Consider the following 57671-nt stretch of genomic DNA (forward strand, 5'->3'; position numbering starts at 1 on the left):
TAACAACTTACCCAATACCAGTCTTCTATGACGGGCAGTTGCGTAGTGATTTGCTCACCGTTTTCCACCATCAATGTCATACCACCCAGATAACAAGGTGCGACATTGTCATAGTGAATACTGCCGCTGATTTGCCCTTCTAACTCGCCCATCAACAGTAGCATCTCATCTTCTGAGAAAGGCTGACCATAAAAGCTATTCAAACCATCCAATGCCGCAACAATTGAACTGGCACTGGAACCTAAACCACTGCCGATTGGCAGGTGTTTATTGAGCGTCATTTTACAGGCCGGCGCGTTAATGTTTTGCGCTTTTAGCTTGTTGTGAAAGGCGTTGTAACAATGCGTCACAATATTGGTGGAGGGTTCAGTAGGCAGTTTGTGGGCAAAGCGACCAACAACAGACAAACTGAACGCTTGAGCTTCTTCAAGAGTAACCGTATCACCCAAAGGTGAACCATCTATAGGGGCAATTGCAGCGCCCAGGATATCAAACCCTAAGCAAACATTTCCTATCGAAGCAGGCGCGTAGGCGATGTGCTTCATCGAGACTTTTCCTAACAAATCGTTAAAAGGGTCATAAGGCTAACACATGCACATTGATTGTACAGCGCTGCCTTATGACGAAAAATAGCTTTTATAAAAAACGGCTATTAGTGCTTTCCAGCCCAGGGCATAGTGCGCAATACGTCGGCAAAAACACCAGCGGCGGTCACAGCCGCACCTGCTCCATAACCTCGAATAACAAAGGGTATGGGCTGATAATATTCACTGTGAATGGCCAAGGCGTTCTCACCATCTTTAATGGCGTAGAGCGGGTGCTGCGCATCAACAGGCAATACCTTTACCGCACATTCACCATTTTTAATGGTACCCACGTAACGCAATACCTTACCTTCAGAGGCAGCATCCCCCACCAGCTTAGCAAAATGAGCATCCAGCTCCGGTAGCCGGGTAACAAACTCGTCAACAGAGCCGGAAGCATCAAATGACTCAGGGAGCACCGATTCGATACTGATATCTGAAATTTCCAGTTCCAGTCCTGCCTCGCGCGCCATAATCAATAGCTTACGCGCCACATCCATACCGCTGAGATCATCTCTTGGATCTGGCTCAGTAAAACCATTTTCCATAGCAATTTTAGTGGCCTGAGAAATACTCAAGCCTTCGTCCAGTTTGCCAAAAATAAAAGACAAAGAGCCAGACAAAATGCCTTCAAACTGTTGCAACTCATCCCCGGCATAGATCAGGTTTTGCAGATTATCGATAACCGGCAAACCAGCACCAACGGTGGTTTCATACAAAAACTGGCGATTGTTAACCCGCGCCACTTCCCGCAACTTGCGATAAAAACTGATTTCTGCAGTATTGGCTTTTTTATTGGGGGTAACCACGTGAAAGCCCGCTTCCATAAAATCGATGTATTGCTCAGCAATGTCGTCACTGGTGGTACAATCGATGATTACCGGGTTGACCAGACTGTTATCGTGAGCAAAGCGTTGCAAAGTACGCACATCCAGGGTTTCTTCGCTGGCTTCCAGCTCTTCACGCCAACCATTGGCCAAATCAATACCGGCTTCCCGCAATAACAAATTACGACTATTAGCAATGCCATACACTCGCAAACTGATATCGCGTTTCAACAATGCAGCTTGTTGTTTACTGATCTGGTTAAGGAGTTCTGCGCCCACGGTGCCACACCCCACCAAAAAAGCGTCAATGGTGTGGAGATTGGAGAAAAAATTCTGATGGATCACCTTAACTGCTTTTTTAGCTTTGCGGGCCTCAATTACAGTTGAAATAGAACGTTCAGAGGAACCCTGCGCAATGGCGACATTATTCACTCTTGCCTGTGCCAGGGCGCTGAAAAAGCGCGCTGCCAACCCTTTAGTGTGACGCATGCCGTCACCCACCAGCGTCACAATGGCCAGATTCTCTTTAGTTTGAATTGGCTCTAACAAATGGTTGTCAATTTCCAGTGCAAAGGCATCTTCCAATACATTACGCGCACGCTCCTGATCTTTACCTTGAATACAGAAACTGATGGAATACTCAGACGATGACTGGGTGATCAGGCTAATAGATATATTTGCATTGGAGATCACCTCAAACACTCTGGCTGCCATACCCACCATGCCTTTCATGCCTGGACCCGAGATATTGAACATGGACATGTTTTCCAGCAAGGAGATACCTTTAACCTGCACCCACTTTTCGCTAGCTTCATGGCTGATAAGCGTGCCAGGAGCAGCGGGATTCAAAGTATTACGGATCAAACAAGGAATGGAATACTGAGCGATTGGGCCGATGGTTTTAGGATGCAAAACCTTAGCACCAAAGTAAGACAGTTCCATTGCCTCTTGATAAGTGAGTTTGTCCAGCAATACAGCACCATCCACCTGGCGTGGATCGGCGTTGTACACTCCGTCAACGTCGGTCCAGATTTCGCAGCACTCAGCATCAATACAAGCGGCCAGAATCGCGGCAGAATAATCAGAACCATTACGACCTAACGTCACTTTTTCACCCGCTTCATTCGCCGCAGCAAAGCCTGGCATTATCAATAAGCAATCTTTTTCCACCACTAAATCGGCAAAGCGCGCCCGACTGGCGCTCAAATCGGCAATGGAATCTAAGTAATCGCCTTCGGCAACAACGTATTCCACCGGGTCGATGATTTGGTTTTTGACACCACCAGCGGTTAATATCTGACTAAAGATATTGACGCTCACATATTCACCCAGACTCAAAATTTGTGCGGTAATCGAGGCAGGACTGGCGTTGAGCAGAGCAATACCTTGCAGGTGCTTTACCAGACCGTTGAGCTTTTCGGTAATAAGTTGACTAAGAGCGTCGTGATTGAAGTTATCTAAGGTGTCATTGAGTTCGGCGGCAATGCTGGTGAGGGTTTGTTTGAGAGCGGCAAATTCCACTTCGTAATTTTCGCCCTGCTCCGCCTTCTGACACAAGGCTTCAAGGTTATTGGTAACCCCTTTCGGTGCAGATAACACCACTGCCGCGCCAGTTTCCTTGTAGGCTTGCAAACTGATATCCCGAACACTGAGATACCTGACTGCATCTGCCAGTGAAGACCCGCCAAACTTCAATACTTTCATTCTAAACTCCGATTACCGCTTCTTACCGATTGCATTGTGGCTCTGTGAGCCGACTTTATAAAACTTAAAAAAAAAGCCCGTTTCCTGGTAGGTCACGGGCTTTTGCTATTCTTTCGCTTGCACTAGCCAGTGACCCTCTCCGTGGAGATGGTGCCGGTCATAATAATCATCATCATAATGCTGGTAATAAAGTGCATTGTTTTTTCCGATCAAGTGCTGGCCGATTGATGGCTGGTGCAGCTGTTATTTTGTACTTGAGATGAATTTGCCATCTAGACGTCTAAAAGTCAACAGCCTTTTTTTGACAATTTTATTAATTTGGTGCTCCCCTCTTCAGAAAACAGCCCTAAAGCACATTTTCAGCAATGATTATTGTTTTTTTGTCAGTAAACCCTAGCAAGCGTGAACATAACAAATTAGCGACATGTCGGAGTGATCTTTCTCGAGTGCCAGGTCCGAAAACGACGCGTTTTTATAAAGCGAAGATTTAAAATGGACACTCTTTATTTCGGAGATTTAATCAATGCCCAACTCATTTTTGATAAATGCACTTAACAAAGATCACTTTAATAAACTCATGCTTGAAGATGATAATGCGTTAAAAGCAAACGACGCCTTCTGGCTTACCGCGGATGCAGAACCCGGATACCCATGTCGAGTTTCTCTCATCGATGCAAAAATTGGAGAGAAAGTGCTCGTGTTACCGTTCCATCATCACAATGTTAATTCACCTTATAAAGCGTCTGGACCGATATTTGTGCGTGAAAAAGCTCAGGTTGCAACACTCGAGATAAATGAAGTTCCGGAAATGCTGAGGCACAGGTTGCTCTCACTCAGAGCATACAATGCTGAAAAGTTAATGATTGACGCCCAAGTGGTACCGGGAATTGAGATAGATATTGCGATAGAAAAACAGCTTCAAGATCAACAAGTTGATTACATTCATATTCACAATGCTGCACCCGGATGCTTTATGTGTAGTGTGTCGCGAGGCTGACCTGTGCTCAACATACAGCTTGTAAGGTCCGCGATTATGAGGTTTCTGTTTGCTCTTACAATTTAAACGACTTAAAACAAACCGGTTCAAATATCATCTGGCATTCGAAAAGGCGGTAAAAATATTTTACACTTAATTTGATTTGCTCTTCAAAGCACCTACGCACAATTTAAAATTAACAGTGAAGCAAGAATCGTAATGCGAAAACTCAAAATAGCTGGTTTGTCCATAGGACTATGTATTCATTTAAGCTCCTGGGCTACGGACTACAAGATATTCAGCTTTCCACTTCACAGCGTCGATAATTTAAAGCCAATCGAAGATAGCGTTTATTGGGCGCAGCGCATGTATTATCAACTTAGATATGGCGAAGTGATAAGTACTGCCATACCACTTTCTGTTGATATCAATAGATTGAACGAGTTTGAACAAGCACAAATGCGCTACGTGTTGGAATTTTGGGATGGCCAGTCAGAAACCTTCTCTAATGAAATTTACCACTTCAAAGTGGCACATGGTTCTTCGGGTGGAGATTACAGGGTAGAGGTTAAGAATCATCAATACGACAGAGAAGCAGAGCCTGAATTTATAAGAAGCCAACAGCTAATCGAAGAAACCCAAAAGCTCAAAACTGACTTTCCGGAACAATCCAATTACATCGAAGCTATCTATTATCAGGCCTATAAAGCGATCGGGGCGTCGGAATATCTTTGCTCTCCCCGATATTGCATTTTTATTTTTTCAGAAAGTTCAACACTCCCAAGAGCTAAAGAGGTGGAGCTAGTAGGGTTGAATCACAGTGTTGAAAGAGTCGATACTGAAAGCGTAAAGAGAATCGTAATAAAAACTATCATGTCCAATTCGGTGCCCTACCTCCATCATTCAGTTGCAGGTGCACTGAATTATCTGCCTGTGGAAACATTAAAAAAGTTTGAAATTAAGCCTGACTCCTGGAAAAAATACGTCTTTGAACAGGATAAATGACTAAAAATCATATATTCGGTGATTGGCCTTTTAATAAGGCCAAATGAACACTTTTAGTTGTTGAGTTGGGATGCCATAGGTGTTCAGCTCCTTCGCGAGTTAATTTACACAATGCATCCAGGTTTGGTTTTAACCGGACATCAGCGATGAATTCAACATCCTCCTCGAACTCGCCGATATTTGTTCCCTACAATATCGGCATTCACACCATCCATGGCACTCGCCGATTTTTGTTCCCTACAATATTGGCATTCACACCATCCATGGCACTCGCCGATTTTTGTTCCCTACAATATTGGCATTCACACCATCCATGCTGGCAGCCATGGCCAAAATGTGAAGAGGCTGAGCGCAATTTCGCAGCCTTTTTCACCTTGATGAATCTGTAGCTTACTATTTTCATGCGAGTTAAATATTTCCCTTTACAGCGTTAGTTCTGTGACTTAGCTTCGGGAAATAATCACACCGCCACCTGGAGAGTTGATGAACAACTCAAAACCCGGAAATCAAGGCCGGGCATCAAATAACGATAACAATTCTGGTCTGGCAAATGTAGGAAGAAATGCCAATGCACAAGCACAAAAAACACCTGCTCGTGCAGGTATGGAGCATTGGGCAAAGGTGGTAAGTATGCGTGTCAGGTCGGAGGTGGCTCATAACCCTAATAAGCAACATACAATGCAGCAAATCTCTGACAGGGCCTATAGTTTTTATAAAAAACATGCGTTGCATTCTGAGTTGTTGGCAAAAGGGCCACAGCGTGTAAGAAGCAATAACGGCAATCCTTCAGTCACACCTGAGGTCGCCGAGAAAAAACGCAACCACTCTGCCAGAGCAGCGAAAAACGTACAGTTCTTAGAGCAAAGTGCAATGGATGGAGGGCCAGGTAAAACCGGAGACAATGCGTTCGCCTTTCATGTCAGACCTTCTGTGAAAAACAATGAAGTTGACCAGAAGTATGCGAAAAATAATCAAATTATTGATCAGCAAGGCATGAGTTCTCGTTTTAGCCTGACATCAGATGCATTTTTGCAATCTGGTTCAAACTTGACCGACAGTGACAGAGCCAAAGAATATGCAGGTTTAACTATGGCTGCTTCAGGGTGGTCTTCAAGAGCAGCTAATGCCAACAACGCCAAAGTCATGTCAGCGGCAACACTGCGCAATGGCCGACCCGATCATGCGGTGCTTTATGGAACGATTGACAATAATCCACAAAAAATGGGGTCGAGACTGGCAAAAGCGATGGACCATGGCAGCAAAATGACTCCCTTGGGTATGGAACCCGTCGCAAAAGGCGTTAGTTATGGTGAATTTGTGCGTTCGCAAACCGTCGATAACAACCAGCATGCTGCGCCAGGTTTTGGCGTTGGTCAGGAACCTTCAAGCTTTGGTAAAAATAGAGCAAAGATTATTGCTTCTGCAGTGTTGTCGCATCAAAACAAGGCAGAGAACAACCAGCAAAACCTCAACCATTTTCTCAATAAATCGATAAAACGGCATGGTTACGACGTTAATAACCCAGCCAGAATTAACGACGCCACCAAACAAGCTCGTTTGGCTCGGGCAAATGCAGTGAAAAAGTAGTACACCTCATTTAACCAACAACTCCACAATCAACTCTGGCTGTTCAATCATCATCAGGTGTTCCTGGCTCTCCAGCGAAATCAGCTTTTTGTGCTCGCCTTGAGTTAGAGATTTATAGTGTTTCCATGCATCTTTACGCCATTTTTGCAGGCCTTCGATAGCTTCCGCATCGTCATTGCGGTTGATGTAGCCTTGCTCAAAATCGGTATCAATGATCACCAGTGTTAGCTCGTCTGGCCAGCTTAGCTGTTTGGCCTTAGCCAAATCCTCACCGTATACGGCAATCTCGCTAAACAAATTCACTTGATTAGGGATCTTCTCCCGAGCCGAAAAGATATCCTGGAGCCAGCGGTATTGTTCATCGTTTAACTCGGGGGTTAGTTTCTTTATAGATTCCAGCTCTGCAACATTTTTTTGTTGCACTCGCGCGATATATTTACCTGACTGCAAATATTCTTGATACTGTTTTTGTTTGTCTTTAAAAGGTTGAGCATCGCTTTGATAACGACTCACGGAAAATTCAGTCAGCACATCCGGATCAATCAATATCACTTTCCTTGGAGACAGTTCCGGATATTGATTTAGCAGTTGCAATACCGTCATGTTAGAAGAAGCAAATGCGACAATAGAGAAATCATCAATCCCCTGCTCTGTAATCACTTGCTTAACCTGCTTAGCGAAGGCTACATACCCTAGTTGCGGCGCTTCCAAATTCAGGCCAATCACCGGGCGTTCAATGGCCACCACATGTGTGTGTGTTTGTAGCATAGGAGCCAGCGTTAACCACCATGCTGCATCGGAGTTCCAGTGGTCATTTGGACCAGATAATAAAATAACGGTTTCCGCTTGGGGCTCCTTTGCTTGCCACCACCAGCTTTGAAATTGACCGGCACCTTGCCCAGAGACCTTTAGTACAGGCTCTGCCAGACTAAACTGAGTCAAAAGTGATAAAAGGATGAAAAGTATTCGGTTGCGCATACATCTGCTCCACTGTGTTTGTGCTGTTTTTACACAAGCAAAATGTTAAAGCAAAGTCGCAATCGGTCAGCGTCCGACATTTTTCGACCAACGACATACATTAGCACTATTTTTAGTGCTGTAATTCTGCAAAAGTCGCGCTGAGCAACGAGGCTAAATCAGCAGGTGCCAGCTCGATTTCCAGGCCGCGTTTGCCGGCACTCACAAATATCGTGTCCTGCCCTTTTGCCGAACTATCAATCAAGGTTTTGAGACGTTTTTTTTGCCCTAATGGACTCACGCCCCCCAGCACATAGCCGGTAGAGCGTTCCACCTGAGATTGTTCAGCCATCGCGGCCTTTTTGCCACCACAGGCCTTGGCAACCTGCTTCATGCTGAGCATGGCTGAAACCGGGATAATCGCGACAACAAGCACGCCACTATCTACCGCGACGACCAGGGTTTTAAATACCTGCTCTTGTTTAATCCCGAGTTTTTCAGCCGCTTCTGTGCCATAGGATTCGGCACCGGTATCATGTTGATATTGATGTACGCGATAAGCAATTTTAGCTTTTTGAGCGATTTTAATGGCGGGAGTCATGGCTGTCCTTAGTTGCTGTATTCCTTGAATTTATCAGACTGCCATCTTTTGATATTGCTCGCGAGTAATTTTTAGCACATAACAACTTTCGTTCTCAATGGTTTTGGTTTCGATAAACTTAAAACCGAGACGGGCATAGAAGCGTTGCGCTTTGCGGTTATTGGCCAAAGGGTCCACCAGCAGTGCGTGTACATCTGGGTTGTCGAAACAACGCGCCATCGCCAGCTGCATAATTTTAGTGCCGTAACCTTTATTGAGGTTTTCAGCGTCACCTATCCAGACTTCGATGGCTCGCAATTTTCTGGTGACATTACCCCAGCGATGCGCTTCATCATCATAAGGATCGTAAATCTGCACAAATCCAACAGCCTGACCATCTTCCTCAGCCATTAACTGTTCACGCCATTCAGGTTGACGACTTAACTCTTTCTCCCAGTTGTAATTAACATCTGAGCCTGCGTCCACCACGTGTGCTTGCTGATGCCACCATTGCAACGTGTCGAGATCATTGATGGTAGCAGTGCGAAGTTGCATAAGGATTCCTTAGATTTCCCGAAAGACGTTCCCCTTAAGTATTAACCAAATCGACAAATTTGCACTGTTGTTCTGCTCAATGTCGGCAGGTTGAATCAGTGCTCACAGGCTCCTCGGTTATTCTCGATAGACGTTTATTCGCTGGTGACTCTCACACATTACACAAAGTCATCAAAATGCTTGTGTCCTTCTTTGTCCTTGTATAAACCTCTCCCTTCGTGTTCGTCATCTATTAACTTTTTGCTGTTATTTACTCTGGCAGTTAGCACCTGCTCCTCATCATTTAGGGGGCGAAAGCGGGCTTCCTTATCCACAGGCTTAACATTCCTGGGTTCAGGTTTATAGGGCACCTTGCCCAATCTGGGTAAGATGTAGAACAGTAAATCACCTGCCATAGTTTGCTCCTTAGCAATCCTCTTATCTTTATATCGGTCAATTTTTGTCCTTTTCAAGGATTTACGTCATCCTTAGAGCTATTCCACCTTAAAATCATATATAAGATAGCTTTTTGGAATATGTGAACAGCAAACCGACAATTGCAATTTAACAAAGAGTTGGTTATTGTCTGTCACGAATTACGATATTGCTACCTAATTGGAAAGAAGCACCGAATCATGTTTAACCTGAAAGCACACACTCATCACCATCATCCAGCGTGACCTTCAGGTTTATGCCGGAGGGTCTATTGATTGCCTTCCGGAGACAAAAATTTTATACCCCCGGAAGGAGACTTTCGGGGGTTTTTCGTTTTAGGGGCCAAACTTTTTAGCATTGATTAACAGGAACAAACCATGACAGATGCCAAAAGACTCAGAATTGCAGTACAAAAATCTGGAAGACTTAGCGAGAAAAGTATCAGTTTACTCAAAGCCATTGGCGTAAAACTGGCTATTCAGGATCGTCTGTTAATGGCGCACTCCACCAACATGCCCATCGATCTTATGCGTGTCAGAGATGATGATATTCCGGGCTTGGTGATGGATGGTGTAGTGGATTTGGGCTTTATCGGTGAAAACGAACTGGAAGAAAAAATGCTGGAGCGCAAAGCCGCGGGCAAAAACTACCAGTATGAGGTATTACGCCAACTAGACTACGGCGGCTGCCGCTTATCCATTGCCGTGCCCAATGAGTTTCAATATAACTCGGTTAATAGTCTCGCGGGAAAAACCGTGGCCACCACCTACCCTTACTTGTTGGAGCGCTTTTTCCAGGATCAAAACGTTGATGCCAGTTGCGTCATGTTAACGGGCTCGGTTGAAGTAGCCCCAAGAGCAGGACTGGCAGATGCTATCTGCGACCTGGTATCCACCGGCGCAACACTGGAAGCCAATGGCCTGAAAGAAGAAGAAGTGATTTTCCGATCAACGGCGACCCTCATTCAGCGCCCACAACCACTGAGCGCAGAGAAACAAGCATTGATTGATCGCCTGTTGCCCCGCATCAATGGCGTTATGCAGGCCAAAGAAAGCAAATACATTATGCTGCACGCCCCCAAAGCCAATATCGAAGAAGTGAAAAACCTGTTACCCGGCTCAGAAGATCCCACAATTCTACCCCTTGCGGGTGACTCTGACAGTGTTGCCGTTCACGTGGTTAGCCCAGAGAACCTGTTCTGGGAAACCATGGAACGTCTGAAAACATTGGGATGCCGCTCCATCTTGGTGATGCCCATTGAAAAAATGATGGAGTAAACCATGCTTAACTGGAGTGAAGCAGATCAGCAACAAAGGCAAGCCGCTCTGGCGCGGCCTGTAGCAGACAATGCTGACAACGTCAGAATCGCCGTTGCTGAGATTTTAGCGGATATCCGCCAGCGCGGTGATGAAGCCTTACGAGAGCTTACGGCAAAGTTTGATAAGGTTAGCCTGGATAAATTGCAGCTCAGTGAAACAGAGACTCAAGCCCTGGCACAGCAACTCGCGCCAAATGTTAAGAGCGCCATTGATGTAGCCTATGACAATATTCTCAAGTTTCACCAACAACAGGCTTATCAGGGGTTTACCACTGAAACCTCAAAAGGCGTTACCTGTGAATTGCACTACGCGCCATTGGAAGCTGTGGGTCTCTATATCCCAGGCGGCACTGCCCCACTGCCTTCCACGGTATTGATGGTGGGTGTGGCCGCTAAAGTAGCGGGCTGTGAAAAGCGCATTTTGTGTACGCCCCCCAATGAAGAAGGCAAGATCCACCCGGCAATTGCCTATGCGGCTTTGCGTTGTGGTATCAATGAAATCAACCTGATTGGCGGTGCGCAAGCGATTGCCGCGATGGCATTTGGCACCCAAAGTGTCACGCGAGCCGATAAGATATTTGGCCCAGGTAATGCCTTTGTGACTGAAGCGAAACAACAGGTGAGCAGTATGGCAGGAGGCCCGGCTATTGATATGCCTGCAGGTCCGTCCGAAGTACTGGTAATCGCCGATGAAAACGCAAACCCTGAATTTATTGCCTCAGATTTACTGTCTCAGGCAGAGCACGGCAAAGACTCTCAAGCGATTTTGGTGTGCAACAGCGAAACGGTGATAGCCCAAACACAGCAAGCCGTTGCACAGCAACTGGCACGCTTGAGTCGTAATGAGATTGCCCAAGCAGCGATGCAAAACGCGCGTTATATCCTCACCCAATCGGTGCAGGAGTCTGTCGCGGTGAGCAATCTATACGCCCCGGAGCACCTCATTGTGCAAACCGACAATCCACGGGAATCATTGACCAGCATTAAAAATGCCGGCTCTATTTTCCTCGGTCAGTGGTCGCCAGAGTCCGCTGGTGATTATGCCAGCGGTACCAATCACGTATTACCCACTTATGGTTATGCCCGTAATTATTCCAGTTTAGGTGTGGCGGACTTTTTGCGCCGCTACACGGTACAGGAATTGAGTTACGACGGCCTAGCCAATATCGGTGCCGCCATTATGGATTTAGCAGACGCTGAAGGCCTGGACGCTCACAAAAATGCTGTGGCTATTCGCTTAACACAGGAGACGATGTAACCATGAACAATACGTTTATCGACAATTTAACCTGTGATTTTGTGCGGGAGCTGACTCCTTACGAATCCGCCAGACGTCTGTTTAGCGGCGGTAACGACTGGTTAAACGCCAACGAATCGCCTTTTAGCAACGAGTATTCCCTCAATACCGAGCGTTTCAACCGCTACCCAGATTGCCAGCCCGAAGCGGTACTGAGTGCTTATGCCAAATATGCTGGTTTAAACAAAGAGCAGGTCTTGGTTTCTCGCGGTGCGGATGAAGGCATTGAACTGCTTATTCGCGGCTTTTGTAATCCGAGCAAGGACAGCATCTTAATCTGTCCCCCCACTTATGGCATGTATGCAATTAGCGCCCAAACCTTTAATGTGAGTGTGCAAAAAGCGCCGTTGAATGGTGATTTCTCTTTGGATTTAGAGGCATTAGAAGCTATTGCCAATTCCGACAATTTACCGAAACTGGTGTTCTTGTGCTCGCCTAATAACCCCACGGGTACTTTGATAGCTCAAGAGCAAATCAATGCGGTGTTGGCTATGTTTGCCGGGAAATCGTTAGTGGTAGTGGATGAGGCGTACATTGAGTTCAGTCCGCAGCACAATCAAACCGCATTATTGGCTGACAACCCGCACCTGGTGATTTTACGCACTTTATCCAAAGCCTTTGCCCTTGCGGGTATTCGCTGCGGCTTTACCCTGGCAAGTTCGGATATTATTAAGGTACTGCTAAAAGTGATTGCCCCCTACCCGGTTTCAGACCCAGTGGCGCAAATTGCTCATCAGGCATTGTCCGAGAATGGCGTAGACTTAATGCAACAGCAAGTCAGTATCATTCGATCTGAGCAGGATTGGATGAAACAAGCGCTTGCAAATATGCAAGGCATGGAATTTCAAGGCGGTGACAACGCCAACTTTTTACTGTATCGCTGCCAGCACAAAGATGCACTGATGCAGCACCTGGTGCAAAACGGCGTACTCACACGCGACCAATCGAAACAAATACTTCTAAGTGATTGCCTGCGCATCACTATCGGTAGTCGTGAAGAAAATCAGCGTCTGCTGGCGCTTATTCAACAGTTTTTTCAAGAAGGACAAGCGGCATGAGCCAGCAAGCAATACTATTTATCGACCGAGATGGCACATTGGTGGAAGAGCCCGCCATCGACAAACAATTAGACACGCTGGAAAAGCTGGTATTTGAACCCAATGTTGTGCCTGCATTACTCAAACTGCAGTCGTTGGGTTTTAAACTAGTGATGGTATCCAACCAGGACGGTTTGGGCACCGACAGCTTTCCACAAGCCGACTTTGATGCCCCACATGACAAAATGATGCAGTTATTTGAAAGCCAGGGTATTCGTTTTGATGAGGTACTTATCTGTCCTCATTTTGCCGAAGATAACTGCAGTTGTCGCAAGCCAAAGCTCGGCCTGGTGCAAGGATATTTGACAGAAGGAAAAGTGGACTTCACCCGTTCTTTTGTTATTGGCGACCGAGATACCGACATTCAACTGGCAAGTGCGATGGGTATTCGCGGCATCAAATACAATCGCGAAAAGCTCAACTGGAATGATATTGTTGCTCAGTTCAACCAGTCTGAACGCACCGCCTCCGTTGTGCGCACCACATCAGAAACCGACATTCGTGTCGAGGTGGATTTAGATAAGCAAGTTAAATCCGATATTCAAACCGGCATTGGCTTTTTTGACCACATGCTGGATCAAATTGCCACTCACGGCGGGATTACCCTGAATGTTAAAGTAGATGGCGATTTACACATCGACGATCATCACTCTGTAGAAGATACTGCGTTGGCCATTGGCGAAGCGTTACGCAAGGCCCTTGGAGACAAACGAGGCATTGGTCGTTTTGGCTTTGCCTTGCCCATGGATGAGTGTCGTGCCGAATGCGTATTGGATATTTCCGCCCGCCCCTATCTCAAGTTTGACGCCCCTTTCAGTCAGGAAAAAGTTGGCGAGCTGAATACACAAATGGTGGGTCACTTCTTCCGCTCACTCAGCGATAGCATGGGGATTTCTCTGCATCTATCCACTACTGAAGGCAATGCTCACCACCAGGTGGAAAGTCTGTTCAAGGTATTTGGCCGTGCATTGCGCCAGGCGGTGAACAAACAGGGTGATGTATTGCCCAGCAGCAAAGGAGCGCTATAAATGAGCCAGTCTCTGGTAATAGTACATACCGGTTGCGCCAATATATCCTCACTGCAATTTGCCATCGAGCGACTGGGTTTTGATGTTTTGGTGTCTGACGACCCAGCTATAATCAAAGTCGCTGATAAAGTATTTCTGCCGGGAGTCGGCGCCGCCGCCGCCGCCATGCAGCAAATTGCCCAAAAAGGTCTGACTGAGACCCTGCAATCCTTAACTCAGCCAGTACTGGGTATCTGTTTGGGCATGCAGCTGCTCACCCGACAGTCAGAAGAAGGCAATGCCCAATGTTTAGGTATGGTGGACACCCAAGTGGGCCTAATGCGTTCAGACAGTCTGACACTACCCCACATGGGTTGGAATCAGGTGCAGGTAGAGCGCGACAACCCTCTGTTTTACAACATAGATAATGGCAGTTGGTTCTACTTTGTGCATGGTTATTGTGTTCCTGTAGGTAGCCACACATTGGCCAGCTGCGAATACAGCCAGCCGTTCTCCGCCAGTATAAATAACAACAATTTTTACGGCGTGCAATTTCACCCGGAACGCTCCAGTGAATCCGGTGCACAGCTCATCAAAAACTTTATCGAACAGATTTAAGGACACCCCGTGATCATTCCTGCAATAGATTTAATAGACGGTAATGTGGTTCGCTTATATCAGGGCGACTACGAACAAAAGACCCAATATCAACTGGCTCCAGTTGATGTGGTGCACAATTATGCGGATCAGGGAGCACAGTGGTTACACATCGTTGATCTTACTGGTGCAAAAGATACGGATAAGCGTCAGCTAAGCCTGATCAAAGACATGGTAGCGACAGATCGTATGCAGTTTCAGTGCGGCGGCGGAATTCGCAGTGAGCAAGATGTACAACAATTGCTGGATATCGGTGTTGCTCGAGTTGTTATTGGATCTCTGGCAGTAAAAGAGCCGGAATTAGTGCAGTCCTGGATGCAAAAATACGGTGCAGAGCACTTTGTATTAGCACTGGATATCAACATTAACGATGCGGGTGAAAAGCGCATTGCCACCCACGGCTGGCAACAAGACAGCGGTGTTGAATTAAGCACGCTATTGCAAAGCTACCTGGAGTTCGGCGTAGAGCAGGTTCTGTGTACCGACATCAGTAAAGACGGTACGCTGCAAGGCCCAAATCACGCCCTATATCAGGAAATGGTAGAGAAGTTCCCGGCGGTTAACTGGCAGGCTTCGGGTGGCATAGGTTCGCTAGCTGATATCGAGCAACTCAAGAGCACAAAAGTACAGGGGGTCATCTTAGGCAGGGCCCTGCTTGAAGGTAAATTTACCGTCGCACAGGCCATTGAGCTATGGCAAAGCCAGGGAGCACAATGATGTTAGCGAAACGCATTATTCCTTGTCTTGATGTTCGTGATGGACTGGTGGTTAAAGGGGTACAATTCCGCAATCACGAGATCATTGGCGATATTGTGCCACTGGCAGAAAAATACGCCGAAGCTGGCGCTGATGAATTAGTATTTTATGATATTACCGCATCAAGCGATCAGCGGGTGGTGGATAAAAGCTGGGTAACTCGCATTGCTAAGGTGATAGATATCCCTTTCTGTGTTGCTGGCGGTATAAAGTCATTAGAAGACGCGCAAACCATTTTGGAAATGGGTGCAGATAAAATCTCCATCAACTCCCCTGCTCTGGCAAATCCTGAACTCATTACCCAATTAAATGAACGCTTCGGTAAACAATGTATTGTGGTGGGAATCGACAGCTATTTTAATGCCGACTCCAATACTTATGAAGTTTATCAGTTCACCGGGGATGAAAAGCGCACTCAAAACACCGGTAAACAAACGGCAGATTGGGTAGAAGAGGTACAAGAGCGCGGTGCCGGTGAGATTGTACTGAATTGCATGAATCAGGACGGTGTGCGACAGGGTTACGACATTGCGCAACTCAGCGCCATCCGTAAGCTATGCTCTGTGCCTTTGATTGCTTCTGGTGGCGCAGGCGAAATGGTGCACTTCAAAGACGTTTTCCAGCAAGCCGATGTAGACGGAGCGCTGGCAGCTTCGGTTTTTCACAAGGGCATTATTGCTATGAAGGACCTGAAAGACTATTTAATTCAACAACAAATCGAGATCCGCCCATGCGCATAACTTCAGAAAACATTGATCAGCTCGCCTGGGACAAGATGGATGGCTTACTGCCCTGCGTGGTCCAGGATAGCTACACAGGTTCAGTTCAAATGCTGGGCTACATGAATGATGAGGCATTGGCCACCACGTTATCAAGCGGTAATGTGACCTTTTACAGTCGCTCTAAACAGCGTTTGTGGACCAAAGGTGAAACCTCCGGCAACACACTTGAGCTGGTAGATATCAGTGCCGATTGTGATAAAGATGCGCTTCTGGTTTTGGCCAAACCCAATGGCCCTACCTGCCACCTAGGCACACAAACCTGCTGGGATGCAGCGCAAAGTGCTGACTTTACGTTTCTGGCAGAGCTGGAGAAAGTATTGGCTGAACGTAAACAGGCCGATCCAGATAGCAGTTACACCGCCAGGCTTTATCAAAAAGGCATCAAACGCATCGCCCAGAAAGTCGGTGAAGAAGGCGTTGAAACTGCGCTGGCAGCCACGGTGAAAGACTTAGAGGAGCTGAAAAATGAATCCGCCGATTTGCTCTATCACCTCATGGTACTGATGCAAGCCAGCGGGCTGTCTTTAGAGGACAGTATCAGCGTGCTTCGGGAACGCCACAAGTAGCGTTGTCTATGATTAAAAATGAAGCCAGTTGCAAAGACTGGCCTCTTTTACATCTGTATTTACCAGATTTATCCCACGTAACCAGTCACTTATCACATCTTCATAATTCCGCATAAATTTTTAGGCATAATGGTGTTAAGATCTCATACTAAAGTATTAGATTGATGACAATTTTGGATTATCGTTTTTTGGCACTCACTTTGGGTAAAAGTTAGCTAGCGATAGTTTTCTATTAATCATTTTGCTAACGGGTAAAATCATGGTAAAGCTGGAATATAAAGGATTTCTGGGTAGCCTTAATTTTCAATCAGAAGCCTGCTATTACTTCGGTAATCTGCAGCTCAAACGCGACAATGTGATGTATCAAGCAAGCTCTATCGAAGAGCTGGAGGTTAACTTCAAGAAATCTGTGGACAACTATCTTCAGGATTGTGCCGCTTTTGGCATCGAACCGGGTTGATGTTCAGTTTATTGATAATGATCCGTTTCAAGCGTGTGATCCATTCTTAGCAACTAAGGTGTAAAGACATAACACCAACCGGTGTTATTTCTGGCTCGCCTTGTGTGAGCCTTTTTCTTGGTTAACCGCAATCCTTTTGCAAAGTGTAATAGTCAGAGCGGGTTATCTTTCGTATGCGAGCTTGTACCGAAGGCGCCTCATTTTCTGCCACAGCGCAAAGAATCTCCCAAGTTTGGGTCTTGTAATGAGGAAACTGAAGCGCCACCTCGTGCAAACCGTTGTATGCCCAGGCACGAACCAGTTTGTTTTTGTCAGCGATAAGCAATTTTAATTTTTGGAATAACTGATGAGCCAATTCCGTTTCAATTTTAAGCATTCCCAAACACTGTAGCAGATGTAATCGGGTATCCCACAGCTGGGTTTGCAACAGCGTCAACAATGTTTTCCTCACCATGAGCTCATCTAATATGAACCCCTCTTCGAGATAATGTTTTAGTAACCAGGAGGCGGCTTTTTCTGTTTTTGGTTGGCGTAAACATTCAACCAGACGCCGGTCGAAATATTTTTCCGATTGGAAGTGTTTATAAGCCCGCAACAGCTCATCCGTACAGGATGCGTCACATAACGTCAGGGCTTGCTGCAACGACATGGCTAAATTTCCAACAACAAAAAGAAAACACACATTAGCATTTTCTCATTGGGTTCACAAAGCTTGTCGCTTAAGATTGGTAAAATATTCTCACATTGTCAATTTGCCCGCACAGCTCAGCCACCTGCTCCACGGCTCGACTCGTCATGCGATGTAACTTATCCGCATCGGGGTGGATAATTTGTTTGTGTTTAACCGCCTTGATATCCGGCCAATTTTGCCATTCAAAGCCCGATAACTCTGACTGATTGCCAGAAAGCGGATGTATTATCAGATCCACTTCTCTAGCCAAAAGCTGTTCAATATTTATCTGCGGATAGGGGTTATTGGTAATGTCATCAAATACATTATGGGCTCCGCAAAGGGTTAAAATACTGGAGGGCCAGCTAGATGCACCGATAGTCGATAATGGGTCCGGCCAAAGCTCGTAAAACACCTTAACCTGTTCTTTGTGCGCATATTGTTGTTGAATCATATCAAGTGCAGTTGTTAACTCTACGGCTTTTTTTTCTGCCAAGGATTGTTTACCCAATAATTTGCCAAGATTTATGAGTTCTTGCGGTACATCGGCAATACTTCGAGGATCTGAATAGGCGATTTTAAACCCCAGTGCTTTGAGCTTTTCAACGTCTTTTACCGGATGTCCTGTTTGCCAGACGATAATTAAATCTGGTTGTAGTGCCACGATTTTTTCGATGTTGAGCGACTGATAATCTCCAACTACGGTAATGTCTTTAGCGTCTTCGGGAAAATCAGAATACTGGCTAACACCGATGATTTGCTTCCCGGCGCCTATTTCAAAAATCAACTCCACCAGATGGGGCGCCAGCGCTACGACTTTAGGAGACGATTGCTGAGTAGCGAGAGTTGTACTCGATTTACACAGCAATAACAACAAGAGTAAGCACGCTTTGAACTTCACCAATCGATCCCCTTCTGCGCTTTAATGCCAGCGTCAAAGGCATGTTTGGTATTTTGCACTTCGCTAACAGTATCGGCCATTTCAATGAGCTCTTGCTGACAACCACGTCCGGTGACAATGACGTGTTGGTGATCAGGTCGCTGGCTAATAGCGTCTAACACTTCATCCAGATCAAGGTAATCGTAAGACAACATATAAGTAAGCTCGTCCAACATCACCACATCAACGCTAGCGTCGGCCAATAACTTTTTCGCCTCTTGCCAGACGGCTTCAGCAGCTTGTGTATCTTTCTCTCGATCTTGAGTATCCCAGGTAAAACCGGTTTTCATCACAAAGAATGGTACGCCCGCAGCGCTCAATAGGTTTCGTTCGCCACACTCCCAAGTACCCTTTATAAATTGTGCCACTCCCGCTTTCAAACCGTGTCCCACCGCACGAGCGACCATGCCAAAACCAGAGCTAGACTTACCTTTGCCATTACCGGTGAGTACCAAAAGTAGCCCTTTATCATCAGTTGCCGCCGCGATTTTAGCATCCACTTTAGTTTTTAATCGCGCCATTCTGGCCTGATGGCGCTCATTGCGAAATTGTTGTTTTTTATCGTTTTCGTTCAAGACATAACCTATGTATTTTCTATCGTTTCAACGGCAAGTTGTTTGAAACCTTATTCGTTGAAATGCAGTTAACTACTTTTAATCTGGCGTTGGATCATTATTCCCACAAAGAATACGCTGCCTAGTGCTGCAGTGATCACTCCCAGTGGAATTTCCTGATTTGGTAGCGCTTGCCGGGCGATAAAATCTACCCACAAAAGAAACACGCCGCCCACTAACATGCTACCAATCACCAGTTTTATGCCGGATGTACCCCACATCGCTCTGACAATATGCGGGATCATTAAGCCGACAAAACCTATCCCGCCACACCAAGCCACTATCACTGAAGTTAGCAGGGCACAGAGCAGCAACAACATCAAGCGCAGCTTTTTAGTATCAACACCTAATGCTTCGGCAGAATCATCATCCAACATTAAGGCGTCAAGATGTCTTGCGAAGCGCAGAGAAACAATACAGGTAATTAACAACGCGCCTGCCAACCAATAGACGTTACTCATTGCAACGTTGGCCAGACTGCCCATGAGCCAAAAAATGATGCGATTCGCGGCAAAAGGCTCCCCCATATATAACAAAAATTGGGTAATGGCACTGAACATAAAGCCAATCGCAACGCCACATAAGAGTATCATTTCAAACCGCTGTAAATAGCGTGAAAGCGCAATCACAATCACAACCGCAATCATCGCCCCCATAAAGGCGAATAAAGGTAATAGCGGCTGCCAGTCTGCCGGTAACACCGTAGTGACTATGGTAGCCCCCAATCCCGCGCCGGAAACGATGCCAAATAGATAAGGGTCCGCCAGAGGATTACGAGTACAGGTTTGCAGCATGGCTCCTGACAACGCAAGCCCCGCTCCCACCAATACCGCCATCAATACCCGCGGTAAGCGGATATCCCAAAGAATGGTTTCAGTCAGATTATCAGGGCACTGTAATACCAAACAACTGGCTATCTCTTTTACACCTAAGGAAACGCTACCCGTTGCCAGACAGAAGAACAATGACCCCAATAGTAACAAGGGCAAAATAATGCGTATTGCCAAAGAACGAGAGCTATCCATTAGCTTTTAACTCCGGATGAAAGCATACTGTGGGGATACCATTGCCGGGATTTATTGCAACACTACAAGGTAGGCCGAAAGCGTCTTGCAAAACCGACTGCTGCATTGCTGTTTTGGGGGGCCCGGCTATCAACACTTTGCCCTGTTTTAAAACGACGATATCGTCGCAATACTGCGCAGCAAGATTGAGATCGTGAATGGACAAAACGATAGTTTTATTAAGTTTTTTCAACAGCATTAATACTTCGTGCTGATAAAAAATATCGAGATGACTCGTAGGTTCATCCAGTAAAATGATTTCCGTTTTCTGCGCCAATGCCCTGGCCAACAGTACCCGCTGCTGTTCTCCGCCTGACAACGAATTATAGTTGCGGTTCACAAAGTCAATACAGCCTGTTTGCTGCATACATTGCTCGAGCCAGGCGCGATCTTGTCGGGTATCGGAAGAAAGTGCGCTTTTCCAGGGGATGAGTGCCATCCTTACCACTTCGTAAGCTGTCAACGAAAACAGTAAGGCGGTACTTTGCGGCACTGCAGCAATGGTTTGCGCTCTCTGGGTACGTGATAACTCAGCCAATACTTTGCCATCGATGAATACCTTTCCGCTATCCAGAGGCGTTAATCCTTGCAAAGTCTTCAACAAAGAGCTTTTGCCTGCGCCGTTGGCTCCCACAACACCACTAACTTTACCTTTTGCAATATGGCAACTGACATGGTCTAGCACCAGTTTGTCTTCAGGCTTCCAGTGTAAACGCTCGGCCCGAATAAATGGCTCGCTGTGCTCCATCAATGTTTTTTTCGCTCGCAAATTTCAGGGGATTAAAGGAGTTAATGATTAATACCAATTAGTAATAGTATTTGCTCTACTCAGTGGGAATTGAAACGCATTTAGACAAGGCGGATGTTTGCAGGTCTAGTGGGCCTAAATCAAAAACATCCAACACCGTATAAATGCGTTTCAAACCCATCAAAGACGCGCCTCAGGAACATTATTTCTTTGTTGCGCGAAGTTCATAAGACCACCAGTATTCTTTCATTCGCACGCCTCGAACTAATGCTCCTGAGACTGCGCTGAGCGATCACATATTAATACTAATTGGTATAAAGGTACCACAAGCAACAATATTGTTTATCAGTGTTACCCTAACACAGCTCGAATCTGATGTATAAAAATATAAATTTCAATGACTTATGATTTTTTTGAAAAAATTTTAAATTTTTCTCTTGAATGCTTCAAGCGCCAACCTATCTATTTATCAACGACGCTGTTTAGGGTCGTAAAACAGCCGCCGAATTGGGGCGTTTTTTAAACATTTTAACATATTGCTTAACGAGGATATGACTATGCGTACTATCGATTTATCACCACTATATCGTTCTTTCATCGGTTTTGACCACCTTGCATCTATGATAGATGCGGCTTCACAGAACGAAAAACAAGCCAGCTACCCGCCATACAACATTGAGCTGTTGGCAGAAGACAAATACCGAATCACCATGGCTGTTGCCGGCTTTGCTCAAAACGATATCAGCATTGAAGTACAAGAAAATACTTTGACTGTAACCGGTAAGAAAGAAAGCAAAGAAACAACTAGCGAAAAACGCTTCCTGCACAAAGGTATTTCCGAGCGTAACTTTGAGCGCAAATTCCAGTTGGGGGACCACGTAAAAGTGCTCACTGCAGATATGGAACACGGACTCTTGCACATCGATCTCGAGCGAGTGATCCCTGAAGCGAAAAAGCCCCGAAAAATTGAAATCGGCGGCAATTTGCTAGAAAGCAAATAAGTCCTATGTAGTGAATTGTGTGTTTCCTTTTTACAAAAAACCCCGGCTTGCCGGGGTTTTTCTTTTTGTCACTTGAATAGTGAGACTGACATTACGCCGGAACGTAAAGGGGGTACAAATTAGCCACAATAAGCACCAGAAAAATCAAAAAGGTAGAAAGTGAACCTGCAAAACGCTGCCACGACGTACCAAAGTGATGGCGCAAACCGTATGCGTGTAACAATCTGGCTACGATTAACCACCAACCACACACATGCAAAACATAGCTGTTTACCCCATTTAACTCCGCCATCATTGACAGCACGAGCGCAAAAGGGACGTACTCTACATAGTTTCCGTGTACCCGCATCACTTGCAACATGTGTTTATCACCACCATCACCTAAGCCTACGCGGCTTTCTCGGCGTTGGATGATAACCATAATTGCCAGATATAAATAAAACGCGGCTAACAGGCTGCCATAAAAAGCAGTAATGGGTACTTGCATCATGTCTCCGTCTTGATTATCTATTATTGTAGACTGCGAACATAAAAAAACCCACGAGCGTGGGTTTTAATCAAGTCTGGGGGATTAACCCAATAACTTTCCGAGCTTTTCGCTCACTTCGCTAACCGGCTGCGAACCGTCAACTTTGTGATACTGACAATTTCCAGCATCGGCTTCAGCTTTATAATAATCCACTAGCGGCTTAGTTTGCTCGTGGTAAATACCTAAGCGCTTACGTACCGTGGCTTCTTCATCATCAGGACGGATCACAAGGTCATCGCCCGTGACATCATCCTTTCCTTCTACCTTAGGTGGGTTGTAGGTTACGTGATAAACACGGCCAGAGCCAGGGTGCACACGACGTCCCGCCATACGCTCAACAATGATTTCGTCGTCCACATCAAACTCGATGCAGTGATCCACCTGAATACCTGCCTCTTTCATGGCATCTGCCTGAGGAATAGTGCGTGGAAAACCGTCCAGTAAAAAACCTTTCTGGCAGTCGGCTTGAGCAACTCTTTCTTTTACCAAACCGATAATAATTTCATCAGAAACGAGCTTACCCTCGTCCATGACCTTCTTTGCAGCCAAACCTAACTCGGTTCCTGCTTTAATGGCAGCGCGCAGCATGTCCCCTGTTGAAATTTGTGGAATGCCGAACTTGCCCATCAGAAATTGAGCCTGGGTGCCTTTGCCCGCACCTGGTGCACCGAGAAGAATGATGCGCATACTGATTGTCTCCCTAGACTGTACTGCTAAAATTGAAAAAGTTAATCCGAAACTTTACACATTCAACAGACGCTAAACAAGGCTAATGTCTGTTAATGTAATGAATGTTGAAAGTTTTTAGATCTAAAAATAAAAAAGGGCAGATTAATTCTGCCCTCGCTGCAATTAACTTAGTTGTTACTTCGCCAAGTCGATCAACAAGCTATTCAGCTGTTTCACGAACACTGCAGGATCTTTCAGATTGCCCTGCTCGGTTAGCGAAGCCTGATCTAAAATGACATTAGCCCACTTGGCAAATTGCTCTTCATCTTGCACATTGGCCATCACCTTAATCAAAGCGTGCTCTGGATTAACTTCCAAATCGTATTTCACGTCTGGAACAGCCTGACCAGCCGCTTCCATTAGTTTTTTCATTTGAGTAGTCATGCCAAACTCGTCAGCTACCACACAGGCTGGTGAATCAGTCAGGCGATGAGAAAACTTCACATCTTTAACCTTATCGCCCAAAGCTTCTTTAATACGGTCGGTTAAGCCAGCAACTTCTTGCTCTGCCTCTTCCTGCGCTTTTTTGCTCTCTTCGTCTTCCAGGTCCCCCAGATCCAACGCACCACGCGTAATTGACTGGAAGGATTTCTCATTGAATTCTGTCAAGTGAGACATCAGCCACTCGTCGATGCGGTCAGACATCAATAAGACCTCAATACCTTTCTTCTTGAAGATTTCAAGATGAGGACTGTTTTTCGCAGCTTCATAACTGTCAGCGGTCACGTAATAGATCTTGTCCTGACCTTCTTTCATACGCTCAATGTAGTCGGCCAAAGATACGGTTTGGGCGCTGCTGTCTTCATTAGTTGACGCGAAACGCAACAGACCTGCAATTTTTTCTTTGTTGGCAAAATCTTCAGCGGGACCTTCCTTGAGGACGTTACCGAACTCACTCCAGAAGCCCTGATATTTTTCAGCATCGTTTTTGGCGATGCGCTCTAACATTTGCAGCACTTTCTTAGTACAGGCCTGGCGCATTGCCTGCGTGATTTTGTTGTCTTGCAGAATTTCACGAGAGACGTTCAAAGGTAAATCATTGGAGTCCAGCAAGCCCTTCACAAAACGCAAATACACCGGCATAAACTGCTCGGCATCATCCATAATAAAGACGCGCTGTACATAGAGCTTCAAACCGTGTGCCTGGTCGCGATTCCACAAATCAAACGGGGCTTTTGCAGGAATATAAAGCAAAGACGTGTATTCGTTTTTACCTTCTACCTTATTGTGCGACCAGCTTAGTGGATCACCAAAATCGTGGGAGATGTGTTTGTAGAACTCTTTGTATTCGTCTTCGCTGATTTCAGACTTGTCACGGCTCCAAAGCGCTGTGGCCTTGTTGATGGTTTGCCATTCACCAGGTACCGCTTCGATTTTCTCACCATCTTCACCTTCAGACTCAGGCACTTCCTCTTTCCAGGTTTCTACCGGGATTGAAATGTGATCCGAGTATTTAGTGACGATAGACTTAAGACGCCAATCATCAAGGAACTCTTTCTCATCATCGCGCAAGTGCAAGATGATGTCGGTTCCACGAGTGGCTTTTTCGATAGTTGCGACAGCAAATTCACCCTCGCCTTCTGAAATCCACTCTACCCCCTCAGATGCTGCTTCACCAGCTTTGCGGGTTCTTACTGTTACTTTGTCGGCAACGATAAAGGCCGAGTAAAAGCCCACACCAAACTGACCGATAAGCTGAGAATCTTTGGCCTGATCACCAGATAGTTTACTGAAGAATTCAGCAGTGCCGGACTTTGCAATGGTACCAAGATGAGTGATGACTTCATCTTTGGTCATTCCGATACCATTATCAGAAATGGTCAAGGTGCCAGCGTCTTTGTCAAAGCTCAAACGCACGCGAAGATGACCATCATTCTCGTACAACGCATCGTTAGACAAAGCGTTAAAACGCAATTTATCAGCGGCGTCGGCCGCATTTGAAATCAACTCTCTTAGGAAGATCTCTTTATTGGAATAAAGAGAGTGAATCATTAATTGCAGAAGTTGTTTAACTTCCGTCTGAAAACCATGGGTTTCGTGTTGCACAGCGTCAGCCATTGCTTATCTACTCCTGAAATATCTCATCAATATCACAAAACACCTTTTCATCCCGCTGCTGTATAATCGCTATCGAAAAGAAAGGGGTTAAATAATACGAACCGTCAATTTGGTTCTTAGCCAGAACTTTTGCCTGGACTGTTATAAATTTTTTACAACAGCTGAGATAGGGGCGCAGAAGACAAATTCAATAGCAAAAATTGATAAATCTCTGGCAATAGATATTAGCCGGGCTAATTAGATGGCACTGCGAGTCTTAAACGCACGACCAAGGGTATTACTATCCACTTGTTCCAGCTCTCCACCAATGGGTACGCCCTGAGCCAGACGAGTAACAGGCATCTCTAACTGCTTGCACATTTCTGTAATGTAATAAGCAGTGGCTTCACCTTCCATCGTAAAATTCGTCGCCAGAATAGCTTCTTTAACGTCATCTTCGGTCAAACGTTGCTGCAACAGCGGCAGTCCAATTTCGGCTGGACCGATACCATCAATGGGGGAAAGTCTGCCCATTAATACAAAATAGCAGCCCTTAAATTCGCCACTTTGCTCAATGGCAATGACATCCTGAGGATTTTCGACGATGCATAATAGCCCAGTTGCTCTGCGCTGTTCATCGCGACAAATTTCACATTCAGTTTGCTCGGTAAAGTTACGGCAAGTTTGACAATGATGCACATGCTCCATGGCATCATGGAGGGCGGCGCTTAGCTTTAGCGCGCCTGTGCGGTTCTTTTGTAACAAAGCAAACGCCATGCGCTGTGCGCTCTTTGCGCCAACACCTGGCAAACAGCGAAAGCTCTCAATAAGCTCATTGATCAGTGGGCTAAACTTCATGGCGCGCTTTTTTTCTTAACCTTATTAGAAAGGCATCTTAAAGCCTGGAGGTAAAGGCATACCACCTGTCGCTTCAGACATTTTCTCTTGTGACGCTTCTGCCACACGACGCACGGCGTCATTAACTGCAGCCGCCATCAGATCTTCGATTAACTCTTTCTCATCTTCCATTAAGCTATCGTCGAGATCGACACGCTTGATATTGTGGTTACCCATCATGGTTACTTTTACCATACCTGCTCCGGCTTCACCCACCACTTCCAGGTTGGCAATTTCTTCTTGGGCTTTTTGCATTTTTTCCTGCATTTGCTGGGCTTGCTTCATGATATTGCCCATACCGCCACCTTTAAACATAATTTTCTCCGATGTTATCTTGGTTCAATTGTTTCGTTTAGCACAGTACCAGAAAACGCTTCGCACAATGCTTTAACGCCACTGTCCTGTTGAATAGTTTTAACTGCATATTCCTGACGCATATTGTTAATTGCGTATTGCACGGCAGCTGGTGTGTCAATAACCTCGCCGATATGTGCAGACACATTCACGTCGTGTTGCAAAGTTTCCGACAATGCCTCTTCAATTGCTGCCAAAGCAGTGTCTGTAAACAGGTGCTTTTGATGCTCAGAGACAATCAACTTGACGTTGTCACCTTGCAGCACGTAATTGCTATGCAGTGCCAGCTGCTTGTTCAGCCCGCCGATACCCGATTGCTCAATCAGCTGACTCCAGGTGTCCAGCTGGCTGGCCTTAATCACTTTCTTACCGCTGACTTTAAAGGGAATTTCAAAATCCACTGATACTTTTGGTATTGGACCCGCAAATAGTTCGTGATATTCCTCTTCTTCCTCGTCAGCATCCACAATGCCGTGGTAACCGTTGTCGTCCTGTTGAGACGCAGCACTGTCACTATAATTAATGTCACTATAATCAGCACCGCCAAAATCAGTATCGCTGACATGAGCGTCTCTGAAACCGTCTGAATTATGAGCCGGCTCACTCAAATCCGATGGAGCCTGGTTATCATCACCAAGACCAGATGAGTGCGTGTTATCGGCTATAGCGTTTTCAGGCTCAAACGGCTCTATTACAAAATGCGGCGACGGCGGTTCCGATGATTGCACATCTTCTTGCGTTTCAGACTCTGGCATTAATGGAGTTTGTGCTTCATCAGCCAGTGACGTCTTTTCTTCCGTCTCTTGAGAAGATTCAACGTCTTCCCACGGCGCTAAATCTTGTTCAACATCGATTGCAGCGACGTCGTCGCTCTCTGACGCTGCCCGCTGAACTTCGCCACCCTTTTCATCCATGGTTTCCACATGACTGTGCAACAGGCTTTCAGGATTGAAGATATGAGGTTCAGCGTCTTGATTTGCAAGTACTTGCGGCTGCTCTGAAGGCAAAGTCGATTGGTTATCGTCCTGAAAAGTTTGTCTGGCATCCTCAGGAGCCAGAATATCATCCTGATATTGCTCCGCTACACTCTCTTTTGGTGGCTCGGTTGCAGGGCTAACCTCAGGCATATCAGTTATTTCTGAATCTTTATTTTCTGTCAGAAGATTTTCAGAATCACTCACATCTGAAGATTGCTTACCGTAAGTGGGTGACCCCTTATTATCTTTGCCCTCTTCCGGTGCGCTCGCTAAGGTATCCATCAAGCTCAATAAAGACAAAGTATTGCTTATTGATGCCGCCTTTACCGGCGCATCCTCAGCATTGGTATTCCCGGTGTCTGTTTCCTGTCCTGTTGCTTGCTGACTAGCAGAACCTTGATTGAACTCTTCTGCCAATGGCTGACTCTGCGTATAGGCTTCATGCCCTACAGACACTTCGCTCTCAGCGGCATCCATCTGTGACATATAATGGTAGTCGTCGGCGTAGTTGGTGTCTTCAGCTTCTGCGTAATCTGGTGATGATGACAAAGCACCGCTATCGTCCTTATCACCGGCATTAAATGAATCTATCTCACCAGCAGATTCAGACTGTGCCTGCGGTTCCCTTTGTTTAATGGGATTTAAAGATTCTGCTTGTTTTATGATCCCGGAAAGTTCTTGTTCAAGGCTATTTGCCTGAGTCGAATCCTCTTCTGGTGAAACTCCACTAACAACCTTATTTTCGGAAGAAACTTGAGGTTCAGCCTGTGTTTCGGCTTCAACTAGCGTTTTTTTTTCAGCGGTAGGCGGCTTAATTAAGTTCTCTGGAGGCTCTGCAGAAGCCATCATGGGCACTTTTATTTGTGCCTCAGTAGCTTCATTACCGGCTTTTTTTAACTGCTCCAGACCGCTTGATACTTTTTCTGGCATAAAGGCCAGCATACGCAAGACCGCCATTTCAAAGCCCATTTTAGTATCTTGGGCCCACTCGATGTCTTTACGACCTTGCAGAGCAATTTGATAAAGCAATTGTATTTGTTCAGGCGGAATAACCTTAGCCCAATTAAAGATCTGTCGCGCCTGAGTGGTTTCTATCTTACAAACCTCAGGAACAAACTGGGTAAGAGCGACTTGGTGAAATACACTCATCAGTTCAGCCAGCGCACTCTTGAAATCAGCTCCAGATAGCGCCAGTTCATCGATAAGCTGGAAAACCTGTTGCTTATCCTTAATGATAATTGCCTGTGTTAGCCTGGCAATCTTATCATTATCGATAAGACCTAGCATGTCAGACACTACTTGTGACAGTACCTGACCATTGCCCTGAGCTATGGCTTGATCCGTCAAACTCAACGCATCACGCATACTACCTTGCGCTGATTTGGCCAACAACGCCAGGGCAGCTTCATCGTATGGCAACCCCTCTTGTTTAAGAATATAGGCTAACTGGCCACTAATTTGCTCTCGCGTTAGCGCTTTTAAATTAAACTGCAAACAACGAGATAAAATCGTTATGGGTAGTTTCTGAGGATCAGTTGTGGCCAGAAGAAATTTGACGTGCGGAGGTGGCTCTTCGAGCGTTTTAAGCAAGGCATTAAAACTGTGTTTAGACAACATGTGTACTTCATCAATGAGGTACACTTTATAGTCTCCACGAGTGGGACGATATTGAACATTGTCCAGTAGCTCTCTGGTGTCTTCAACTTTAGTGCGAGATGCGGCGTCGATTTCCAACAAGTCGACAAAGTTGCCTTGTTCAATATCTTTACAGCTATTGCATACACCGCAAGGGTTTGAGGACATGCCTTTATCGCAGTTGAGACTGCGGGCGAAAATCCGCGCGATAGTGGTTTTACCCACGCCACGGGTTCCAGTAAACAGGTAAGCATGGTGCAAACGATTATTGTCTAACGCATTACTAATGGCGTTTACGACATGTTCCTGCCCGACTAGCTCAGAAAATTTTCCCGGACGCCATTTTCTGGCCAGTACCTGATAACTCAAGAGAATTAGTCCCCTTCAAACTGACAGATGGCGGCACTCTTAATACCATGCTGCGCCAGCTTTTGCTCACCACCCAAATCAGGCAATGAAACAACAAACCCGGCGTGCTCCACAACGCCACCCAGTTGGCGAATCAGATTTGCCGTTGCAACCATAGTGCCGCCAGTGGCAAGCAGGTCGTCTATCATAAGTACTTTCTCACCGTGAAAAACCGCGTCTTTGTGCATTTCAAGGCAATCTTCACCGTATTCCAATTGATAGCTTTCACTGATCACTTCTCTGGGTAATTTGCGCGGTTTTCTTACTGGAACAAAGCCGATCCCCAGTTCTAGTGCCAGTGGCGCACCGAAAATAAAACCTCTGGCTTCGGTTCCTGCAACGCGATCGAAGCGCATACCTGAGAACTGCTCAGCCAGTAGAGAGATTGAATGCTTAAATGCCTTAGCATCTTGCATTAACGAGGTTACATCGCGGAACATAATGCCGGGTTTTGGGTAGTCTGGTACGGTTTTAATGGCCGATTTTACAATGTCAGCAGTCACTGGCAAATTCCTGTATTTGATCAGAGCACAAAAACGCTGATGCCAACAAAAATGTGCATCAATGGAAACAGAACCGCAGCCCCTAAAATAGCCAAAAGATATTTTGCGTTAAATGGGTCGTGTGGACCGTCATGTGATTCATTCGCCATAATTTATCTACCTTAAAGTTATATGGCGTAATGGTAGATCACTTTAGCCCGCATAAGCAATCGCATGGTCATAAACTTGTGCTTAACTGTACAGAATCAAGACGATTTAGAGGGCAACACAAAAATTTGTTTGCCTAACATTTGCTCTACAATGTCCAAAGTTGCACTGAGCACCTGCTCGGGGGGGAGATGCGTTAATCCAGACAACATGAGCCCATTCAATTGCTCGAGATCAATAACCCGGTCTTCCATTTGTGAGAGCAACCACGCAGTAACCTGATTAATCTGTGAAAAATGTACCCGGTTGTCGTTATCTCGGTGTACCACAAAAAAGCAGTGTTCTTCACCGGGGCTGTCAGGTATGTAATGCTCTGAAATTTGGTGCACAGGCCATTGATAACTTACGAGTTCAGCCAAAGGAGAAAGCTGAAAACTATCAAAGCTCTGTCCTTTATCCCAAATCCTCAAAGGCGGGGATTTACGAGCACTCAAGTCCAGCTCTAACCATTCATAGTGTGCTAACTCTGGTACAAAGGGATATTGATATTCCTGCTCAGTAACTTCATTCGCCAGAAACTCTACAAACTCTTTACTGATATCCACAAAATAGGGTGAGCGACAATCATGGTCGCTGAAGAAACGCCGCGCGAGGACTTGCCAATCCTGTTCAGAATAAAGAGATTCAAGTACCGGAAAACCGGAATTCAGGAATCCCACTATATTATTAAAAAACAGTTCTCTGTATACGGCCAATCGCCGGTCTTCTATACCTTGAGGAGCTGGATTATTTTGCGGATCTCGAATATGCCCCATAAACTGCTGTTGTAAATCAATAAAAGACATTCTTAAGCACTCTTGTTTTGGTTCGTTGCATATTTAGTTTGTATGGATTTGATGCGATTGACCTCTTCAAGCAATGAATCAAGGGCTGGAATGTTAAAATCTCTTTCCAGTAGGGTCGGAAATACACCATGCAGTTGATAGGCTTTGTCCAGCAGTTGCCATACCTCATCTTTAACCTCTGTGCCGTGAGTATCAATGAGTAAGTCCGGAGCTTCGTCGTAATGCCCTGCAATATGCCCATAGACAATTTTTCCCGAAGGAATACCCTTTAAAAATTCTACTGGATCATATTTATGATTAATGGCGTTGACATAAATATTATTAACGTCAAGCAACATCAGGCAACCAGAACGCTGTAATATCTCAACAGTAAACTCAAGTTCAGAAAGTTCCTGGCCGGGTGCGGCATAATAAGAAACATTCTCCATCAACAAAGGACGCTGAAGAATATCCTGTACCTGCTGAATTCTGGCAACAACATGATTTATCGCCTCTTGGGTAAAAGGTATTGGCATCAAATCATACATGTGCCCTTTTCCTGAACAATAGCTCAAGTGTTCGCTGTAAAATAAAACATTATGTTCATCCAGAAAGGCTTTTACTTGTTTCACAAAATTCACATCGAGCTTTTCGGGCGAACCGATAGAAAGCGACAGACCATGAGAAACAAACTGATTCCCTTGCGTGTATCGTTTTAATTGCTGCTGATATTTGCCGCCAAATGGAATCCAGTTTTCTGGTGCCACTTCCCAGAAATCAACGTCCTCGGGTAATCCGGCCTCAAGCTCAGCCGTCATCTCTCTGCGCAGTCCTAATCCGGCACCATAAAGTTGTTTCACTAAAACCTCTCTCTAAACAAGCGGAGATTTAAAATTCTGAAATAAAAAAGGCTGGAATACCAGCCTTATGCAATTACAAGTGAATGATTAGGCTTGGCCACCACATTTGCCTTCGCCACACTTGCCTTCTTTGCCTTTTTTCTCGGACTTATCGCCGCCGCATTTACCTTCGCCACATTTGCCTTCTTTACCGGACTTGTCGCCACCGCATTTGCCTTCGCCACATTTGCCTTCTTTACCGGACTTGTCGCCACCGCATTTGCCTTCGCCGCACTTGCCTTCCTTACCGGACTTGTCGCCGCCGCATTTGCCTTCGCCGCACTTGCCTTCTTTACCTGACTTATCGCCGCCGCATTTGCCTTCGCCACATTTGCCTTCTTTACCTTTGCCTTCCTTGCCCGACTTATCGCCGCCACATTTACCTTCGCCGCATTTGCCTTCTTTTTCGCCTTTACCTTCTTTGCCGGACTTATCACCGCCACACTTGCCTTCACCGCATTTGCCCTCGGCAGCTGTTTGCATGTAACCGGAATCCAACGTGCTGATGGCAAATGGACTTGCGTTCGCTTGCAAGCTTACGGACGCCAGTGAACCAATAACAACTGCACCTAACGCTGTAGCAATACCAGATTTTTTAACTTGTTTCATACCCGTATCCTTAATTAAAAGTTTTAGTCTTGTTGCGTCTTGCGAACGCTTTCAAAAGTATAGACCCTGGTAGTTGAAAAACTATTTCATTCGTCTTGAAAGTTGCGCCAATTAACTTAGAGGAGGTAAAAGGGAGGAATACCAAATTAGCAAATAACCGAAAGTGACATGTGAACTTGGAAATGTATGATTAAACAACAGGCATAAAAAAAGCCCTTGCGGGCTTTTTTCTTAAATCGTTATACCACGATTTTTTGCTTTTTCTTTAATGTAAGGTTCCCAAGCTTTTGCGTTACGTGCAACAGACTTATCTTTGATAGCCTCCTTAATATGCACATAAGCTTCCTTGAACTTACCTTGATAGAAGTTAGCTTCCATCAGCGCCATTTGTATGGAGCCTTCTTTATCGCTGCCCGCGTCAAGAGATTTCTTTAATGCGACTATAGCTTCTTTGTACTTCTCAGCTGAGAGTAGCAAAGTGCCTTGTTTGCGATAATGCTCTGCATCATTACTAATAGCTGCGGCCTGACCGTAATAGTCAGCAGCTTTAACGTAATTCTTAGCACGGTGCCAGGCATTGGCAAGTCGCGACAAGGTATCTTCATCAGCCTCTAACAAACCCGACTTCAGATACTTTTCCTGGATAACAGCGGATTTGTATGGAATTTCTAAACTACCATACAACTGTGCCAGTGCTCGTATTTCAGACGCTTTTTGCAGGTAACCTTGAGTATAAGCTAACTCAAATGTCTGCAATGCCTTGCTAAAGTCCTCAACCAACATGTAGAAGAAGCCTAACTGTGTCCACCACTGTTTGTTCTCAGGGAACAACTTAACGAGTGTTTCTGCCACCTCAATGGTTTCTTTATACATCTTACGTTCGTAGTAAGAAGTTAACTTTAACACATAAGGGTTTTTGTTAGGTTTGTCGTACATCGCAATTGCTTTGTCAGCGGGAGCGATCATCTTCGGCAATTGTTTAGTTTCATAAAACGCTTGCGCCAGGCGAGTATAAACATCTGGATCTTCCTTACAGGTGTAATCCATCCATTTATTGTAGTACTCAACAGCTTGGCCGAAGTTGCGTTCCATCATGTTCAAATCCCCTACTAAACGTAGGGTTTGAGCATGTTCGTTGTCGTTAAGATTTTTCTCTTTAACGGAACGAAGAAGGTAATTTAGAGCCTCGCTGGCCTTGCCCTCTTGAGAAGCAAGCAAGTTCCCCAAAAATCTATCAACATATGCTCTGTCGAAAGAGTCATCTGCTTCAATTTCTTTAAGTATCTCAATTGCCTCATCCAGCAGTTCGGCAGAATAGGCTTCAAAGGCTTTCTGCACCCTTTTACCCACTCTTTGCCCTGGTATTTTAGTTGGACCACGCTTGTAGTCCGGACATAATACCGGTGGCGTTTGTGCGCTAGCTGTGCCAGCGGTCAACAAACCCACGGACAATACTGAAAGACCAAAAAGCTTTCGGATCGAAGATTTCATTTTGATCATGAATCACCCTCCAGTTTGAAGTCTAGTTGCACTTTCATGTTGAACTGCTTAACCGGCTTACCGTCAACGATTTTAGGCTTGTATTTCCACTTTCTCAGTGCGCGCTTGGCCTCACGGTCAAACACACGCTTAGGTTCAGCTTCAATAACTTCTACGTCTTCGACGCCACCTACTTCGTTAATGGTAAAGGATAATCTTACCCAGCCTTCTTTGCCATCACGAGCTGCCTGAATTGGGTATCTTGGTTCGATACGTACGATAGGTGTTGCTTCACCATCACGTTGCATTGAACCTGGACCACCAATGTCTATGCTAGCTCCACCAAGGTCGACACCTGGCATGTTGAACGACATACCATCCGTATTTGCATCAGCTACCTCAGGTTCAGCCGGTTGCATTTTCGGTGGCTGAGGCGGCGGAGGTGGTGGTGGAGGCGGAACTCGTGTTCTGGTTTGAACATTAGCGTCCGGCTCGTTCATCACGATATCGATAATAGGCGGCGGTGCACTCTCTTCAGGAGGCCTTTGTGAGTTAGAAATCAACTCAGCCATAATGAAGAACAAGGCAAAAGTAATCGCAGCACCAACGATGATTGAAACGATAATTCTACCCATAGTTAACCACCTATCGCCGCTACCGCTATGCGATTAACACCTGCGGCTTTGATCTGATCCATAACGTCGACCACTTTTCCATGTTCAGCATCTTCATCAGCCTGAACAATAACTACTTCAGATGCTTGCTCAGCCAATAGACGTTCGACATTGGCACGCACTGCACCCGGGTCGATTTGTCTCTTGTCTAACCAGACGTCACCGTCAGCAGTAATGGCCACGAATATATTGGCACCTTTTTTCTCAACCACAGTTTTTGCTGTTGGTTTGTTAACTTCGATGCCTGCTTCTTTGATAAACGATGTAGTAACAATGAAGAAGATAAGCATGATAAACACGATGTCTAACATCGGTGTCATATCAATCGCTGCATCTTCTCCCTGTTCACGTTCTTTGCGAGCCATATAATTCTCTCTCTAGTGATGAGGCAAACTGTCAATCAACTTTTCTTTCGCGATTTTCACTTTGGTTTCGAGACGAGAACTGAAAAACAGTCCGGACAATGCTGCCACCATTCCTGCCATAGTAGGAATAGTTGCCATTGATATACCTGCGGCCATCAAGCGAGGGTTACTTGTACCCTGAGTGGCCATTGTCTCAAACACGTTAATCATTCCGGTTACCGTGCCCAACAGTCCGATTAACGGACACATCGCGACTAGTGTTTTAATTAACAAAATGCGCTCATTTAAACTATCCGAAGCTTCGGAAATCCAAGCGTCACGAATTCTATGCGCATACCAGGAAGTGGTATCTTCACGGGCATCCCATTTAGCCACAATATTCTTGTGTACAGTTGGAAATACCGCGTTAAGAAACCAAAAGCGCTCAATCATGAATATCCACATTAGGAAGAGCGCTAGCGCGACGACATACAAGACATCGCCGCCAGTAGCGATAAAATCCCTGACAGATTCCCATGTCTCTATCAGGAATAACATCTTACGCTTTCTCCCCTTCTGCACGTGAAGCTACGATGCCCGCAGCTTGCTCGTCGAGAATATGCAAAATGCTCTTGCTCTTACCTGCTGTAATAGCGTGTAAAAGAATTAATGGTAACGCAGCAATAATACCCTGAGCCGTTGTTACCAACGCCATGGAGATACTACCTGCCATGATCTTAGGATCACCAGTACCGAACAAGGTAATTTGCTGGAAGGTTGCAATCATACCGATTACCGTACCTAGTAGACCTAACAGAGGTGCAATTGCTGCCAAGATTTTAATAATGTTGATACCGCTCTCGATGGAAGGTAACTCTCTCAAGATAGCTTCATCAACTTTAAGCTCAAGTGTTTCTGTATCAGCAGACTTGTTCTCTTCATAAACAGTCAAGATACGACCCAGTGGGTTTTTAGTAGAAGGATTATCAATGTTCTTAAGCTGGCTTCTGATTGCGCCGCCCATTACTGTCAAAGTAATAACTTTGTAAACAGCAATTAATGCACCGATAGCTAGCATAACAGTGATGATGTAACCTGGGATACCACCTGCATGGTAACGATCTTCAAGCGTTGCGGCTTGGGTTAACAGGCTTAAGATTGAACCACGTGAAGGGTCAACAAACAAAGGAGCTAAACCGCTTGCACTGGTAAAGCTTTGCGCCGCAGAAACCATGTGGCCATCCGGCTGCTTACCAAGAGGTTGTACTTGCTTCAAGTCATCTTTATACAGCAAGTAACCTTCGTCGCCGATTAGGTTGAAAGTACCGACACGAGTTACTGTTTGAGAAGAAGAACCACCGTCCAGGCTGATTACTTCAGCTTGGAACTGTGTCACTTTACCAGATTCAGTCATTTCAGTTTGCAGTGCAAACCACATGTCTTCCAGTTCGCTAATGTTAGGCAGACCTTTAGACTCGTTAGACAATTTCTCTAGTAATTCAGTTCTGTCAGGATACTGAGCGCTTACGATTGAAGTAGAGATACGGCCAAACGCTTCAGCTGCTGCTGAACGAACAACACCGAACATCTCACCCAATGTACCGACTGCATTCTCAAGCTCAACTTCCTTATTAGCCAAAGCGATTTCGTTGTCGGCAAACTGCTTCTTCAAGCGCTCACCACGGTCGGTTTCGGCTCTCAGGTCTGCACGCGCTTTGTTTAACAAAGCTTGCTTGTCTGCACGAGCAGCCAAGAACTCAGCTTCACGTTGCTGATTAATCTTCGCTTCAGATACGCGGTTACTCTTAACTTGATCTAACAGTTGATCAAGTGAGCTTTGTGCCATTGCTGGCATTGACATAGCGGCTACAGAAGAAGCCACTAATAGTGCTTTAATAGTATTCTTCATTATTATTTACTCCGCCGCGGGAACAGGTAGTTTAACCAAGTTTACTGGCTCAAGTTTCTTAGCCATCTTGATCGCCTTGTTTACCGATGACAGATAGCTATCTTCCATCTCGTTCCAGGTACGTGCATTGTTATCCCACACCCAACCGTTCTTCTGATCAAGAGACAAAGCGACAAGAGCGGTACGGCCCAAGTTGAAGAAGTCAGCAGAGATGGTTTGACCACCAAAGTCTAACTCGCCTTGATAAGAATTAATCGTTGTGCCGTAATCCAGTTCAATGGAGTAAGCATCCAAAATCAAACGGAATTGTTCTGATACGGTAACGTTGGCATTACCCATCACTTCTTTCAGGCGCTCGACACGTGCTTTACGTTGCTCGTAACGAATTGGCACATCAAGCTCAATGAACTTCTCAAGAGAGTCGATCATGTTGTACATGAGAGGTACAACGCCTTTTTTCACACCGTCGATGCTATCAATTTGACGTTGTAGATCGTCAATCGCTTCTTGCTGATCAGCAACAAGACGAGCGATGTGGTCGTTGTAGACTTTCAGGTTTTCGGTTTCATCAACCACTTGACGATACTCAACAAGCAAGTCTTGAGTTTGCTCGTAAATATTATTGATTCGTTCCTGGGCTTTTTTTGCAGCCGCATGATTTTTTCCAGCCTCATTTTGCAAATCCGAAAGCGGATCTGCTGAGACCAAGGCACTGCCACTAAGTGCTAAAACACCTACGACAGCTGAGGCAATTAAATTTCTCTTGCTCATCTTGGACATAGTTCCCAACCAATTAAACTTTAATCCTTGTTACATTTGGAATCGCATAACAAGGGACGATATTTGAAAAATTTTTTGTTATTGGAGTCAGTACCTACTCTATTGAAAGGGCACTGGGACCCAACGATATTCACATGGATACACAGAGTAAGTCAAGCAGCCAACGGGCCAGAGATCAACAATAGCTTAAAAAAAATATAACAAAAATCTGAATTTCATCAGGCATTTGTTTAATAAATGTGCGAATAAGCTGTAACAGTTTGTTAATGGAAAAAGGCTAAGCTGTCGCGTTTCCATTTCAGGCATTGAGCCTCGGCGCATCAAAAGGCTTTCTCTGCCTATTATTGGGCCCATATTCGATTCGTATAGAAAATCACCACCACTTTTTTTCCACTCAAGAAAATTTAGGTGCATTAACATCAAATGAAATGGTTATTTTTTGCCCTGAAAGGGTCTGAACCTTAGTGCTATGCCAAAAATATGAAGGAAATATGATGAGCTTGCCGACTTCGGGTTTGAGCAATCGCAGCGCTGGAAAACTTTCTACATTATCAATTTCAGGATCACCAAATGCGAGACAATCCGATTTTGAACCTGGATTATCAACAAATTTAGGGAGCGACAAAAAGAAAATCCCACTGATTTGTCCCTTCGGGTGATAGTGTCCCTTGTGATACCCCCGCTCTTTTAATCGCACCGACCAGGCATCCGAAATGACAAAATTATCCGCTTCCGGCCAATGTCCCCATTTGCGGTATTGAGATTTCTCTCTGAGATAATCCTCAACATATCCTCTTAAGCGCGTTTCCAACTCCATTAAACAAGGCACATCCGATTTAAAAAGATGTCGTCTCGTTTGTGTGCCGTTGTGGCTAGATTTGTCGATAAGCTCTTCGTTTGCCAAATGCAACCGAGTCAAAGTATTGAGTAGCGAACGATAGAAGTTGCTATCCACTCTTGGGTCGAATATTTGATACTCACCAACAAGCTGTTGATAATTATTGAGTTTTTTTTCTGAATCATCGTTTACCTGGCGCAGATACAATCCCCACCAAGCCAGCGCCCCTACATGCTCTGGTTTTTCCGCCAATATTTCTCTAGTAATTTTACCTACCAATTCAGTTTCATTCACTGTAAACAAATGACGGCAAAGGTCTAGCTTATCATTATCACTTAAATGCTTCGACTCACTTGCCTTGCACAGCCAAGTTCGGGCTTCATCGCGCTGCCCTACTGATATCAAATATTTGCCATATAGATATTGAAAAACACTTTCTCCGTTGCGCTTATTAAAATGCGTTTCCAGTAATACTTTTGCTTCTTGCCAGCGCTGTCCTTTTAGTAATCGTCGCAGGTATTCGTACAAAAATTTTTCTTCATTCGGATACTTTTTGATTGCTGCTTCGAAATTTCGCAAGTAAGTTTTAATTTCTCCTGACTGCCAAAGTGAGTCACTCAATTTTTTATGACTATCAAGACTTTTGTAGTTCAGTTTTAAAGCATTGTTAAAGTAGGTAATCGCCTGTTCAAAGTGCCCTAAATCCAGGTAAGCGCTTGCTAAATTATGCATTAGTTGATAGCTGTGCTTACCACTATTCAGCACGATCAAGTATTCTTTCAGAGCGCTTTCTGGTTCATTATTTTGGCTGAATGCCAACCCCAGGTTATGCCTCGCTACATCAGAATTCGGTCTGATTTTTAAGGCTTTTTTGTATGCTTTTATGGCTTTTTGATAGTGCTCACACTCGGACGCAACGGCCCCTAAAAGATTGTATAGCTCGTAATGTCCCGGAAATTTGTGGATTTGAGTATCTAATTCTTGATAAGCCCGCTGGTAGTCACCCATCTCCACAAGCACAAACATCCGTGATTTAAACGCGCCAAAATTTGCAGGATCTTTGCGAATAACTTGGCTTAATGTACCTAGTGCAGCAGTGTATTCCTTCAGCTGCCTCTGGCAGGTTGCGACATTTAACATTACTTGAGGCTGGTCAGGCTTTATCTTCAGAGAGGCAATCAGATACTTTAACGCTGTTTGATTGTCCCCTTGGGCATGATAAACCCCTCCTAGCAGTTGCAGAGCATTGTATTCTCTTGGAGCCCGCTTTAGAAACTTGTGATAATACTCCGAGGCACTTTTTAAATCGCCAGACTGATGGGCGTGTAATGCTTTCTTAAATAAATCCGCAGTCATTTGTCAGTTAGAACGTGATATCCAGCTTTTCCATGATTAGATTGAGAGAGTCAGGTCCTTGTCGCGCTCTGAACACACACTAGCAGTGTAATTCCCATCTCGGAGTCGATATGGGAGCTGTTGCTCTAATCGGCACAATATTGAATGTGCAATGTTTTTATTCAATATAGTCAGGATCTGAGAAAGCACTAGTGATTTTAACAATTAAAGTCACCTCAAATTACATCTGTGTTTCGCTTCCACCTTTGAAAATACAACTAAGACTCTATGTTAATAATCTTCACTAGCGGTAGCTGACATTTTCACCAATGACTTGGGACGCGCCACCTCTGAATGTAGCTCCCAAAAATATTGATGAGAATCATATTGCGCCGAGTTTAGATCGATATCCACGAGGGAATTAGGGTCTGATACCTGAAATTCCCCTTTGGTATAAGATTTAAGAGGCTTGAAGTTATCTTTTGCATCTTTAAAGTAGCTGACAAAATCATGTTGCAATTCGGTGGTGTAAGGATAATTAAGCCCGTCATCAGGCATTGCTAAGGCGCTCACTGAAAAGACTGTAGATAATGTGCTGTCCTCTAAAAGCCCATATTGCTCGGTAACATAGCTGGACACTTCTTGGTAGAAAGCGTTCCAACCACCCGGCATATTTTTCTCTGTATTAAAATACCTCACCGCCCACGTTAACAGCGGGTAGGCAGCTGGTGAGGACTGAATGTCCTGCATCAGCTTTTGTAAAAAGTCGATACTCTGTATTTGATGTTCCCATTGCAAGAACCTAAGTACATAGCGCAACAGACCATAGCCTTCGGCCATTTCATAAACATGAAAAAGCCCCTTCATTTCTATGAGTTCGTTATGAGAGAAACTATAGGTTGAGGTAATAAAACTATTCTCATCAACCTCAATTTGATACTTTTTAATATACTCTGGGTCCGCCATAGGGCTGTTAGGCAATAATTGAGTTGGATATGCCTTAACCGAGATATCCTTGTCTATATAGCGTTGCAAATCGTGTTTGAACGAAGCAACTGTTATACCTGGCAAACCTATCATTAAATCAGTAGAAAGCGGTAGCTTGAGCTCAGAGAAAATCTCCGACAATTCATCATAGCGCTCTGTGCGAATATTTTTGCGATTGATAACTTCCAGGGTTTTTTCATCCGTTGTTTGAATAGAGATGATGCCCTGGCTAATGATACCGCCAGCACTGAACACTTTGATGATATCCACCAATTTACGCGTTGAGTTCTTAGTATAATTAACGACCACCTCTTGGGGATAACCGTACTTCTGTTTTGTGGCGACGATATGCTTTGAGATTTCAATATCTCGCTCATACAAACCATAATTTGCATCTGCAATCCACAATACTCTCACCTTATTGCGACCTATCCAGGTGATTTCATCGAACACTCTGTCTAAATCAAATTTACGAACCTTCTGGTTAGTGGCCGAGCCCCAGTCGCAAAAAGTGCAGCCATAAGGACATCCGCGATTACTCTCAATAATTGCGGCTTCTACCCTGCCCTGATACTTGTCGAACACCCCAGACAAATAAGGTGAAGATACGGAATCAGGTTGCTTCATGCGCTCTCTACTGCCAGTTCGCATCGCCTTTTGGGAAATCGGGTCTTTGTAGGTAATACCAGCCACCTGACTCAACTTGTACCGGTCAAGGTCAGTACCAATATTGAAAGAATCGTTCAGTACTTCAAAAATCTCTGTGATGGTAACTTCACCCTCACCATGAACGGCAATATCAACCGAAGGGTTTTTACCTAAAAATTCTTCACAGGCTTGGGGGTAATCTGGCGTACTAGGTCCACCGTGGATGGTAAAGTTTCCCGAATCGTGTTGTTTAATAGCATTACTGATCTGCATATTCAGATCGATTGACCACATGTAATTAGAAAACAGCCAGATACCGCTGCCAAATTTGCGATAAGGCCCATTGATCAATTCTGAAGGCTCCAGGTAATTGATGGGCAAAAACAAGAATCTCTTCGCTAGAAGGCCATCTTTATATTCATTAAGTGCGTTTAAAAGGACCCCAAGCGCCAACGGAAAGTGATTTTCCATGTGCGGTACAAAATAAACAGGGATACGGCCATCGACTGAGATACTTTGCCAATCGAGATCCACCATCGTTGCCTCTGGTGTTTCTGTTGAAAACACGCTTAGCTTAGTCTCACTTTTGCTTTTGAGTATCGTTTTGCTAACCAATATTCCTGCGTTTTTTAAAGCGAAAACTTGAGCAGTAAGATGCTCTGGTGACCAAGATTGAAACATCGCATCGCGCAGAAGTTCTTCCAGTTGTTTCCCTTGTGCAAAGGAAAACAGCAATATTACTTGCACTGAGCTGAGTTTTACAAAATTCTGCAATTTGGGTGCATAGGAAATAAAGCCTCTCGATGTCACATGCACACTGTGATGCATACTCAGGTAATTTACCTCATTTTTATCAAAACCTTGCAGTGCAGATTGTTCAGCAGTAACAACTAAATCTGTAATCGTTAAATCTTGTGCTATATCGGAGTTTTTTAGAGCGACTGCTAACTCTCTGAGTCTGCCACTTAGCTGGGAACGTGTGATGTTTTTGGCCGCGTTTTTACCCGATTCGGTGGCCATAAAATCACTAATGGCTTGCTCTTCGTTTTGATTGTTAAGCAAGGCAGCAATGAGTTCAATATCGGCTGGCGCCAAGTTGATAGCAGAGTGCCCTCCTGCCAATGACACCAACATCAAATTCGACTGACGATGGAGAATCGATGATGTTTGACTAAAAAAGGAATTTTGCATGATGACTTTCTAACTCATTTATACCTTGCACTGTGAAGTACTAAACCTAAGGCGCTAAAACAAAATGAACCAAACGCCCAACTTGGCCAAATTGGTTTTCGAGGTATTTATCAACCTTAATTTCACAGTTATGTTTAACAATTTCATTCGCGAGAGCTTCGCTGTTTGCCCCCGCTTTTAATTGTTGCTTTAACCTCAATACGTGCATTTTTAGCTGCTCAAAATAGCCGATAAGTGCATTAACATGCTCTGATTTTTGGCGTAAATCTACTGCGCTAAACAGCTGTTGCAATCTCTGCACTACCAGCTGCATATCTTCCATCAAATCCGGCTGATTTAACTGTACAATACTGTTAATTTTACCCAGCACATACATTTCGAAGGTTTTTATTTCATGGGATTTTTTAAGTGTTCGCAATGCGGTATCAGTGGCCTTGTCCAGAAGTAACTCATAAAAGCTGAGTGAGATTTTTGACTTAGCGCTGATGGCTGATTCCGATGTATGCATCAAAAAGATACAGTCTATGGGCTTTTTGGCCATACTTGTTAGCGCTTTGATTAATTTCTGCCCATTGCCATATTCTGCTGCGAAAAGTGCAAACACAATATCAAAGGTTTCTTGAGAACGCTTGGTATTTATAAGTGCTTCAAAATTGTCGGTATAAATACGGGTATTGGCATCCAATTTAGTATCAGGTACTGCTGTATCAACGCCGGTAATTTTGAGTGTTTTACCTTCTAAGGAAGGCAGCACTTGCCGCAACCATTGAAAGTGTTCACCTCTGCCACAGCCCAAATCTAAAAGACATTGAGGTGTACAGCTTAAGAAATTTATAGAAGGTAATTCTTTACCTAAAACTTCCGCGATGGGATTGTCGTTGCTGAATCGGGCACCAAACGTATCAAAAGAAGTGTCTTTCCAATAAGACTGCCAGGGCGTGTTTTTATTCTGCATGATTGAAGTGATACCGAGAGCTGTTGAACTTTGAAGGCACTATTGGAAATAGCCACCAGAACCGACAAAGTACGTCATGAATTATTATTTTTCTTAATCGCCAACATTATAAAGTCAGCCATAAAAAAAGCCAGCTAACGCTGGCTTTTTCACTATTGTACTTTTCTAAGTAATCTTAGAAAGATTGTACGTATCTTGCGAATACGATACGTCCGTAACCGTCGTACAAGTCGAAGTTGTAGTCACGGCTACCGTTACCACCACGGAACGACTCAAGAGGTGGCTCTTTACCGCCAACGTTGTTAACACCAACAGTTACCTTGGAGTTAAACGGCGTGTGGTAAGTTACGTTGATATCGTGAGTTACATAAGTACCTACGTGACCAATTTGCTCACCGTCAAGTACGTTCTCAGCGTTGTCACCGATGTAGTTCAAGTTGTAAGCAACGTGGAAATCACCCATGCCTAAAGTGTTAGACCAAACACCACGGTCTGCAGGTAAACCGATGTCACCAACTTCATCACGACCACCGTCAGTCTTATAATCAAGTACATAAGAGTACTGAAGGGTAGAAGTCAGGTCGCCGAAGCCTACGTCTTGAGAGTAAGTTACGTTCAAGTCAAGGCCTGAAGTTTCAAGTGTACCATCGTTACCGTAACCCTGAACGATACGAGTAATTGTACCGTTAGCCAGTCTCTCTACGCCCAAACCAGCTGGAATTGGGTCGCCCGCAGCTTCACGGTTAACCAACTCTTGCGCTGAGAAGAAGTTGATACGCTCTTCGATTTCGATGTCGAAGTAATCTAGAGAGAAGCTCAAGCTTTCAAGCGGTTGATATGCAACACCCAAAGAAATCTGTGAAGATTGCTCTGAACCTAAGTTAGGGTTAGCAGTACGCAAACCGTTGATCTGTACAGAACAGCCAACTGGAAGGTTGATTGCCGCACAGTGAGTATCATCAGATACAGAGTCAGCCGCGAAAGAATCCAACTGAGTTAAGATGTCCAGAGTCGGAGCACGGAAACCTTCTCCGTAACCACCACGAACAACTAAGTCTTCCATTGGCTCCCAGCGAAGTGAGATTTGAGGAGAGAAGTCATCACCGTAGTCAGAGTAGTCATCGTAACGACCCGCTAGTGTTACTTCTAAGGTGTCCATAACTGGCAACAATGTTTCTACGAACATTGCGCGAGCTGTACGACCGCCACCTGCAGAGTTACCCGCAGAACCACCGATTGCACCTGCTTCAGAAAGTGAATCGTATTGGTCAGCGTAATCTTCTTCACGCCACTCGAAACCTACAATGATTGAAGACATACCGCCGTCCATTTCAAACAAATCAGTTTGAGCAGAGGCAAATACTTCGTCCTGGTCGTAGAAGCTGATACGAGAAATAGTTGCTTTCATCGCATTCAGTACGTCCGCAGGGTTAGCAGTAGGATTCTGCAGATCGTAAGTACCGTCGTTGATGTATGCTTCAGCAGTAGTACGTACTAAGTAGTTGCGACCGATGTCATAAGTTTTGTTCTTCGTGCGGCGTACACCGAAATCTACGAAGAAGTCACCGATTTCACCTTCAACCATAACCATCAGGTTTTGAGTTTCGTTTTCAACTGAGTTGTCACGATTACCTAATGAATCAAAACGGTGCCACCAGAATACAGGTACGTTAGGACCAAAAGCTGGATCGTACATTGCACTTGCTGGGTTAGTTGGGTTGTTCGGGCTGTCTACTGGGATTGGGTTACCAGTACCACCAGCAAACGGTGATGGTGAATCAGGAACTGGTGCATAACGACCGAATGAATCAGTTTTGTTCCAGTTCATTTTAGATAGCAATTTCCAGCCATCTGCGATTTCATATTCGCTGTTCATGAAGAAGCTGGTAACACCTGTAGAGGCTTCGTCAGCAGATTCAAGTGCGAAGTTGTAAGCACAACGCTCGCCAGTGATAGAGCCACCGAATGGAACCAGGTAGAAACCATTGTTTGGATCAGTAGTACCACCAGCACAACCACCAGGTAAAGCAGTTACGTCGAAGTTGTCAGAATAAGTACCGTCGCCATTGTCTACAGCTGTAGAGAAGCTGTTACCATAGAAAGACGCACCTGGGTTATACCAAGGGAAGTCTCTGGCGAATACGATGTCACGGTGGTTCCAAGAAACACCACCTACGATGTTACCTTTTTCACTGGTAGTTCCGATGATGATTGAACCTTCTTCGCGGTCACCACCCTCGTGTTCGATTTCAGCGCCACCTAATTTAACTTCAACACCTTCAAACTCTTTACGAGTAATGATGTTGATTACACCTGCTACTGCGTCAGAACCGTATACAGCTGAAGCACCTTGAGTCAGTACTTCGATTCTTTCGATGATTGCAGTTGGGATAGAGTTAAGGTCAGCAGAAGAACCAGTAGAAGGCGACTTAGGCAGACGACGACCATCGATAAGTACCAATGTACGCTCTGAACCTAAACCTCTCAAATCGATAGTAGAAACACCCTGTGCAGAGCTACCAGACTGAGGTCTGAAAGAACCAGCCGAGTTGAAGCTAGTGTTACGCAGAAGGTCAGATACAGAAATTTGACCAGAAAACTCTAGAGCAGATCTGTCGATAGTAGTAATTGGAACAGAACCCTCAAGGTCTGCACGGCGCAGACGAGAACCTGTTACTGCGATTTTTTCAACTGCTTCGCCCTCTGCAGCTTCTTCTTGGGCCATTACAGAACCGCTGAATGCAGTTGCTGAAGCAGCACCAAAAGCAATAGCTAAGCTTACTGACTTAGCCAGTTTGGATTTCATATACATGTGTTGTCTCCCTGGACCACTAATTTTTTTAAATTTATTTAGTGTTGTGGCCGCTTATCAGCGGCGATTATGTGTTAGGTAGTGAACCTAACGGGTAGTGAACCCGCCAACAATATACACAAAGGCAAAGAGCGGGGTCAAGCTGAAAACTTTGTCAAAAAAGAGGAAAGTTCAAATTTACAAATATCTTACAAATCGTTAACTGTCATCTTTTGTTTACAAAGTGTAACAAAGCTAAACCGAAGATAATGAAAACCCGAGGTTTTTCTTTACGTTAACGGGAAGTGCAGGTAAGACCTCTTTGGGCAATAAAAATGTCGACATGTTAAAAAAATCTTTGAAAATGCGATTAGATTCTGTGGTTTTTTTAAGGTAGTCATGCCCCGAGGAGCCACCTGTGCCTATTTTTGTTCCCAACATGCGCTGCACCATCATGGCATGTCTGTATCGCCATAGCGTTAAGTTTTCGTCAATTTCCGTCAAACAGGTGAGGAACTGAAATGGTAAATTAAACACCGGCTCTTCACAGTATTGATGAATGAACAAGGCCGACATCAACGCCTTTTGAGACAGTCTGAAGTGCCCTTCCTGCAACAGGGTTTGATATCCGGTCTCATCAAAGATGGCATTAAAACTGGCTTGAGTTTTCCCAAGCTCGGTTAGTTCTTTTTGTTTTTCCTCGTCGGTTAAGGTCTCATTATTTTGGATGATTTCACGGTCGCTTTGCAGCATTTCTTGCGTTGCCTTCTCATAGAGATTCCAGAATTTAAAATCTTCAAAATCTAACAGTGGCAACCTTTCCAACCAATCGTTTACCATTTCAAATAAACTGTTTTTGGTTTCCATATTTTGCAAAAACTCTCTGTCTTTTGGCTCCAGTCGCTGATAGAAAGACTGTTTATCAAAATCGATCCGGTATTGGGTTTTTAAGCCCAATTTGATTTCCAGCATTTTAAACTGAATGCTCTGAAAGCCTGAAGCTGGCACCAGGTAGTCTCTGAAGGACAAAAATTCCTGCGGCGTCATAGTCTCCATAACACTAATTTGGTCATTGAGCAGTTTCTGGATTTTAATCACTCGATTGAGTCGGTGCACTACAGTGGATAATTGATGATCTTCCACTGCGTCCTGGGAAAACACATCAAGAACCGTATTCAATTCGTGCAGTATTTGTTTAAACCACAGCTCGTATACCTGATGCACAATGATAAACAGGGTTTCTTCGTGCGCAGCTGTGGCATATTTCTCACTTTGAAGTTCCTGTGCACTCAAGATTTTATCTAGATGTAGGTAGTCGCCATAATAAACGGGGGTCGTGTTCTTCTTCATATTTTTCTCCATCACGACAATTTAAATTTTATCGCTCAGCTATGTCTGTGCTTTGTCTGCCAAAAACAACAAATTCAGTTGTCATAGTTGACGCAATTTCATACTCTAACTTCTAAGTTTAACACTACAGTTGTTTGTCATGAAACTTGATGATGATATTCATAATTACTATGAGCACCTGGTACTAGACAGAATAGAAGCGCTTGGTTTATCTGGGAAAAAAAGCACCGACTATATCGCGGATCTGTGCTGTTTGGCGTTGAATAAAGTACCACCAAGGTATATCCGTTACGAAGTGGATATGGCCTTCTTCTTGCCACAACTGGAGCGCATCCAAATGGAACAAGAGGTTGAAGCAGCGATAGAGCAAGGCATTAAGATATTGGATGAACGAGAGCTGCGCGGCGAGTTATAAGCCGAACATTCGTTCGTAATATAAGGGGGTGGCGATCCCACCAGCCACATCCCGGCACATGAGTCATCTGCTGCGGCTGCTCCCTTCCGGGCCTGACCGGGTTCACAGACTATCATTGCGGGAGGACCAACAGGACCACCATCGAAATCGGGGGCGTAGTATGCCCAAATAAAAGAGGGACTGCAAATAAATATCAGCCCCTATTTCAGTTCACTTATTTGCCAAAGCGTTCTTCAGCAATCAGATTACTCACCTGGTTAGTTGGCAGTGACTCCGCATCAGCTCTTTTGTAGATTTCCTGTAATGTGTCACCTATACCTTCAAGGTGCGCTTTCAATGCCTGAGCACTACTGTCTTCCTGATTCTGATGATAAATATCAATAATACCACCCGCATTAATGACATAATCTGGAGCGTAAAGAATCCCTGCTTCCATCACCATTTGTCCATGAGACTCTTTAGCCAGTTGGTTATTGGCTGCACCAGCAACCACTTTGCACTTCAACTGCGGAATGGTTCGCTCGTTGAGCACGGCCCCCATGGCACAAGGAGCGAATACATCAACATCTTGATTAATAATCTCTTCCGGGCTGACAACTTTTGCACCAAACTCAGACTCAGCGCGTTGCAGTTGTTGCTCGTAGATATCGGTAACAATCAGCTCGGCTCCCTCACTTTTCAAGTGTTGCGCTAACCTGTAACCAACATGACCCAAGCCTTGAATCGCGACTCTTAAGCCTTTTAAGTCTGTGCCTAATTTGTATTGCACAGTTTGTTTTAATCCAACAAATACACCATAGGCAGTTGCTGGAGCCGGATTACCATCTGCGTGGCCGCCATGAAAACTATACCTTGAGTGAATTCCAGCGATATGCTCGCTGAATTCATGCATCTTATTCAAATCATCGATACTAATACCGGAGTCCTCAGCCGTGATATAAGCACCTTGAGCAGAGTTTACAAAGCGTCCCATCGCCGCCATCATTTCTGGAGTTTTATCGGTGTGCGGATTGCCGATAATGACGGCCTTGCCACCCCCCTGCTTCAGATTGGCCATTGCCGCTTTATAGGTCATGCCCTTAGAAAGTCGCAGAACATCCGTCAGAGCTTCACCACTATCGGCATAGTTCCACATACGGCAACCACCTAATGAGGCTCCGAGGTTGGTATTGTGTACTGCAATAATGGCTTGCAATCCAGATGCCTTATCTTTGCAAAATAAGACTTGCTCGTGTTGGTCAAATTCATGATGTTCAAATACAGACATAGGGTTTTCTTTTTGTTGTTTAATGCAATGATTGGATATTACTTATTTTGCCCAAGGCAAACTATGTGATTACCCACAATTAATCATGGTAATAGCCTATTCGTTGTAAGGAAAAAATTCCAAGAAATGTCGATGCGAGCTCAATAAATTTGATAAAAAGCACGTTTTATCCTGTTATGCCGGATAAAATGGTTATACGAGAAGATTTTGTACTAAATTTCTTTCTGAAATAGAAAATTCCTGTTACCTTTCCCCAAAATAAAAACACTATCTCCTACATGAAATTAGATAAATTTGACCGTGAAATACTCAGAGTACTGCAACGTGACGCCACCGTCTCTATGGCAGACCTAAGCCAGTTAGTCGGCTTATCCCACACTCCTTGTTGGCGCAGAGTAAAGAAGCTTGAAAGTGCCGGGATTATAAAAAGCAAAGTGACTTTACTGGACAATAAACTACTGAACCTTGGTGTCAGCGTGTTTATCTATGTCACCTTGAAAAACCACGACACGGAATCACTCAATGGCTTCGAAGAAGCGGTTCAGGATATCCCGGAAATTATCGAATGCCATACCACTAGTGGTGAAAAAGACTACTTACTCAAAGTTATCGTTGAAAGTATTGAGGAGTATGAGCAACTTCTAAAATCCAAGCTGACTCATCTCCCCTGTGTTGACCACCTCAGCTCCACGTTTGCTTTAAAGCAAGTAAAAAACACAACGGAACTACCCATCAAATCCCAATAAGCTACTACGTATTGTATTAGCCTCGAAACTACTGAGCATCAGGCTGCGCTTCTGGCGCAGCGGCTTTGAAGGCATCCAACTTATTACAATTTTCTACGACACGTTGAATCAACGGGTACTTTTGCATGTCGACATCAAAGCGCACAGCGTTGTAATACTGCGGTACCAATACGACATCAGCCAATGAAACATTGAAGCCAAAACAAAAATCCGCCGCCGTATTTTGAATTCGCCTTTCTACAGTAGCAAAAGCCTGTTCAATCCAGTGTTTTGCCCACTGAGCCTTATTCGATTGCTGAGCATCGAAATGTTGCTCTAAATACTGCAGCACTCTCAAGTTCTGAATAGGCTGAGCATCACAAGCCAGGTCATAAGCTACCGTTCTTACTCTGGCTCTATCCAGTTTGTGTTCTGGTAATAGTTTGCACGTCTCCGGAAATCGCTCATCCAGATATTCGATGATAGCCAGAGATTGATTGAGGATAATGTCGTATTCATTTTCACTATCCACCAAAGTCGGGACAAGCTCACCAGGATTCAACAACTTGTAGTCATCTGAGTGCTGCTGCCCCCCATCTTTTACCAGATGCACAGGAATGTATTCGTAGTCAATTTCTTTCAGGTTTAACGCGATTCTAACCCGATAGCTCGCTGATGACCGCCAATAGCCATACAGTTTCATATCATTCTCCCGAAGGTTGGAAAATCTAGCTGGAACATATCCCGCCGAATTATATTTTTATGGTTTTACGGCTAATGCCGTATTCCCTTAGTTTATTGGCAATAGCAGTGTGGCTTAACCCCAGCTTTTTCGCCAACTGTCTGGTACTCGGATAGCTAGGGTAAAGCTGTCTGAGCAATGACTTTTCAAACTTTTTAACGGCTTCATCCAATGTTCCCTCAAAGTCAGTTGAGGAAAAACTAAAACTTGAGGCATTGCCCGGAAGCTGAATATTTTCTTTGTGGATCTCTCTACCTGTTACAGTCAACATCGCGCGACAAACGGTGTTTTCCAGCTGCCTGACATTTCCTGGCCACGAGTGAGACTGCAACAGATCGACTGTAGCTCTTGAGAGTTTAGGAACTCGTTTACCCATTTTCAGGGCTTGTTGTTTCAGGAACAATTCAGCTAAGCCGACTACATCACCTTTGCGATCTCGAAGAGACGGGACAGGCAAAACCAGTGATGTTAATCTGAAATACAGATCTTCTCTGAACTTACCTTCTGCGACAGCAAGACTGATATCTTCCTTTGTCGTCACCATTAATCTGGCCAATTTCGACTCACTATTGCTGCCCTGAATCAGTTTGTCATTTTGTTCCAACCAAGCCCATAGCTTTGCCTGAATATAAACGCTCAAATCATTGATTTCTTTCAATAACACAGTGCCATTTTGCTCATCATTAAGCACTCCTGGCTTTGCACCATTACCAAATAATAGAGCATCCAATTCATCGTCAGACTTCCCGGTTACCACAACCTGACAAAACACCTTCTCACTGCCTGCGGTTATTGAGTGACATGCTCTGGCTAAGGTTTCTTTGCCTGTTCCGGTTTCACCAAAGAACAACAGTGGCAATGTCGATTCAGCGAACTTTTTGGCTTCTCGGACGGTACGCTTCATTGCCGTGCTTTGGGCAAAGATATGATTGAAGCTTTCTTCGCCAGGCTGGTGAAAGACACTGAATTGTTGACCAAGTCGAAATTCAGATTTGAGTAAAATGACTGCACCAGCCAAAATCGGAGATTGCGATGAGTCGGGTACAAACACCGGGAAAAAATCGGCAAGGAAGTCTTGCTCAACAAACTTAACTTTGTGAGCCTGAATGTTGATATCTTTACTTTCCAACCACTTTACAACATTGAAACCTTTAACCAACTCAGATACCTGCATCCCCAGCAGGCTTTGTCTCTCTTCATCCAGGCTAGAAGCTGCAGCATCATTGGTGAGCATTATTCTGCCTTTGGCATCGACTGAAAACACCGGGTCAGGCAGTGTTTCAAGAATTGCATTTAGCTCGTTACGCTCTCGTTCAATTGGCATAAACGGAGTGGTTTTAACATCTGTTACGCCACTGAGCTTGCGGATCTCAGGCATTAAATGCTGAAATTCATTAAATTCAATAGTAGGAAAACTAAGGAATATCTTTCCTGCGGGGTCAATCTCTATGCCACGCAAATCAATATTGTACTTAACGAGAATATCCAAGACATCCTGAGTAATACCCAATCTGTCGTGACAAGTAATCTCAAGCCGCACTCATCTTCCCCTAACTCATGTAAAGATTATGTTACGAATCTATCTCATAACACCAGGAAAGGAAAGTGCGTAGATGTAACAAAGCGATGAAGTTGCTGGAAAAAGCGGCGATAAGTGAGCTTGTAAGACCACTATAAGACAGTAATACGGACTGTTTTTAGCGGCTATAAAAAAACCTTTACCAGAGGTAAAGGTTCTAATTACTTAAAGCTTGTTAAACTCTCGATTTAATTGGAACTCCGAAGATGTTACATAAGACTCCATTTTTCGCAGCCTCAATTCAAGTTTACCGAAGTGATTATGAATGTCTTTGAAAGCTTGCTTTGGCGGCTCACCGGCTTGCCAAACTTTGGATTTCACTTCAACTTTAACATCATCCCCCAAGTTAGATACCCAGCCTTTAGATTTATCAGCGGCGACTGAAAGAGGGCTCTTCTGAACATGATCCGGATTTTTTTTGTCCAACACAAACCATCCAATGACATACGCCATAAAGAAGAAGGAGCCAGTCAGTAAAAAGCCTGAAATGAAAATGATTCGAACCAACCAAAGCTCCCACCCAAAATACTCAGCTAATCCGGCACAAACACCTGCAATCTTGCCTTTTTCTGTATCTCTGTATAGTTCTTTTTTCATAATCACACCTTGTTACGCCAGTCTGGTGCCTCTTCGTCAAGAATGGACTCCAGTGTTTTGATCCGATCTGCCATGCCCTCTGCCTGACGAGCCAAATCATTGAGCGTGCGAATCTCAGCTTCTGACAAGCCTTGACTCAATTGCTTCTTACTGCGGTAGTGTAAAATTAACCAAATAGGCGCCACGATGACTAAAAACACAACGATTGGCGCAACAATAATTCCTACAACATCTTCCACGGGCAACCTCCAGTTTCGTTAAGCCACTTATTTAGCGTCTTTTTTATTATCTTTCTTCTGAGTTTTTAGTTTGGCTTTCATGGCGGCCAATTCATCTTCTACTTTATTTTCTGATTCGAGTTCAGCGAACTCATCTGAAAGCGTCTTTTTGCCTAAGTCATAAGCATCTACTTGTGATTCCAGACTATCGATTTTTTGCTCGTAGCGCTCAAACCGATCCATTGCATCATCAACTTTGCTGCTATCCAAGCGCTTTTTCACTTCCAGACGTGAACTCACTGTCTTCTGACGCATAATAATCGCCTTTTGACGAGACTTGGCGTCCGCAAGCTTTTCTTGCAGTTGCTCTACTTCTGCTTTTAGCTTGGTTAATTGCTCTTCCAGAAGACCTAGTTCATGTTTTAAGCTTTCGGCATGCTCAATGCACTTCTTCTTTTCGACTAAAGCGGCACGGGCCAGATCTTCTCTGCCTTTACTCAATGCTAATTCCGCTTTAGCGGCCCAATCAGAAGCTTCATGCTCTAATTTGTCTATTTGACGAGAAAGATCCTTCTTATTGGCCAAAGTTTTCGCTGAGGCGGAACGCACCTCAACTAATGTATCTTCCATTTCCTGAATGATCAGGCGCACCATTTTTTCAGGATCTTCGGCTTTATCTAATAATGCGTTGATATTTGAATTTACAATATCGGAAAAACGAGAAAAAATACCCATAATTGTTACCTCTTAGTTTTTATCTCATTCTGATTGCTAAAATACTGTAAATTACTATTCAAATAACAGGCCAAACAGGATAAGTCCGTAACCCTTTGAATTAAATAGTATTATTAACCTTAGCAATTCGTTAACATTTGGCCTATTATTCTGTTTTTACCATTAATTGGTTAATTAAACCAAAAAATAAGGTTTTTCATGAGTCGATTTCGTCAACAAGACAATCTTATTGGCCAGGCCAACAGTTTTCTGGAAGTGCTGGAGCAAATATCTCAAATAGCGACATTGACTAAGCCGGTGCTGGTTATCGGTGAGCGGGGTACAGGTAAAGAGTTAATTGCCGCCCGTTTACATTACCTTTCGAAGCGCTGGGATCAACCCTATATAAAACTCAATTGTGCAGCATTGAGCGAATCATTGCTGGAGTCTGAACTATTCGGCTATGAAGCTGGTGCTTTTACCGGTGCCAGTAAGCGCAGAGAAGGTCGATTTGAAGTGGCCCATAATGGCACGCTGTTTTTGGATGAATTAGCCAATACCTCAGGACTTATTCAAGAAAAGCTTTTAAGAGTTATCGAATACGGCGAATTTGAACGTGTCGGGGGTTCTCGCTCAGTCAAAGTTGACGTACGTCTTATCGCTGCAACTAACGAAGACTTACCAAGTTTGGCAGAAAGTGGTGAGTTTCGCGCCGATTTGTTAGACCGATTAGCCTTTGACGTCATCACCCTGCCTCCTCTGAGGGAACGCAGAGAGGATATTCTCGTGTTAGCTGAGCACTTTGCCATTAATATGATTCGGGAAATGGAACTTGAGCTCTTTAGTGGTTTTACCGAAAAAGCCAAACGCGTGCTACTGGAATATGATTGGCCCGGAAATATCCGGGAATTAAAAAACGTTGTAGAACGCTCAGTTTACCGTACCAATAATCCTTATGTGCCGGTGCACGATATTATCATCGATCCATTTGAGTCTGAATATCGTCCCCAAAGGCGGATCAAAACCCAGGACCGAATTATCACTAGTGCACCAGTTGCAGTCCCTACAGTTCAATCGGAGCCAACAGTCTCGAGCAGCGATACTATCAAGCCTGATGTTATTGAAGGTGCAACATTTAACAGTTTCGAGTTCCCTGTTGATCTCAAAGAGCTCAGTCAAAACTATGAAATTGATATGATTAAACAAGCCTTGGCTGATAGTCACTATAATCAAAAGAAAACAGCTGAAAAACTGTCCCTGACATATCATCAATTGCGAGGCTATCTGAAAAAATACAATCTGTTGGATCAATCAGTTGAAGATTAATCTCAAGCGCAGCTGCATTCTGACTTTAGCGTTTTCACTATCACTATTGACAGCATGCAGTAAAAACCAGGAAATTCAGTTTAAATCTGAAGGCCTTGTATATTGTTCTGAAGGCAGTCCAACCAGTTTTAACCCGCAACTTGATACCTCAGGTACTACCGTAGATGCCACATCTCATCAGTTATACGACAGGTTATTAGAATTTGACCCGGAAGATAGTCAAATCATCCCGGGAATAGCTGAAAGTTGGCGAGTGAGCAGCAACGGTTTGATTTATACCTTTCAGTTGAGAAAACGCGTCAGTTTTCACCAAACCTCCTATTTTCAACCCACTCGCCACTTGAATGCCGACGATGTTATTTTTAGTATCAATCGCTGGCGCATGGAATCTCATCCATTTCATGATATAGATGTCAGTGATTACCCCTATTTTGTCAGTTTGGGCTTGGACAAACTGATAAATGATGTGCGCCGCATTAATGGCTATCGCATCGAAATTGAATTAAACAAACCCGACAGTTCGTTTCTGGCAAACCTTGCCACTGACTTTGCCATCATTTTATCCAAAGAATACGCCGAACAACTTTTAACTACCAATCAACCTCAGTTGCTCGATGAGCGCCCAATTGGTAGTGGGCCATTCAAGTTTGTGAGTTACAGAAAAGACCGCTTCATTAGATATGCCAAACATCAAGAGTATTGGAAACACGATCAAACTATTGAACAACTCATTTATGATATAACCCCCTCTAGTTCATTGCGCCTGGCCAAGTTAATGACTGGGGAATGCGATGTCATGTCGTTACCCGCCCATAGTGAACTGGACATCATTCGCGACAGAGATAACCTGGTATTAGACGAAAAACCGGGACTCAATGTGGGTTTTTGGGCATTCAATACCAGCAAACCACCTTTTAATAATCCAGAGGTAAGGCGCGCGCTAGCCATGGGAATAGATAAATCCAGCATTCTGGAAGCCGTGTACTTTGACAGTGCTATTAAAGCCAATGGCCTGATCCCGCCAAGCAGTTGGGCCTATCAAGCGGATTTGCGGGATAACAGTTATAATCCCGTTCTTGCCCGGGATTTGTTACGAGAAAATGGAATTGAGCCGGGTTTCACCATGAATATATGGGCGATGCCAATCGAGCGGGCTTATAATCCCAATGCGATAATGATGGCCGAGTTAATCCAGGGTTACCTCGAGCAACTGGAGATAAACGTTGAAATCATTAGCTTTGAATGGAGTCTGTTTCGCCGGCGCCTGGACAGTGGGGCCCACGATTCGGTGCTTATTGGATGGTCTGCCGACAATGGTGATCCCGACAACTTTTATCGACCGGTGTTAAGCTGTGCCGCGATTGACTCAGGAACCAACCGAGCTAAGTGGTGCAATGAAACCTTTGATGAGATCATTGATGATGCACTTACCTATTCTGATCCTGAGACAAGAGCAGCTCTTTATCAAACGGCAAATGCAATTATTGCTGATCAGATACCGCTAGTGCCAATAGCGCATGCTTATCGATTCCAGGCGTATCGAAAAAACGTCCACAACTTGGTGATCAATCCGTTTGGCGGTATCAGGTTTGGTGATGTGGTGATTGCACAATGAGTTTGTACCTGTTTCGCCGACTCAATTTGCTCATATTTACTCTGCTCATGCTGGCCATGGCATCATTTGCATTAGCATGGCTATTCCCTGGCGATTATTTGACCAACCTCACCGGGGTTCATTTCGATACCCCAGAACAGCGCGAGCTCTTTGCTGCAGTCTACAAAGAAAATGAAGGTGTGCTCTGGCAATTCCTGGCATACCTTGAGATGCTTTGGCAAGGGCAATGGGGACAGAGCTTCAGCTCGGGACAACCTTTATTCCAGGAGATACTGACTACCCTACCAGCCAGTATTGAGTTAAGCGCATATGCTCTCTTTATCTCATTAGCGGTGGGTATTCCACTGGGCTTTATTTCCGGACTTAAGCACAACAAGGTAACGGATTACAGTATTTTGTCTTTCAGTTTAGTGGGTTACTCAATTCCTGTTTTCTGGCTGGCACTGCTATTAATTTTAGTTCTCTCTTTGCAACTGGG

General features: G+C 44.6%; 57 protein-coding genes and 1 other RNA gene (2 of these 58 cut by a window edge). 18 read left to right on the top strand and 40 right to left on the bottom strand.

Features of this window, described 5'->3' with window-relative positions:
* Both thrB and thrA read right to left on the bottom strand, forming a co-directional pair.
* Nucleotides 1-545, bottom strand: partial view of a homoserine kinase gene (thrB, locus tag ACXAGP_RS16315; RefSeq protein ID WP_475262629.1) — the 5' portion only. It extends 406 nt beyond the left edge of the window; the window shows 545 of its 951 coding nt (coding positions 1-545); it begins with the start codon at nt 543-545; its stop codon lies beyond the left edge, outside the window.
* A 107-nt stretch (nt 546-652) separates the two neighbouring features.
* The gene (thrA, locus tag ACXAGP_RS16320; RefSeq protein ID WP_475262630.1) at nt 653-3115 is read right to left on the bottom strand and encodes a bifunctional aspartate kinase/homoserine dehydrogenase I; all 2463 of its coding nucleotides are present in this window, start codon (nt 3113-3115) and stop codon (nt 653-655) included.
* 523 nt (nt 3116-3638) lie between these two features.
* Here thrA and ACXAGP_RS16325 point away from each other — a divergent pair.
* Both ACXAGP_RS16325 and ACXAGP_RS16330 read left to right on the top strand, forming a co-directional pair.
* Nucleotides 3639-4112 (top strand): DUF1203 domain-containing protein, encoded by a 474-nt coding sequence (locus ACXAGP_RS16325; RefSeq protein ID WP_475262631.1) that lies wholly within the window; start codon nt 3639-3641, stop codon nt 4110-4112.
* A 198-nt stretch (nt 4113-4310) separates the two neighbouring features.
* Nucleotides 4311-5096 (top strand): hypothetical protein, encoded by a 786-nt coding sequence (locus ACXAGP_RS16330; RefSeq protein WP_475262632.1) that lies wholly within the window; start codon nt 4311-4313, stop codon nt 5094-5096.
* A gap of 202 nt (nt 5097-5298) precedes the next feature.
* Here the strand turns inward: ACXAGP_RS16330 and ACXAGP_RS16335 are convergent, their stop codons facing one another.
* A complete protein-coding gene (locus tag ACXAGP_RS16335) occupies nt 5299-5499 on the bottom strand; it encodes a hypothetical protein (protein WP_475262633.1) in 201 nt (66 codons plus the stop codon).
* 80 nt (nt 5500-5579) lie between these two features.
* Between ACXAGP_RS16335 and ACXAGP_RS16340 the strand changes: the two genes are divergently transcribed.
* Entirely contained in the window at nt 5580-6683 is a 1104-nt protein-coding gene (locus tag ACXAGP_RS16340) for a T3SS effector HopA1 family protein (RefSeq protein ID WP_475262634.1), read from the top strand.
* Between the two features lie 6 nt (nt 6684-6689).
* Here ACXAGP_RS16340 and ACXAGP_RS16345 read toward each other — a convergent pair whose 3' ends face one another.
* The 4 genes from ACXAGP_RS16345 to ACXAGP_RS16360 all read right to left on the bottom strand — a co-directional run bounded on the left by ACXAGP_RS16345 (nt 6690) and on the right by ACXAGP_RS16360 (nt 9170).
* On the bottom strand, nt 6690-7661 hold the full coding sequence (locus ACXAGP_RS16345; RefSeq protein WP_475262635.1) for an alpha/beta fold hydrolase: 972 nt from the start codon (nt 7659-7661) through the stop codon (nt 6690-6692).
* A gap of 112 nt (nt 7662-7773) precedes the next feature.
* A complete protein-coding gene (ybaK, locus tag ACXAGP_RS16350) occupies nt 7774-8241 on the bottom strand; it encodes a Cys-tRNA(Pro) deacylase (RefSeq protein ID WP_475262636.1) in 468 nt (155 codons plus the stop codon).
* Nucleotides 8242-8274: 33 nt separating this feature from the next.
* A complete protein-coding gene (locus tag ACXAGP_RS16355) occupies nt 8275-8775 on the bottom strand; it encodes a GNAT family N-acetyltransferase (protein ID WP_475262637.1) in 501 nt (166 codons plus the stop codon).
* Between the two features lie 158 nt (nt 8776-8933).
* Nucleotides 8934-9170: a hypothetical protein gene (locus ACXAGP_RS16360; RefSeq protein ID WP_475262638.1), complete on the bottom strand. Its 237-nt coding sequence runs from the start codon at nt 9168-9170 to the stop codon at nt 8934-8936.
* 396 nt (nt 9171-9566) lie between these two features.
* Here ACXAGP_RS16360 and hisG point away from each other — a divergent pair, with 396 nt between their 5' ends.
* From hisG to ACXAGP_RS16405, 9 genes are all read left to right on the top strand, one after another.
* Nucleotides 9567-10466, top strand: a complete 900-nt coding sequence (gene hisG / locus ACXAGP_RS16365) for an ATP phosphoribosyltransferase (protein WP_475262639.1) — start codon at nt 9567-9569, stop codon at nt 10464-10466.
* A gap of 3 nt (nt 10467-10469) precedes the next feature.
* On the top strand, nt 10470-11765 hold the full coding sequence (gene hisD / locus ACXAGP_RS16370) for a histidinol dehydrogenase (RefSeq protein WP_475262640.1): 1296 nt from the start codon (nt 10470-10472) through the stop codon (nt 11763-11765).
* 2 nt (nt 11766-11767) lie between these two features.
* Nucleotides 11768-12862, top strand: coding sequence for a histidinol-phosphate transaminase (gene hisC / locus ACXAGP_RS16375; RefSeq protein WP_475262641.1), 1095 nt, complete (start codon nt 11768-11770; stop codon nt 12860-12862).
* On the top strand, nt 12859-13929 hold the full coding sequence (hisB, locus tag ACXAGP_RS16380) for a bifunctional histidinol-phosphatase/imidazoleglycerol-phosphate dehydratase HisB (protein WP_475262642.1): 1071 nt from the start codon (nt 12859-12861) through the stop codon (nt 13927-13929). The genes hisC and hisB overlap by 4 nt, the downstream gene beginning before the upstream one ends.
* Nucleotides 13930-14526, top strand: a complete 597-nt coding sequence (gene hisH / locus ACXAGP_RS16385) for an imidazole glycerol phosphate synthase subunit HisH (RefSeq protein ID WP_475262643.1) — start codon at nt 13930-13932, stop codon at nt 14524-14526.
* Nucleotides 14527-14535: 9 nt separating this feature from the next.
* Entirely contained in the window at nt 14536-15282 is a 747-nt protein-coding gene (gene hisA / locus ACXAGP_RS16390; protein WP_475262644.1) for a 1-(5-phosphoribosyl)-5-[(5-phosphoribosylamino)methylideneamino]imidazole-4-carboxamide isomerase, read from the top strand.
* On the top strand, nt 15282-16061 hold the full coding sequence (gene hisF, locus ACXAGP_RS16395; protein WP_475262871.1) for an imidazole glycerol phosphate synthase subunit HisF: 780 nt from the start codon (nt 15282-15284) through the stop codon (nt 16059-16061). Before hisA ends, hisF begins: the two co-directional genes overlap by 1 nt.
* On the top strand, nt 16052-16669 hold the full coding sequence (gene hisIE, locus ACXAGP_RS16400) for a bifunctional phosphoribosyl-AMP cyclohydrolase/phosphoribosyl-ATP diphosphatase HisIE (protein WP_475262645.1): 618 nt from the start codon (nt 16052-16054) through the stop codon (nt 16667-16669). Before hisF ends, hisIE begins: the two co-directional genes overlap by 10 nt.
* Nucleotides 16670-16928: 259 nt before the next feature.
* A complete protein-coding gene (locus ACXAGP_RS16405; protein ID WP_475262646.1) occupies nt 16929-17129 on the top strand; it encodes a hypothetical protein in 201 nt (66 codons plus the stop codon).
* 121 nt (nt 17130-17250) lie between these two features.
* On the opposite strand, the gene ACXAGP_RS16410 is transcribed toward ACXAGP_RS16405, so the two are convergent.
* The 5 genes from ACXAGP_RS16410 to ACXAGP_RS16430 all read right to left on the bottom strand — a co-directional run bounded on the left by ACXAGP_RS16410 (nt 17251) and on the right by ACXAGP_RS16430 (nt 21165).
* A complete protein-coding gene (locus tag ACXAGP_RS16410; RefSeq protein ID WP_475262647.1) occupies nt 17251-17778 on the bottom strand; it encodes a hypothetical protein in 528 nt (175 codons plus the stop codon).
* Nucleotides 17779-17848: 70 nt separating this feature from the next.
* A complete protein-coding gene (locus ACXAGP_RS16415) occupies nt 17849-18700 on the bottom strand; it encodes a cobalamin-binding protein (protein WP_475262648.1) in 852 nt (283 codons plus the stop codon).
* Nucleotides 18697-19314 (bottom strand): cob(I)yrinic acid a,c-diamide adenosyltransferase, encoded by a 618-nt coding sequence (cobO, locus tag ACXAGP_RS16420; protein WP_475262649.1) that lies wholly within the window; start codon nt 19312-19314, stop codon nt 18697-18699. Before cobO ends, ACXAGP_RS16415 begins: the two co-directional genes overlap by 4 nt.
* Nucleotides 19315-19382: 68 nt before the next feature.
* Nucleotides 19383-20378, bottom strand: coding sequence for a FecCD family ABC transporter permease (locus ACXAGP_RS16425; protein WP_475262650.1), 996 nt, complete (start codon nt 20376-20378; stop codon nt 19383-19385).
* A complete protein-coding gene (locus ACXAGP_RS16430) occupies nt 20371-21165 on the bottom strand; it encodes an ABC transporter ATP-binding protein (RefSeq protein WP_475262651.1) in 795 nt (264 codons plus the stop codon). Before ACXAGP_RS16430 ends, ACXAGP_RS16425 begins: the two co-directional genes overlap by 8 nt.
* A 557-nt stretch (nt 21166-21722) precedes the next feature.
* Between ACXAGP_RS16430 and ACXAGP_RS16435 the strand changes: the two genes are divergently transcribed.
* The gene (locus tag ACXAGP_RS16435) at nt 21723-22166 is read left to right on the top strand and encodes an Hsp20 family protein (RefSeq protein ID WP_475262652.1); all 444 of its coding nucleotides are present in this window, start codon (nt 21723-21725) and stop codon (nt 22164-22166) included.
* A 91-nt stretch (nt 22167-22257) separates the two neighbouring features.
* Here ACXAGP_RS16435 and ACXAGP_RS16440 read toward each other — a convergent pair whose 3' ends face one another.
* From ACXAGP_RS16440 to ACXAGP_RS16540, 21 genes are all read right to left on the bottom strand, one after another.
* Complete coding sequence (locus ACXAGP_RS16440) at nt 22258-22656, bottom strand: MAPEG family protein (RefSeq protein WP_475262653.1); 399 nt, start codon at nt 22654-22656, stop codon at nt 22258-22260.
* Nucleotides 22657-22737: 81 nt separating this feature from the next.
* Nucleotides 22738-23382, bottom strand: coding sequence for an adenylate kinase (adk, locus tag ACXAGP_RS16445; RefSeq protein WP_475262654.1), 645 nt, complete (start codon nt 23380-23382; stop codon nt 22738-22740).
* A 177-nt stretch (nt 23383-23559) separates the two neighbouring features.
* The gene (htpG, locus tag ACXAGP_RS16450) at nt 23560-25482 is read right to left on the bottom strand and encodes a molecular chaperone HtpG (RefSeq protein ID WP_475262655.1); all 1923 of its coding nucleotides are present in this window, start codon (nt 25480-25482) and stop codon (nt 23560-23562) included.
* A gap of 237 nt (nt 25483-25719) precedes the next feature.
* Complete coding sequence (gene recR, locus ACXAGP_RS16455) at nt 25720-26319, bottom strand: recombination mediator RecR (protein ID WP_475262656.1); 600 nt, start codon at nt 26317-26319, stop codon at nt 25720-25722.
* 24 nt (nt 26320-26343) lie between these two features.
* Nucleotides 26344-26673, bottom strand: a complete 330-nt coding sequence (locus tag ACXAGP_RS16460; RefSeq protein WP_338291739.1) for a YbaB/EbfC family nucleoid-associated protein — start codon at nt 26671-26673, stop codon at nt 26344-26346.
* A gap of 14 nt (nt 26674-26687) precedes the next feature.
* Nucleotides 26688-29693: a DNA polymerase III subunit gamma/tau gene (gene dnaX, locus ACXAGP_RS16465; protein WP_475262657.1), complete on the bottom strand. Its 3006-nt coding sequence runs from the start codon at nt 29691-29693 to the stop codon at nt 26688-26690.
* Between the two features lie 5 nt (nt 29694-29698).
* Nucleotides 29699-30235, bottom strand: a complete 537-nt coding sequence (gene apt / locus ACXAGP_RS16470) for an adenine phosphoribosyltransferase (protein ID WP_475262658.1) — start codon at nt 30233-30235, stop codon at nt 29699-29701.
* 245 nt (nt 30236-30480) lie between these two features.
* Nucleotides 30481-31227: an HvfC family RiPP maturation protein gene (locus ACXAGP_RS16475; RefSeq protein ID WP_475262659.1), complete on the bottom strand. Its 747-nt coding sequence runs from the start codon at nt 31225-31227 to the stop codon at nt 30481-30483.
* Between the two features lie 2 nt (nt 31228-31229).
* On the bottom strand, nt 31230-32066 hold the full coding sequence (locus ACXAGP_RS16480; RefSeq protein ID WP_475262660.1) for an HvfB family MNIO-type RiPP peptide maturase: 837 nt from the start codon (nt 32064-32066) through the stop codon (nt 31230-31232).
* Nucleotides 32067-32153: 87 nt separating this feature from the next.
* Nucleotides 32154-32714: an HvfA family oxazolone/thioamide-modified RiPP metallophore gene (locus ACXAGP_RS16485; RefSeq protein WP_475262661.1), complete on the bottom strand. Its 561-nt coding sequence runs from the start codon at nt 32712-32714 to the stop codon at nt 32154-32156.
* Nucleotides 32715-32945: 231 nt separating this feature from the next.
* A complete protein-coding gene (locus tag ACXAGP_RS16490) occupies nt 32946-34205 on the bottom strand; it encodes a tetratricopeptide repeat protein (protein WP_475262872.1) in 1260 nt (419 codons plus the stop codon).
* A 5-nt stretch (nt 34206-34210) separates the two neighbouring features.
* Nucleotides 34211-34828 (bottom strand): energy transducer TonB, encoded by a 618-nt coding sequence (locus tag ACXAGP_RS16495; protein WP_475262662.1) that lies wholly within the window; start codon nt 34826-34828, stop codon nt 34211-34213.
* A 2-nt stretch (nt 34829-34830) separates the two neighbouring features.
* Nucleotides 34831-35232, bottom strand: a complete 402-nt coding sequence (locus tag ACXAGP_RS16500) for an ExbD/TolR family protein (RefSeq protein WP_338291731.1) — start codon at nt 35230-35232, stop codon at nt 34831-34833.
* Between the two features lie 12 nt (nt 35233-35244).
* Nucleotides 35245-35769: a MotA/TolQ/ExbB proton channel family protein gene (locus ACXAGP_RS16505; protein WP_338291730.1), complete on the bottom strand. Its 525-nt coding sequence runs from the start codon at nt 35767-35769 to the stop codon at nt 35245-35247.
* Nucleotide 35770: 1 nt separating this feature from the next.
* Complete coding sequence (locus ACXAGP_RS16510) at nt 35771-37120, bottom strand: MotA/TolQ/ExbB proton channel family protein (protein ID WP_475262663.1); 1350 nt, start codon at nt 37118-37120, stop codon at nt 35771-35773.
* Between the two features lie 6 nt (nt 37121-37126).
* Entirely contained in the window at nt 37127-37891 is a 765-nt protein-coding gene (locus ACXAGP_RS16515; protein WP_475262664.1) for a DUF3450 domain-containing protein, read from the bottom strand.
* Nucleotides 37892-38294: 403 nt separating this feature from the next.
* The gene (locus ACXAGP_RS16520) at nt 38295-40094 is read right to left on the bottom strand and encodes a tetratricopeptide repeat protein (protein WP_475262665.1); all 1800 of its coding nucleotides are present in this window, start codon (nt 40092-40094) and stop codon (nt 38295-38297) included.
* Between the two features lie 270 nt (nt 40095-40364).
* Nucleotides 40365-42899, bottom strand: a complete 2535-nt coding sequence (locus ACXAGP_RS16525) for a B12-binding domain-containing radical SAM protein (RefSeq protein ID WP_475262666.1) — start codon at nt 42897-42899, stop codon at nt 40365-40367.
* 46 nt (nt 42900-42945) lie between these two features.
* Nucleotides 42946-43854 (bottom strand): class I SAM-dependent methyltransferase, encoded by a 909-nt coding sequence (locus ACXAGP_RS16530; RefSeq protein WP_475262667.1) that lies wholly within the window; start codon nt 43852-43854, stop codon nt 42946-42948.
* Nucleotides 43855-44029: 175 nt separating this feature from the next.
* Entirely contained in the window at nt 44030-46666 is a 2637-nt protein-coding gene (locus tag ACXAGP_RS16535) for a TonB-dependent receptor domain-containing protein (protein ID WP_475262668.1), read from the bottom strand.
* Nucleotides 46667-46900: 234 nt separating this feature from the next.
* Nucleotides 46901-47995, bottom strand: a complete 1095-nt coding sequence (locus tag ACXAGP_RS16540; protein WP_475262669.1) for a tryptophan 2,3-dioxygenase family protein — start codon at nt 47993-47995, stop codon at nt 46901-46903.
* A gap of 139 nt (nt 47996-48134) precedes the next feature.
* Between ACXAGP_RS16540 and ACXAGP_RS16545 the strand changes: the two genes are divergently transcribed.
* Entirely contained in the window at nt 48135-48410 is a 276-nt protein-coding gene (locus ACXAGP_RS16545; protein ID WP_475262670.1) for a late competence development ComFB family protein, read from the top strand.
* A 35-nt stretch (nt 48411-48445) separates the two neighbouring features.
* On the opposite strand, the gene ffs is transcribed toward ACXAGP_RS16545, so the two are convergent.
* Both ffs and ACXAGP_RS16555 read right to left on the bottom strand, forming a co-directional pair.
* Nucleotides 48446-48542, bottom strand: an RNA gene (gene ffs, locus ACXAGP_RS16550) — signal recognition particle sRNA small type.
* A gap of 82 nt (nt 48543-48624) precedes the next feature.
* A complete protein-coding gene (locus ACXAGP_RS16555; protein ID WP_475262671.1) occupies nt 48625-49677 on the bottom strand; it encodes a Glu/Leu/Phe/Val dehydrogenase dimerization domain-containing protein in 1053 nt (350 codons plus the stop codon).
* 278 nt (nt 49678-49955) lie between these two features.
* Between ACXAGP_RS16555 and ACXAGP_RS16560 the strand changes: the two genes are divergently transcribed.
* Nucleotides 49956-50423, top strand: a complete 468-nt coding sequence (locus ACXAGP_RS16560; RefSeq protein WP_338291719.1) for an Lrp/AsnC family transcriptional regulator — start codon at nt 49956-49958, stop codon at nt 50421-50423.
* Between the two features lie 28 nt (nt 50424-50451).
* Here the strand turns inward: ACXAGP_RS16560 and maiA are convergent, their stop codons facing one another.
* The 5 genes from maiA to pspA all read right to left on the bottom strand — a co-directional run bounded on the left by maiA (nt 50452) and on the right by pspA (nt 54273).
* Nucleotides 50452-51105, bottom strand: coding sequence for a maleylacetoacetate isomerase (gene maiA, locus ACXAGP_RS16565; RefSeq protein ID WP_475262672.1), 654 nt, complete (start codon nt 51103-51105; stop codon nt 50452-50454).
* Nucleotides 51106-51154: 49 nt separating this feature from the next.
* Entirely contained in the window at nt 51155-52684 is a 1530-nt protein-coding gene (locus tag ACXAGP_RS16570; protein ID WP_475262673.1) for a TyrR/PhhR family helix-turn-helix DNA-binding protein, read from the bottom strand.
* A gap of 204 nt (nt 52685-52888) precedes the next feature.
* The gene (gene pspC / locus ACXAGP_RS16575) at nt 52889-53320 is read right to left on the bottom strand and encodes an envelope stress response membrane protein PspC (protein ID WP_475262674.1); all 432 of its coding nucleotides are present in this window, start codon (nt 53318-53320) and stop codon (nt 52889-52891) included.
* A 2-nt stretch (nt 53321-53322) separates the two neighbouring features.
* Complete coding sequence (pspB, locus tag ACXAGP_RS16580) at nt 53323-53559, bottom strand: envelope stress response membrane protein PspB (RefSeq protein ID WP_338291715.1); 237 nt, start codon at nt 53557-53559, stop codon at nt 53323-53325.
* 27 nt (nt 53560-53586) lie between these two features.
* Nucleotides 53587-54273, bottom strand: a complete 687-nt coding sequence (pspA, locus tag ACXAGP_RS16585) for a phage shock protein PspA (RefSeq protein WP_475262675.1) — start codon at nt 54271-54273, stop codon at nt 53587-53589.
* A gap of 198 nt (nt 54274-54471) precedes the next feature.
* Here pspA and pspF point away from each other — a divergent pair, with 198 nt between their 5' ends.
* The 3 genes in view from pspF to ACXAGP_RS16600 are tightly spaced (each overlapping or abutting the next) and all read left to right on the top strand, a layout consistent with a single transcriptional unit that may run on beyond the window.
* Complete coding sequence (gene pspF, locus ACXAGP_RS16590; RefSeq protein ID WP_475262676.1) at nt 54472-55578, top strand: phage shock protein operon transcriptional activator; 1107 nt, start codon at nt 54472-54474, stop codon at nt 55576-55578.
* A complete protein-coding gene (locus ACXAGP_RS16595; protein WP_475262677.1) occupies nt 55568-57193 on the top strand; it encodes an ABC transporter substrate-binding protein in 1626 nt (541 codons plus the stop codon). The genes pspF and ACXAGP_RS16595 overlap by 11 nt, the downstream gene beginning before the upstream one ends.
* Nucleotides 57190-57671: the 5' end (the start) of an ABC transporter permease gene (locus ACXAGP_RS16600; RefSeq protein WP_475262678.1), read on the top strand. 550 nt of this gene lie beyond the right edge of the window; the window shows 482 of its 1032 coding nt (coding positions 1-482); it begins with the start codon at nt 57190-57192; its stop codon lies off the right edge, out of view. Before ACXAGP_RS16595 ends, ACXAGP_RS16600 begins: the two co-directional genes overlap by 4 nt.

The sequence above is a fragment of the Planctobacterium sp. AWM4_229 genome (genome assembly GCF_056160305.1).

Bases quoted from the DNA above. Each gene is read 5' to 3' on its own strand.
- ACXAGP_RS16505 (WP_338291730.1), bottom strand. From the start codon at position 35,769: ATGTTATTCCTGATAGAGACATGGGAATCTGTCAGGGATTTTATCGCT.
- ACXAGP_RS16435 (WP_475262652.1), top strand. From the start codon at position 21,723: ATGCGTACTATCGATTTATCACCACTATATCGTTCTTTCATCGGTTTT.
- ACXAGP_RS16335 (WP_475262633.1), bottom strand. From the start codon at position 5,499: ATGAAAATAGTAAGCTACAGATTCATCAAGGTGAAAAAGGCTGCGAAA.
- hisF (WP_475262871.1), top strand. From the start codon at position 15,282: ATGTTAGCGAAACGCATTATTCCTTGTCTTGATGTTCGTGATGGACTG.
- ACXAGP_RS16525 (WP_475262666.1), bottom strand. From the start codon at position 42,899: ATGCAAAATTCCTTTTTTAGTCAAACATCATCGATTCTCCATCGTCAG.
- pspA (WP_475262675.1), bottom strand. From the start codon at position 54,273: ATGGGTATTTTTTCTCGTTTTTCCGATATTGTAAATTCAAATATCAAC.
- ACXAGP_RS16530 (WP_475262667.1), bottom strand. From the start codon at position 43,854: ATGCAGAATAAAAACACGCCCTGGCAGTCTTATTGGAAAGACACTTCT.
- adk (WP_475262654.1), bottom strand. From the start codon at position 23,382: ATGCGCATCATTCTTCTCGGTGCACCAGGTGCGGGCAAAGGCACCCAG.
- ACXAGP_RS16510 (WP_475262663.1), bottom strand. From the start codon at position 37,120: ATGAAGAATACTATTAAAGCACTATTAGTGGCTTCTTCTGTAGCCGCT.
- ACXAGP_RS16540 (WP_475262669.1), bottom strand. From the start codon at position 47,995: ATGAAGAAGAACACGACCCCCGTTTATTATGGCGACTACCTACATCTA.
- ACXAGP_RS16545 (WP_475262670.1), top strand. From the start codon at position 48,135: ATGAAACTTGATGATGATATTCATAATTACTATGAGCACCTGGTACTA.
- ACXAGP_RS16405 (WP_475262646.1), top strand. From the start codon at position 16,929: ATGGTAAAGCTGGAATATAAAGGATTTCTGGGTAGCCTTAATTTTCAA.
- ACXAGP_RS16430 (WP_475262651.1), bottom strand. From the start codon at position 21,165: ATGGAGCACAGCGAGCCATTTATTCGGGCCGAGCGTTTACACTGGAAG.
- ACXAGP_RS16500 (WP_338291731.1), bottom strand. From the start codon at position 35,232: ATGGCTCGCAAAGAACGTGAACAGGGAGAAGATGCAGCGATTGATATG.
- ACXAGP_RS16460 (WP_338291739.1), bottom strand. From the start codon at position 26,673: ATGTTTAAAGGTGGCGGTATGGGCAATATCATGAAGCAAGCCCAGCAA.
- hisIE (WP_475262645.1), top strand. From the start codon at position 16,052: ATGCGCATAACTTCAGAAAACATTGATCAGCTCGCCTGGGACAAGATG.
- pspF (WP_475262676.1), top strand. From the start codon at position 54,472: ATGAGTCGATTTCGTCAACAAGACAATCTTATTGGCCAGGCCAACAGT.
- ACXAGP_RS16355 (WP_475262637.1), bottom strand. From the start codon at position 8,775: ATGCAACTTCGCACTGCTACCATCAATGATCTCGACACGTTGCAATGG.
- htpG (WP_475262655.1), bottom strand. From the start codon at position 25,482: ATGGCTGACGCTGTGCAACACGAAACCCATGGTTTTCAGACGGAAGTT.
- ybaK (WP_475262636.1), bottom strand. From the start codon at position 8,241: ATGACTCCCGCCATTAAAATCGCTCAAAAAGCTAAAATTGCTTATCGC.
- ACXAGP_RS16560 (WP_338291719.1), top strand. From the start codon at position 49,956: ATGAAATTAGATAAATTTGACCGTGAAATACTCAGAGTACTGCAACGT.
- ACXAGP_RS16340 (WP_475262634.1), top strand. From the start codon at position 5,580: ATGAACAACTCAAAACCCGGAAATCAAGGCCGGGCATCAAATAACGAT.
- hisG (WP_475262639.1), top strand. From the start codon at position 9,567: ATGACAGATGCCAAAAGACTCAGAATTGCAGTACAAAAATCTGGAAGA.
- ACXAGP_RS16425 (WP_475262650.1), bottom strand. From the start codon at position 20,378: ATGGATAGCTCTCGTTCTTTGGCAATACGCATTATTTTGCCCTTGTTA.
- ACXAGP_RS16485 (WP_475262661.1), bottom strand. From the start codon at position 32,714: ATGAAACAAGTTAAAAAATCTGGTATTGCTACAGCGTTAGGTGCAGTT.
- hisC (WP_475262641.1), top strand. From the start codon at position 11,768: ATGAACAATACGTTTATCGACAATTTAACCTGTGATTTTGTGCGGGAG.
- ACXAGP_RS16495 (WP_475262662.1), bottom strand. From the start codon at position 34,828: ATGGGTAGAATTATCGTTTCAATCATCGTTGGTGCTGCGATTACTTTT.
- maiA (WP_475262672.1), bottom strand. From the start codon at position 51,105: ATGAAACTGTATGGCTATTGGCGGTCATCAGCGAGCTATCGGGTTAGA.
- ACXAGP_RS16325 (WP_475262631.1), top strand. From the start codon at position 3,639: ATGCCCAACTCATTTTTGATAAATGCACTTAACAAAGATCACTTTAAT.
- recR (WP_475262656.1), bottom strand. From the start codon at position 26,319: ATGAAGTTTAGCCCACTGATCAATGAGCTTATTGAGAGCTTTCGCTGT.
- pspC (WP_475262674.1), bottom strand. From the start codon at position 53,320: ATGAAAAAAGAACTATACAGAGATACAGAAAAAGGCAAGATTGCAGGT.
- thrA (WP_475262630.1), bottom strand. From the start codon at position 3,115: ATGAAAGTATTGAAGTTTGGCGGGTCTTCACTGGCAGATGCAGTCAGG.
- ACXAGP_RS16520 (WP_475262665.1), bottom strand. From the start codon at position 40,094: ATGACTGCGGATTTATTTAAGAAAGCATTACACGCCCATCAGTCTGGC.
- ACXAGP_RS16440 (WP_475262653.1), bottom strand. From the start codon at position 22,656: ATGATGCAAGTACCCATTACTGCTTTTTATGGCAGCCTGTTAGCCGCG.
- ACXAGP_RS16410 (WP_475262647.1), bottom strand. From the start codon at position 17,778: ATGTCGTTGCAGCAAGCCCTGACGTTATGTGACGCATCCTGTACGGAT.
- ACXAGP_RS16330 (WP_475262632.1), top strand. From the start codon at position 4,311: ATGCGAAAACTCAAAATAGCTGGTTTGTCCATAGGACTATGTATTCAT.
- ACXAGP_RS16535 (WP_475262668.1), bottom strand. From the start codon at position 46,666: ATGTATATGAAATCCAAACTGGCTAAGTCAGTAAGCTTAGCTATTGCT.
- hisH (WP_475262643.1), top strand. From the start codon at position 13,930: ATGAGCCAGTCTCTGGTAATAGTACATACCGGTTGCGCCAATATATCC.
- hisD (WP_475262640.1), top strand. From the start codon at position 10,470: ATGCTTAACTGGAGTGAAGCAGATCAGCAACAAAGGCAAGCCGCTCTG.
- ACXAGP_RS16515 (WP_475262664.1), bottom strand. From the start codon at position 37,891: ATGAGCAAGAGAAATTTAATTGCCTCAGCTGTCGTAGGTGTTTTAGCA.
- ACXAGP_RS16360 (WP_475262638.1), bottom strand. From the start codon at position 9,170: ATGGCAGGTGATTTACTGTTCTACATCTTACCCAGATTGGGCAAGGTG.
- ACXAGP_RS16345 (WP_475262635.1), bottom strand. From the start codon at position 7,661: ATGCGCAACCGAATACTTTTCATCCTTTTATCACTTTTGACTCAGTTT.
- ACXAGP_RS16490 (WP_475262872.1), bottom strand. From the start codon at position 34,205: ATGAAATCTTCGATCCGAAAGCTTTTTGGTCTTTCAGTATTGTCCGTG.
- hisB (WP_475262642.1), top strand. From the start codon at position 12,859: ATGAGCCAGCAAGCAATACTATTTATCGACCGAGATGGCACATTGGTG.
- ACXAGP_RS16475 (WP_475262659.1), bottom strand. From the start codon at position 31,227: ATGTCTTTTATTGATTTACAACAGCAGTTTATGGGGCATATTCGAGAT.
- ACXAGP_RS16555 (WP_475262671.1), bottom strand. From the start codon at position 49,677: ATGTCTGTATTTGAACATCATGAATTTGACCAACACGAGCAAGTCTTA.